Genomic DNA, 57671 nt, shown 5'->3' on the forward strand with positions numbered 1-57671 from the left:
CCGCAACCCCATCCCAGACCATGTCCGCGTCTACGACGCCATCGCCGCCAGCGACGGACAGGCCGCAGCCGACGCCATGTCCGCCCTCGTCGACCTCGCCCTCGAAGACACCGCAAGCGCCATGTAATATTCACCCTGTCGAGAGGGCGACACTCCTCCGTCACCGCCCCTCGTCCCACGCCGACACCAGCAGCATCAGCCCGACGATCCGCAGGACGACCTGCGCGCCCCTATGTTCATGCCACTCACTCATGACGACGCCTCACCGCAAGAGGCATATCGATATCGCGCCCGATCCTATGCAAATCCTATGCGCATGCCCAAAAGCGTCTATGGAAACAAAATGCGCCTCTGTGCGATAGGGGGCGTCCACCAGAACGGACAGGACCATCAATGAGCGATCAACCGGGCGCAGTGCCTGCCCATGGCGACGGCGCGCACGGCAAATTGCCCGTCCTGGCTCTGGGCGCGCTCGGCGTCGTCTTTGGCGACATCGGCACGTCGCCTCTCTATGCGCTCAAGGAAAGTTTCGTCGGCCACCATCCGCTGACCGTCGATGCCGATCATATTTTCGGGGTTCTCTCGCTCATATTCTGGACGATGACACTGCTGGTCACGTTCAAATATGTGTTCATCGTCATGCGCGCGGACAATAAGGGGGAGGGCGGCAGCATGGCTTTGCTCGCCCTGATCTCGCGCAAACTGGGCGACACGAAATGGACCCCGGCGATCGCGATGCTGGGCGTATTGGCGACCGCACTTTTCTATGGCGACGCCATCATCACCCCTGCCATGTCGGTGCTGTCGGCGGTTGAAGGGCTCACGGTGGTCGATAGCCGCTTTGCGTCCTACGTCCTGCCGATCGCGATCGTCATCCTGATCGGCCTGTTCGTCATCCAGAAACATGGCACGGCCAAAGTCGGCGCGCTGTTCGGCCCGATCATGATCGTCTATTTCCTTGTGCTGGCCCTGCTGGGCGTGTTGAACCTGATCCGGCACCCCGCAATCATGGGCATCGTCAATCCATGGTGGGCGATCCATTTCTTCCTGCTCGATCCCAAGCTCGCGTTTCTGGCGCTCGGTTCGGTGGTCCTCGCCGTGACGGGGGCAGAAGCGCTCTATGCCGATATGGGCCATTTCGGGCGCAAGGCGATCAGCCTCGCCTGGCTTTACGCCGCCTTCCCCTGCCTGCTGCTCAATTATATGGGCCAGGGCGCGTTGCTGCTCGACAATCCCGCCGCCGTCGCCAATCCCTTCTTCCTCCTCGCGCCGGAATGGGCGCGACTGCCGCTGGTGATCCTCGCCACCATGGCCACCGTCATCGCCAGTCAGGCAGTGATTTCCGGCGCTTTCTCCGTCACGCAGCAGGCGGTGCAGCTTGGCTTCCTGCCCCGCATCCGCATCGCGCATACCAGCGCGTCGGCGGCGGGCCAGATCTACGTGCCGCTGGTCAACTGGGCGCTGCTCATCTTCGTCCTGCTGCTGGTCGTCGGCTTCAGATCGTCCAGCAACCTCGCCGCCGCCTATGGCATCGCAGTGACTGGCACCATGGTCATCACGGCCTGCATGATGGGCGTGCTGACGTTCAGCGTATGGCGCTGGAACCCCTGGCTCGCTGGCGCGACGACGGGCCTGTTCCTCCTGATCGACGGCGCCTATTTCGCGTCGAACGCGACCAAGATCCCCGACGGCGGCTGGTTCCCGCTACTGGTGGCGGCCGTCACCTTCGTGGCATTGACGACCTGGGCGAAGGGGCGGGCGATCATGCGCCATTATCTCAACGAAGGTGCGATGGAGGTGCCGCTCTTCATCAGGTCGGTGTCCCAATCGCTCAAGCGTGTGCCCGGCACCGCGATCTTCCTGTCCTCCCGAGTCGAAGGCGTGCCCCCCGCGCTGCTCCACAACGTCAAGCATAACAAGGTGCTGCACGAACGGATCATCATCCTGACGGTCGAAACGCAAAGCGTGCCGCATCTCCCGCTTACTGGCCGGGCGGTGGTGACGAACTGGGGCGAGGGCTTCTATCGCGTGGTCTGGCGGCACGGCTTCATGGAAGAAGTCGATATTCCCGTCGCGATGAAATCCATCGACGGCTGCGGCGGGGCGATCAATATCAGCGACACCAGCTATTTCCTCAGCCGCCAGACGCTGATCGCGTCGGAAAAGCCGGGCATGGCGATCTGGCGCGAAAAACTCTTCGCCTGGATGATGCGCAACGCCGAAACGCCGATGGAATTTTTCAAGCTGCCCACCAACCGCGTGGTCGAACTGGGGTCGCAGGTCGAAATCTGACCCTCTGTCACGAAATCGGCGCCATTTTCTATTCTCTTCCGTCACCCTGAACTCGTTTAGCTGCGCTGGCCTTCGGCTCAGGGTCCATTTCGCCTCATGAACGGACATCGGTGGGGCGCAATGGATGCTGAAATAAATTCAGCATGACGCGGGATTTTGCCCAAGGGATAGCTCTCCTCACCCCCGCGCCAGCAACGGCACGACCGCCAGCCTGTCCGAAGACGTCAGAAACAGGCTGGTCCCATTCCGCCCAAAGCAGCAGTTGGCAACGGACTTGCCCGTCCCCACAATCCCCAGCAACGCCCCCTCCGGCGTCAATATATGCACCCCGCCCGGCCCCGTCGCAAAGACATGCCCGTCCGGAGCGACCTTGATCCCGTCGGGCAGGCCGGGCAGGCCTTCGCTGCGCTGCGGGCGCATGTCATGGAACAGGCGCTGCCCGGTCGGCATGCCCTTGGCGTCCAGCGTATAGGCGCGCACTTCGGGCTGCTTCTCATCCGACAGGGCCAGATACAGCGTGCGGCCATCGGGCGACAGCGCCACGCCATTGGGCCGACGATGGCTCCCGTCCAGCAACGTCACCGTGCCGTCCGGCGTCAGCGCATACAGCCCGTTCTGCGGCTGTTCGCGCAGCGACGACGCATCTCCATCGGCAAAGCCATAGGGCGGGTCGGTGAAGTAGATCATGCCTGATCTGGCGATGCACAGGTCGTTGGGGCTGCTGAACCGCTTCGATTGAAAGCGATCGGCCAGAATCGTGCGCGCTTTGGTCCGCAGGTCGATCCGCACGATCGCGCGCGTCCCGCTATCGGCGGCAACCAGATGGCCGTTCCTGTCGATGGCCAGACCATTGAGACCCGCTTCGCGCACCCTCGCTGGCATCGCGCCTTGCAGGCCGGACGGCGACAGAAAAGGCTGCGCGCCTTTTCCCTCCTGCCAGCGATAGACGATGTTGGCGGGCGGATCGCTGAACAACAGATAGTCGCCTCTGGCCACCCACACCGGTCCCTCGGCCCAGCGAAACCCCTCGGCCAGGAACTTCACCGACGCGTCCGGCGCGATGATGCGGTCCAGCGCCGGGGACAGGCGGCTGATGCTGCCCACCGGAACACTGCTCGCTGCCGTCGCGCGTGCAGCTACCGCCGCAACCGGCATCGCGGCCATCGACGCCAGCAACGTTCGGCGACCGATCATGCCTTGATCCTGACGCTCGTCCCCTGCGCGGCCGACTTATAGATCGCCTCGATCACGCGCATATCGGCCAGCCCTTCCTCGCCAGGCACGATCGGCGTGCCACCCTTCAATATACATTCGGCCAGATGATCGAGCTGCCCGGCAAACTGGTTCTTGGCAGGGGCAGGCAGGGTGCGCGGCGCCACGACGCCATCCTTGCGGATCGTCATCGTCTGCCCCTCATAGGGAGTCGCCGGGTCCATATCGATCCACCCCTGCGTGCCGGTGACGCGATAGCTGTTATGGCTCGAACTATAGCTGGATATGCAATTGGCGATGATGCCCGATGGAAAGCGCAGCAGAAAGCTGATCCGGTCCTCGACCGTCCTGAATCGCGGGTCGGATCGATCGGTGGACTCGACCGCGCTGACCTCCACCGGCTCCTCCCCGGTCAGGTAGCGGGCTGCGTTCAGGCTGTAGATGCCGATGTCCATCATCGATCCGCCGCCCGACAGCGGCCGGTCCAGCCGCCACTGGCCCGCCCTGATCGGAAAGCCATGCTCTGCGGTAATGAAACGCGTCGGGCCGACATGCCCGCTGCGCGCCAGGTCGATGGCCAGCCGGTTATACGGCTCGAACCGTGACCGATAGCCTATCATCAGTTTCTTGCCCGCCTTCTTGCACGCCGCGATCATCGCCTCGCAATCCGCGACAGACGTCGCCATCGGCTTTTCGCACATCACATGCTTGCCCGCCTGCGCGGCGCGAATGGCGTACTCGGCGTGCAGGCTGTTGGGCAGGATGATATAGACCGCATCGATGTCGGGGTTGTCGCGGATGCAGTCGAAATCCTTATAGCTGTAACGGTGCGTGGCCGGGACGCCATATTGCGCGCCATAAGTCTCCAGCTTGGCAGGCGTGCCGCTGACCAGCGCCACGATGCGGGCATGGTCGCATCCGGCAAAGTTGGGCATGATCTGGCGCGTGGCATAGGAACCCAGCCCGACGATTGCATAGCCGATCTTGCGCGACGGCGCGGCGCTCGCCCGCGTGGCCATGCCCGCCAGCATGATGCCGGCGCCCACGCCGCCCAATATGTCACGACGCGATCCGATCACCATGCCTAGTCTCCTGCGAATATATTGTTATGTGTTAGTCCGCGACACGCCCGATCGCGGGACGCAGCCAGCCCAGATTGCGGGCGGCAATGGCCGCCTGCGTCCGGTTGCGGACGTTCAGCTTGCGCATCAGGGCGGTCATGTGAACCTTGACCGTGGCTTCGGCTATGCCAAGTTCATAGGCGATCTGCTTGTTCAGCAACCCCGAATGAACGCAGCGCAGCACCTTCATCTGGGTGGGCGTCAGGACGGGCGTGTCGTTCGGCCTGGCTGATTGATAGCGAAAATCCAGCTGATCGAGACTGTCGTGCAGATCCAGCGCGATGTGCATCCTTCCTCTCCCTGTGCGATCCATATGGGGGCGCACCGGAACATCGGAACGCGCGATTGGATTCGTTAGCGCTAACGATAAGGCGATTAGTCAGACAGGTTCAAGCCAAAAATGCGATATACGACCCAATAAGTCTAGGAAGTCGTAAAAATTCGATATATCTGTCTAACAGATATGATGTCGTATCGGCCTGAACCGACCGACATCGCATGGTGAGGGAGGGGATAATGATGACGTTAACATCCATGCCGCTATGGCGCAGACCTGTGGTCCTCACTCTGGAAATTGCGCCGCCCTTCCATGGACCTGTGGCGCGATGACCCCGGCGGATTATCGGCTCGTCCTGGCGGCCGTCATCGGCATTGCCCTGTCCATCTTCCTCATCATCCGGGGGCGACTCCATCCCTTCGTCGGCCTGCTTTGCGGCGCCTTCACCGTCGGCCTGATCGCGGGCCTGCCGATGGAGGAAACGGCCAAGGCGGTAGAAAAGGGCGCAGGCGCGATTCTCGGCGGCACCGGTCTGGTCGTCGCGCTGGGGCTGGGCCTTGGCGCGATGCTGCAACTGTCCGATGGCGCTGGCGGCATGGCCCGCGCCGCGCTGCGCCTGTCGGGGGTGAAGGGCGCGCCCTGGGCCAGCCTGTTCACCGCGATCGTCATCGGCCTGCCGCTCTTCTTCGAAACCGGCCTTGTCCTTCTCCTGCCGATCGTCGCCTCCGCCGCCGCCGCGCTGCCTGCGGGGCAGAATGGCGACACCGCCAAGCTGCGCCTGATGCTGCCTGCACTGGCGGGTCTGTCGGTGGTCCATGCGCTCGTCCCGCCCCATCCCGGCCCGCTGCTGGCGGTCAACGCGCTGGGTGCCAATCTCGGCCTGACCCTCGTCTATGGCCTACTCATCGGCATCCCGACCGCGATCATCGCGGGGCCACTGCTCGCCCGCTTCACTGCGCCCGGCGTCAAGCTCAGCCCACCCTTGCTCGACCCGGTGAAGGTCGATGTCGCCACCCCCTCTGTCGCCCGCGCGCTAACCGCCGTGCTGCTGCCGGTGGTGTTGATCGCCGCCGGGCAGGCGGTCGCGCTGCTGCCCCCGGCCGTGGCCGTGCATTTCCATTGGCTCAGCTGGGTCAGCGATCCGGTGGTCGCCCTGTTGGTCGCCGTTCTCGCCGCCCTGCCGCTGCTGTTTGGCCGTCGCATCACCGACCGCACGATCCAGAACGCAATCTGGACCGAAGCGATGACGCCTGCAGGCGGCATCATCCTGGCGATCGGTGCTGGCGGCGCGCTTAAACAGGTGCTGGTGACGGCTGGCCTGTCGGACATGCTGGTGCGGATCGCCGATGGCGGCGCGGTGTCGCCGCTCATCCTTGCCTGGGGCGTGTCGGTCTGCATCCGTCTGGCGACAGGCTCGGCCACCGTGGCGACGATCACCACCGCTGGTGTGATGCAGGGGCTGGTCGCGGCGTCGGGGGTGGAACCGGAATGGATGGTGCTGGCCATCGGCGCGGGATCTTTGTTCTTCTCCCACGTCAACGATCCCGGTTTCTGGCTGGTCAAAAGCTATCTTGGCACCGATATGCCCGGCACGTTCAAGACATGGTCGATCATGGAAACCGTCGTCGCGATCGTTGGCTTGCTGTTCGTCCTGCTGGCAAGCAGCATCTTATAATCGGGGGAGTGATCATCATGCCATGCGACACTCGGCCATACCGATGAGCCAGACCCGGCTGTCCGACCATGCCTATGCGGCCATCGTAGACATCATCAAGTCCGAAGGACTGGAGGTCGGCGCGCGCCTGCCCTCGGAAGTACGGCTGGCCGAAATGTTCGGCGTATCGCGCGCCATCGTGCGCGAAGCCCTCATGCGGCTGGCGTCGGACGGCATCACGGCGGCGCGGCGCGGCGCGGGGTCTTTCGTCAAGAGTCGCCCGTCGGAACGGCTGGCCATATTCATGTCCTCCACCGAACTGCCCACGACCTTGGGCAGTTACGAGGTCCGTTTCGTGCTGGAAGCCGAAGCGGCCCGGCTCGCCGCCATCCGACGGACGCCGCAGGAAATGGCGCATGTCGAGGAAGGCATGGAGCTGCTGCGTGCGGCATTGCTGTCAAGCCAGCCGGCCCATGGCGAGGATATGGAACTGCATCGCCGCATTGCCGAATCGACGGGCAATCCCGCTTTCCTCATCGCCTTTGATGCACTGCACGCCGATGTCGACAAGATCATGCGCGCTGGTGTCGATATCAGCCGTTCACGCCCGCCAGAAGTGATCGCGACCATGCTGCGCGAACATGAACAGATCGTCGATGCCATACGTGCGCAGGATGGAGAGGGTGCGGCGCTCGCCATGCGCTGGCATTTGTGGGAAGGGCGGCGGCGGCTGATGCCGTAACGCTGTTCCTTCAGCGCAGCCAGTCCAGAACCCGACCACACAGGTCCGTGGGCGGAGCGTCGGCGGTCAGGATCAGCGCGCCCTCGTCCGCGCACGGGCGCTCCAGCGTCGCCAGCTGGCTGTCGAGCAGGCTGGCGGGCATATAATGACCCGGCCGGTTCTGCAGCCGCGCCAGCAACTCGTCCCGGCTATTGTCCAGCAGGACGAAACGCACCGGCGCACCGATCCGGTCGCGCAGCCGATCGCGATAGGCCCGGCGCAATGCCGAGCAGGCCGCCACTGCCACGCCATGCGTCTGGATCGCCGTCACGCTGGCCTGCGCCAGCCGGTCGAGCCATGGCCAGCGATCCTCGTCCGTCAACGGATGGCCGCCACGCATCTTGTCCACCGCCTCTGGCGCATGAAGACTGTCTCCTTCGAGGAAAGGGCAGCCAAACCCGTTCGCCAGCAATGCGCCCAGCGTGGATTTGCCGCAGCCGCTGACGCCCATGACGATGACAGCCAATGGTCGGGGCAAGGCAGGATCGATGGGCGGCAAAGCGGCGTCCCTTGGCAAGACAGGAGGGTACAGCTCGCTATACCGGCGCTGCCATGGCCATGAAAACTACGACCTTTGTCGCAAGTGCCAAAGCCTGTGCCGCCCTCTAGCCTTGCGACCGACGAATATCCTTACAAGGAAGGGCGACTATGATCGGACGCAATATGATGGCGGCTTTGTTGGCGGCGACCATTTTGGCAGCACCAGCCGCCCTCGCAGCGCCCTCGGTCTTTCCGGTCGCGCCCGACGAACCTACCGCGATCACCGTAAAGGCGACAGGCGATGGGCGCTCGGACGACAGCGCCGCGATCCAGCAGGCGCTCGATCAGGCGCGCGACAAGACTGGCCACGGCATCGTCTTCCTGCCGTCCGGCACCTATCGCATCAGCCAGACCCTGGTCGTGCCTGCTGGCGTGCGCGTCTATGGCGTCGGGCCGACCCGCCCGGTCATCCTGCTCGGCGCGCGTACGCCCGGCTTCCAGAAGGGCGTATCGACCATGATCGTCTTTGGCGGCGGCGATCAATATCGGGTCGGGAAAGTGCCGGTCCCGGTGCCCACGATAGTCCCCCGCGACAAAGTGGTGCGCGACGCCAATTCGGGCACTTTCTATTCGTCGATGAGCAATGTCGATATAGAGATCGGCGCGGGCAATCCGGCTGCGGCGGGCGTGCGCTTCCGCATGGCCCAGCATGCTTTCCTCAGCCATATGGAGTTTCGCCTGGGGACCGCCTTTGCCGGTGTCTATCAGGCGGGCAACGTCATGGAGAACGTTCATTTCCAGGGCGGCCGCTATGGCATCGTCACCGAAAAGACCTCGCCCGCCTGGCAGTTCACATTGATGGATTCCAGCTTCGATGGACAGAGCATGGCGGCCATCCGCGAACATGAAGTCGACCTGACCCTGGTCAATGTCGCGATCCGCAATACGCCGGTCGGAATAGAGATCGATCGCGGCTATAGCGACAGCCTGTGGGGCAAGGATGTCCGCTTCGAAAATGTGTCGAAGGCAGGCGTCGTCATCTCGAACGAAAAGAACGTCTTCACCCAGATCGGCTTCGACAATGCGCTGGCGGTCAACAGCCCGGTCTTCGCTCGCTTCCGCGACAGTGGCAGGACGATCGACGGCAAGGGCAAGGCCTATAAGGTCGCATCCTTCTCGCACGGACTGGCGATCCCCGATCTTGGCCATACCGGGGACTATAAAACGCAAGCGGATGTACAGTCGCTCCCCGCCATGCCCGCTCGCCGTGCGCCAGCTATCCGCGACCTGCCCGCCATGGCCGACTGGGTTAATGTCCGTTCGCTGGGCATCATGGGCGACGGGAAAGCGGACGATACCGCCGCCATCCAGAAAGCGATCGACAGTCACCGCATCCTCTATTTCCCGGTCGGCTTCTACAAGGTGACGAACCGTCTGACTCTGCGGCCCGACAGCATCCTGATCGGCCTGCACCCCGCCATTACCCAGCTTTACATTCCCGACGAGAACCCGGCCCATGCCGGTCTGGGACCAGTGCTGCCGATTCTGGAAAGCCCCAAGGGCGGCGATAATATCCTTTCGGGCCTTGGCCTCTTCACCGGTCGGGTCAATCCCCGCGCCTCCGCGCTGCTGTGGCGGTCGGGCGAAACGAGTCTGGTCGAGGACGTCAAGATCATGGGCGGCGGCGGCACGCCGACTGCGGATGGCAAGATGCTGGGCACCCTGCGCGTGCATGCTGGCGATCCCATCACGAACGGGCGGCTGGACGCTCAATATCCCAGCATCTGGGTCACCGACGGCGGCGGTGGCACTTTCGCCAATGTGTGGAGTCCCAACAGCTTCGCGCAATCGGGCCTGCACATCACCAACACCAGCACGCCCGGCCATGTCTATGAAATGTCGGTCGAACATCACGCCCGCAACGAAATCGTCCTCGACAATGTGCAGAATTGGGAATTCCTGGCGCCCCAGACCGAACAGGAAGTCGATGATGGTCCCGACGCCATCTCGCTCGACATCCGCAATTCCAAGAACCTGCTGTTCGCCAACTATCACGGCTATCGCGTGACCCGCACCTACGCGCCGGAAAAGAGCGCGGTCAAGCTGACCAACTCCAGCGACATCCGCTTCCGCAATGTCCACATCAACGCCGAAAGCGGCTTTGCCACCTGCGACGACGAAGGCTGCGGCACCTTCCTGCGCGCCAGCAAATATCCGTTCGACAATGCGATCGAGGATGTGACGGGCAAGCGCTTCGTGCGGGAACGCGAATTTGCCAGCCTCGACATCGGCGCGGCGGATCGCACCATCCCGTCCGTATCGCCCAGCAGCACGCCGGTGGAAAAGCTGGAGGACGGCTTCTGGTCGATTTCCGGCGCGGCAGTGGACGCGCAGGGCGCGCTCTACTTCATCGACCGCCGGTTCCAGCGCATCCATCGCTGGAGCGAGGGCAAGGGGCTGGAAATCGTGCGCGATCAGGCGCTCGATCCGGTCAATCTGGCCATCGACGGCTCGGGCCATCTGCTCGTGCTATCGTCGCTGGGACCAAAAGCGGGGGTTTATTCGATCGACCCGAACGGCCCGCCCGACCAGATGACACTGATCCAGCCGACGCCGGTGAGGGCGAAGCGCGCGGCAAAGACGCTGCTGCCGGTCAACTGGTGGAACAATGGCGAATTCAGGGACCAACTCGACCCCAAGACCTATGAGTTTACGACGCTGGCGCAAATGTTCGCCCGCGACGCTGGCACGCCCAAGGCCCGCGAATATGTCTCTCCCGATGGCAGCCTGTCGCTACCCGCTTTCCGCACATGGCAACAGGGACCGACCGACCATGTCGGCTGGCGCTGGTCGGACAGCCTGAACGCCAATGGGCTGATCGGCGGCAAGGCGGGCGAACGCCTGTTCGTCACCAACGGATCGGCGAATATTACCTACAGCGGCACGGTCGGCGCGGGCGGCACACTGACGAACCTCAAACCCTTCACCAATCGGGGCGGCGAAAGCGTCGCGGTGGACGGGCAGGGACGCGTTTATGTCGCGAATGGCCAGATCTTCGTCTACGACGCGGGCGGCAAAGAAACAGGCAGGATCGACGTGCCAGAACGCCCCTTGCAGATCCTGTTCGGCGGCGCGGACAAACGGACGCTGTTCATCCTGACACACCACGCGCTGTACGCCGCCAAACCCTGAAAAACCGCCTGCCTACCGCATCTACGACCTATGTCGTAAGTGCGGCGGGGGCAGGCACAGGCTAATGTAAAAACAATCGCCCATCATGCGGCGTGACGGCTCTGGGAGGGGCCGTCGACATAAGAGGGGAAGATCAATGAAAGCGACGATCGCAATCCATCGCCACTTGGCTGGCGTCAGCCTCGCTGCGATAGCTGCCTTTGGCCTCACCGGCCCGGCCCATGCGCAGGCTGCACCGCCGCAGGCCGTTACGCCACAAGCGCAGACCGATGAAGCGTCCACCCCGCGTAACGCCGACATTATCGTCACCGGATCGCGCATCACCACCAGCGGTTTCAACGCCCCCACGCCCACCACGGTGATCGGCGAAGAACAGATCGCCAACAATGCGCAGCCCAATATCTTCACCACAATCGCGCAGTTGCCCTCGCTTCAGGGATCGACCGGCGCGTCCACCGGCACGTTCAGCACGTCGAGCGGCCAGCAGGGTCTCAGCTCCTTCTCGCTCCGTGGCCTGGGCGCGATCCGCACCCTGACACTGCTCGACGGCCAGCGCGTCGTCGGCGCGAACGTGACGGGCGTGCCGGACATCAGCATGTTCCCGCAACTGCTGGTCAAGCGTGTGGATGTCGTGACTGGCGGCGCCTCGGCATCTTATGGCTCTGATGCGGTCGGTGGCGTCGTCAATTTCATCACCGACACGCATTTCGAAGGGTTCAAGGGCAACATCCTGGGCAGCATCACCAAATATGGCGATGACGAAACCGCGCTGGTGCAGGCGGCCTATGGCAAGGCGTTCATGGACGATCGCCTGCATGTCGTGCTGAGCGGCGAATATGATCATGAAGGTGGCGTAGGCGCGGGCGATTTCGGCACGGATCTGGCCGGTAGCCGCGACTGGTATCGTGCAACCACGCTGATGAATACGGGACAGACCAACAATGGCCTGCCGCAGTTCAACTATCGCGACTTTGCCCAGCCCTATCAATATGCGCGCTATGGCCTTATCAACAACGGCCCGCTTCAGGGAATTGCCTTCGACCAGAATGGCGCGCCCTATAATTTCAACTATGGGTCGGGCGGCCAGCCGACCGGGACGGGCGCTGTCACCAACTGCTATCGGGGCAACAGCTTCTGCGAAGGCGGCGATCTGTCCGGTGCGCCCGGTTCGGGCGCCTCGCTCAAATCGGCGCTGGAGCGCATCAACGGCTATGGCCGGATCGGCTATGACTTTGCCGAAAACAACGAAGCCTATGTCACGGTCAACATTGCGCAGGTCAAGACCAGCAACCAGCCCAGTCCGGGGTATAACCGCGCCAGCCTGACGGTGCAGTGCGCCAACCCCTACCTGCCGCAGCTGGTGCGCGACCGGTGCGCCACGGCGGGCATCACCCAGTTCGGCTTCGGGTCAAGCAACGGGTCTTTCCCCGATACAAAAGTTCATACCGACCGTCGTCAATATCGCTTCGTCGGTGGGTTGAAGGGCAAATTTGGTCTGGGCGGGACCGACTGGAACTATGACGCCTATTATGAACATGGCATAACCATTTCCGATATCCGGGTGCAGGACATCGTGCTCCAGAATCGCTATGTCGCGGCGACCAATGCGATCACGCTCAACGGGGCGATCGTCTGCGCTGATCCGGCTGCTCGCGCCGCCGGTTGCCAGCCGATCAACATTTTCGGTGGTGCTACGCCATCTTCTGCGGCGCTTGCCTATGTCGCGCCGCATGAAAATGGGCCGTTCCAGCATACCAAGCTGACTCAGGACGTCGCCAGCATCAACTTCTCGGGCAATCCGTTCGAACTGTGGGCCGGGCCGGTGTCGGTCGCCTTCGGTGGCGAATATCGCCGCGAATATTACCGGGTAAACGCCGATCCCTATGGCGCTGGCGTGTCCGCACTCAGCCCCAACAGCCCGCAATATCCGGCAGACCCTCTGCTCAATTCCACGCTGGGCAGCAATTGGGCGGCGGGCAATTACAAAAACGGCAACGGCAAATATGATTTGTACGAAGGGTATCTCGAAATCGATCTACCCCTGTTCAACAGCGATTCGATCGGTCGCGCTAACCTGAACGCGGCCGGGCGCGGCACACATTACAGCACGTCGGGAACGGTCTGGACGTGGAAGGTCGGCGGCACCTGGGACACACCACTCAGTGGTCTGCGCCTGCGTGCCGTCACATCGCGCGACGTGCGTGCGCCCAACCTGTCGGAACTGTTCGCCGCGCCGACGGTCACGACGCTGCCGAATTTCAACGATCCCTTCCGCAATCAGGCGGTGCAGGTGTTCCAGAACACGATCGGCAACACCAACCTGAAACCGGAAGTCGCGCGCAATACCGAACTGGGCGTCGTACTGGCACGCCCGGATTGGCTGCCGGGCCTTAGCCTCTCGTTCGATTATTATAACATCAAGCTCAGCGGCGTGGTTTCCAGCCTCTCTCCGGACCAGATCGTTCGCTTCTGCTTCGAAGGCAATCAGGCGTTCTGCGGCGGGTTCCAGCTGGATGGCGCACAGGGCACCAACTTCGTTAACGTCCAGCCCTTCAATCTTGCGTCATGGAAAACGAGCGGCTTCGACATCGAGGCCAGCTATCAGTGGCAACAGCCGCTGGGATTGCCGGGCAGCTTCACCGTCCGCGCGCTGGCAACGCATATCCAAAAGTTCATCGTTAGTGCAGGCATTGCCGGCGTCGATCCGGTCGATCAGGCGGGTGCCAACACTGGTGCTACGCCGGACTGGAAATGGCTGGCCGTGCAGACCTATGATAGTGGACGGTTCAGTCTGACGGTGCAGGAACGCTGGATCAGCGATGGCGTGTTCGGCAACCAATATGTGGTCTGCCAGTCGGCCTGCCCCGTATCGACCGGCAACCATCCCACGATCGACCAGAACAAGATGAAAGGCGCATTCTATGTCGATGTAGGCGCGTCGTTCAAGATCCGCGACAATATCTCTATCTATGGGAAAGTGGACAATCTGTTCGACAAGGACCCGGTCGCCGCGCCCCAGACCAATACCGGACTGGACGTCAATCCGGCTCTATATGACACATTGGGCCGCATTTATCGCGCAGGTGTCCGTTTCAACTTCTGATCTTTCTTTACCCCGACCTCCCCAACCTTGTCCCGGCCCTGCACGGCCGGGACATCTTCTTTTCTGGAGCCTGTCGCCATGTATCGCGGTTTGAGCGCAGCCTGTGTCCCTGTCCTGCTGTGCCTGACGGTGACGCAGCCCGCATTTGCTTCCCCATCCGTCTATACCAGCGCGCCGGACGAGCCGCGTGCCGTGACAGTCAGCGGCGTGGGCGACGGGCGGGCTGACGATAGCGGCGCAATCCAGCAGGCGATCGACAAGGCGGCAGAGAAGGGCGGCGGCGGCATCGTCTTCCTGCCGACCGGCACCTATCGCATCAGCCACACGCTCTTCCTGTGGCCCGGCGTCCGCATCTTCGGCATCGGCGAACAACGGCCCGTCATCCTGCTGGGCAGGAAGACACCCGGCTTTCAACGCGGTGTCGCGCATATGTTGATGTTCACCGGCACCAAGCGACAGACGGACAAGGAAAGTCCGCCCGCCGCCTTCCCGCCCGCTGGCAGCGTCCCGTTCAACAAGCAGATCGCCGACGCCAATCCCGGCACGTTCTATTCTGCGCTTGGCAATATCGATTTTCGCATCCTGGATGGCAATCCTGCCGCCACCGCGATCCGCTTTCATTCCGCCCAGCATAGTTTTGTCAGCCATGTCGATTTCGACATCGGATCGGGGCTGGCGGGCCTTTATCATGTCGCCAACGAAGCCGAAGACCTGCATTTCAAGGGCGGGCGATACGGCATATTGGCGGAAAAAACCTCCCCGGCCTGGCCCTTCGCTCTGGTCGATGCGACGTTCGAGGGGCAGCGCGACGCTGCCATTCGAGAGCATGAAGCCGGACTGACGCTGGTCAACGTCGCTTTCCGCAATGTGCCGGTCGGGATCGAAATTGATCGCGGCTATGGTGATTGGCTCTGGGGGCAGGACGTCCGTTTCGAAAATGTGTCGAAGGCGGGCGTCATCATCTCCAACGAGAGCAACGTCTACACGCAGATCGGCTTTCAGAATGTCGTAGCCGCCAATACGCCCGTCTTCGCGCGCTTTCGCGATAGCGGCAGGACGGTGGCGGGTAAGGGCGCAGCTTATAAGGTCGCGTCTTTCACCCACGGCCTGACACTACCGGGCGTTGGCCAGATCGGCGCATACAAGACCGATATGCAGGCCAACAGCATAGCCAGCCTGCCTGCTCTTTCCGCGCCTGCCATTCGCGCGCTGCCGCCCGTATCGCAATGGGTGAGCGTTCGCACGCTGGGCGCAAAGGGGGATGACAGTAACGATGATACCGCCGCGATCCAGAAGGCGATCGATACGCATAAGGTCGTCTATCTGCCCGCCGGTTTCTATCGCGTCAGCGACACGCTGCGCCTGCGTCCCGACACTGTGTTGTTGGGCCTGCACCCCAGCCTGACGCAGATCGTCCTGCCCGATGGCACCGCAGCATGGCAGGGCGTGGGCGCGCCCAAGGCGCTGGTTGAAAGCGCGCAGGGTGGTGACGCCATTGTGGCCGGGATTGGTCTCAACACCAATGGTGCCAATCCGCGCGCGACCGCCCTGCTCTGGAAGGCCGGGGCCAATTCCATGGTCAATGACGTGAAATTCCAGGGCGGCCATGGCACCAACGCCTTCGATGGCACGACGATCAGCCCCTATAACAACAACACCACCGCCGATCCCGACGCTGCGCGTCGCTGGGCCGGGCAATATGCCAGCCTTTGGGTGACGCAGGGCGGCGGCGGCACTTTCGCCAATATCTGGAGCCCCAGCACCTTCGGCCATCCTGGCATTCTGATTTCAGACACGCAAACGCCAGGTCGCCTGATCCAGGCATCGGTGGAACATCATGTTCGCAGCGAAATTACGCTCAATCGGGTCGCCAACTGGGAATTGCTTGCCCCGCAGACCGAGGGGGAGGCTGGAGAGAGCGGCGACGCCGTGGCGCTGGAAATCCGCAATTCGCACAACATATTGGTCGCCAATTTTCACGGCTATCGCGTCACCCGGACGCGCGAGCCCGCGCCTGCCGCCGTGACGCTCTATAATTCGCACGACATCCGGTTTCGCAATGTCCATGTGAACGGCGAGAGCGGCGTTGGCACCTGCGACGTTAATGGCTGCGCGACCTTCCTGCGCCTGACCAAATTCCCGTTCGAAAACGCGATCCGCGACGTCACCCATGGGCTGGACGTGCGGGAGCGGGAGTTTGCGGTGCTGGACGTGCCCGCCATGCCAGATCCGGTGCCTGTCTCCACCTTTCTGGGCGGAAAAGTCGAAAAGCTGGCCGATGGCTTTCATTCGGCGGGCGGCGGGGCGGTGGATGCGCAGGGGCGGCTCTACTTCATCGATCGTAAGTTTCAGCGCATCTGGCGCTGGTCTGATGCGGGCAAGCTGGAGATGATCCGCGATGCCACGCTCGATCCGGTCAACCTGACCGTCGATCGATCGGGCAAGCTGCTGGTCCTGTCCTCCTATGGCCGCAATGCCACGGTCTATAGCGTGGATCCGGACGCGCCGGACAGCCAGATCGAAGTCATTCCTCCGACCCCGATGGCGCGCCATAGCGGTGCCGCGACGGTGCTGCCGGTCAACTGGTGGAATAATGGCGAATTTAAGGACCAGATAGATCCCGCCACCTATCAGTTCACTACGTTGGCGCAAATGTTCGCCCGCGACATGGCGCTGGGCAAGGCGCAGGAATATGTCTCGCCCGATGGCAGCATTGTCCTGCCCGCATCGCGCGTCTTTGCGCAGGGGCCAGCCGATCATCGCGGCCTGCGTTTTTCGGATTCACTCGACAGCTATGGCTTTATTCAGGGTCAGCCCGGCAAGCGCGTCTATGTCACCAACGGATCGGAAAACCGCACTTATGACGGCCTGCTGGGCGCGGGCGGGGCGATTACCGATCTCAAACCCTTTGCGAACCGTGGCGGGGAAGGCGTGGCGGTCGATGCGCAGGGGCGCGTCTATGTCGCCAATGGTCAGGTCTTCGTCCATGCGCCCGACGGCAAGGAAATCGGCCGCATCGACGTGCCCGAACGCCCCTTGCAGATATTGTTCGGAGGAGAGGATCGGCAAACCCTCTTCATCCTCTCGCACCATGGTCTCTATGGAGTGAAGCCGGGGCAGGGCGAGTAAGGGCAGCGTCAGCCTTCGTCGCGCAACCGCTGGGCCAGCGCCTCGATTTCGACCGGCTCCAGCAACCATGTACGCGTGCGCCGTCCTTCGCGATGGACCGGCTTCGTCAGTAACACGCGTGCCTGCATTTTCGCCTCCGCCTTGAAGATCGCGAAATGCTGCGCGCATTGGCGGATGGTGCCGATGAGCGGCGCCTTGCCATCCAGATCGATCATGGTGGCGGGCTGCTCCCAGTCGATCGGAGCGTCGATAGGGGACATGCGGCTTCCTTTCGTCGTGATATGGGGCTGGCACAGCAGCCGGTCGGTGCGTGTCAATAAGCTTTGCCCTGACCGCCATGCAAGATGGGGCTACAGGGAACGGGTCGCCCACGGGCGAAAATCATTCCATAACTTTTGGGTGAATGGTGCGGCCAAGAAGACTCGAACTTCCACGGGCTTTCGCCCACAACGACCTCAACGTTGCGCGTCTACCAATTCCGCCATGGCCGCACATTCAATGGGAAACCGGCAGCGCCGGCATCTGGTAGGCGCTGGCCATTAGCAAAGGCTTTATGGCCATGCAACAACCGATGTGTATCCGCGTTATCTTTGATCTGGACAGGCAATGTGGCGCTATTGTGCTGATGCAGCCGGGCGTGAGAGGAAGGGACCATGGCGCAGCAATTCTGGATGACCACCGGGGCTACGATCGTCGTAGCTGCCGTTATGGGCTTGGGCCTGGGCAATTTTGCCACGACCACGCAGCGGGAGCCGATGCGGGATGAGGCAGCCGACCAGACGCCCTATGAGGAGAGCTATGCCCCCTCCACCACCGCGCTGGTGGCGCAGCAGACCGGTCCTGTCGTCGTCCGCTGCACCGGGTGCGGCCCGACACTGGCGGAACGGCAATGGCATGCCGACACAGCCGATCTATATCCGGACCAGCCCGACATGGACGCCATGATCGATCCACTCATCGCCGCCGACACGACCTATGACGCGCCAGACACCGGACCGGCGCACAGGGCACAGCATCAGTCAGAGCAACGGCCCATGCCCGTAACCGATCATGTACATCCAATAACATCACCGGTCATGGTGAACCGGACGATCGAAACCGACGCCGCGCTATCCCTTCCTGCCCCTGACAGCGTAAGGGGTAGCCACGGCACGCCCCTTTCCTGAGCGACCGATCTATTCAGCGGCGACCACTTGCTCTGGCGCATCGCTCAACGGATGCGACAGGCGGTTGATCATCTCTTTGGGACAGACCTGCCAGATATAGCGACGCCAGCGGTCCCAGTCGTCCAGGATGGTGTTCGACCATTTGCTGTCGGTCGCGAGCGCATGTTCGGCAATCAGCGCCTTGGCCTGCGCTTCCCAATGCACGCTTTCCAGCCGCTGCCAAATGATGCCCTCGGGATTGGCGCGCGAAGGGAAACTGCCATCCTCATCCAGAATGAACGCCATGCCGCCAGTCATGCCTGCGCCGAAATTGGCGCCAGTCTTGCCCAGAATGACCGCGATGCCGCCGGTCATATATTCGCAACCGTTCGCACCACATCCTTCGACCACGACCTGCGCGCCTGAATTGCGGACGGCGAAGCGTTCCCCTGCTTGGCCCGCCGCGAACAGCTTGCCGCTGGTCGCACCATAGAGGACCGTGTTGCCCAGGATCGTATTGTCCTTGCTCGACAGGGGGCTGGATACGGTCGTACGCACTTTGATGATGCCGCCCGACAATCCCTTGCCGACATAGTCGTTCGCGTCGCCGAAGACTTCCAGAGTGATCCCCTTGCATAGAAACGCACCGAGCGACTGGCCAGCGCTGCCACGCAGGCGGACGGTCAGGTGCCCGTCCGCCAATGTTGACATACCGAAACGATCGGTCACGGCAGACGAAAGCCGCGTGCCAACTGCGCGGTGCGTGTTCCGCACCGTGTAGGTCAGTTGCATCTTTTCGCCCCGTTCGAACACCGCCTTGGCATCGCGCATCATCTGCGCGTCCAGGCTGTCGGGCACTTCGTTGCGCCATTCCGTCAGGCTGAACCGACGTTGGTCGTCGGGTGCATCCACTTTGGCCAGGATCGGGTTGAGGTCGAGATCGTCAAGATGCTCGGCGCCGCGATTGACCTGCTTCAGCAGTTCGGTGCGACCGATCACTTCGTCCAGACTCCGGAAGCCAAGGCGCGCCAGCACTTCGCGCACTTCTTCGGCGATGAAGGTCATCAGATTGATGACCTTTTCCGGCGTGCCGGTGAACTTGGCGCGCAGTTTCTCATCCTGCACGCACACGCCGACAGGGCAGGTGTTGCTGTGGCACTGACGCACCATGATGCATCCCATGGCGACAAGGCTGAGCGTGCCGATGCCATATTCCTCCGCACCGAGGATCGCGGCGATCACGATATCGCGCCCGGTTTTCAGGCCGCCATCGGTGCGCAGCTTTACGCGATGGCGCAGGCCATTGAGAGTCAGGACCTGATTGGCTTCGGACAGGCCCATTTCCCATGGCGTTCCGGCATATTTGATCGACGTCTGCGGGCTGGCCCCGGTGCCGCCGACGTGGCCGGCGATCAGGATGACGTCGGCATGGGCCTTGGCCACGCCCGCCGCGACGGTGCCGATGCCCGCTTGGCTCACCAGCTTGACGCAGACGCGCGCGCGGGGGTTGATCATCTTGCAGTCGTAGATGAGCTGCGCCAGATCCTCGATCGAATAGATGTCGTGATGGGGCGGGGGCGAAATCAGCGTCACGCCAGGCGTCGAATGGCGCAGCTTGGCGATGAACTCCGTCACCTTGAAACCGGGCAACTGACCGCCTTCGCCGGGCTTTGCGCCCTGTGCGACCTTGATCTCGATTTCCTCGGCCGACGCGAGATATTCGGCATGCACGCCAAAGCGACCCGATGCGATCTGCTTGATCACCGAATTGGCGTTGTCGCCATTTTCATAGGGCTTGAAGCGGTTCGCATCCTCGCCGCCTTCGCCCGACACGGCCTTTGCGCCGATACGGTTCATCGCGATCGCCAGCGTTTCATGCGCTTCTGGCGACAGAGCGCCAAGGCTCATGCCGGGCGTCACGAAGCGCTTGCGGATCTCGGTGGTCGCCTCGACCTCATCGATCGGCACGGCTTCGCGGGCGAAATTAAACTCCATCAGGTCGCGCAGATAGACCGGCGGCAAATCGCGCACGCCGCGCGAAAATTGCAGATAGGTCGAATAGCTGTCGGTCGCGACCGCCGTCTGCAACAGGTGCATCAGTTGCGCGGAATAGGCATGGCTCTCGCCACCTTGCCGCTGACGATAGAAGCCGCCGATCGGCAGGCGCACCACGGCTGCATCGAACGCCTTTTCATGGCGCACCATCGCGCTGTAGTGGAGCGAGGCATAGCCTTCGCCCGAAATTTTCGCTGGCATGCCGGGGAACAGGTCGTTCACCAGCGCCCGCGAAAGCCCGACCGCTTCGAAATTATAGCCGCCGCGATAGCTGCTGATGACCGCAATGCCCATTTTGGACATGATCTTGAGCAGGCCTTCGTTGATCGCGACGCGATAGCGTTCGAAACAGGCGTCGATGTCGAGCGCGCCGAATAGGCCGCGCGCATGACGATCGGCGATGCTGGCTTCGGCCAGATAGGCGTTCACCGTGGTCGCGCCCACGCCGATCAGCACCGCGAAATAATGGGTGTCGAGCGCTTCGGCACTACGCACATTGATCGACGCGTAGGACCGCAGCCCCTTGCGCACCAGATGGGTATGCACCGCCGCCGCAGCCAGCACGCCCGCGATGGCGGCGCGTGTCGCATCAACGCCCTCGTCCGTCAGGAACAGTTCCGTCCGGCCTTCACGCACGGCCTGCTCGGCTTCCTGCCGGATGCGGGAAATGGCCGCACGCAACTGCTCCTGCCCGCCATTTGCCGGGAAGGTGCAGTCGATTTCCGCCACGGCGGGGCCGAAATGGGCCTTCAACCGTGCCCATTCCGCACTGGTCAGGACGGGCGATTCCAGCACCAGCACATGGCTGTTCTGCGCGTCCTGCTCCAATATGTTGTGCAGGTTGGAAAAGCGCGTCTTGAGGCTCATCACATGCCGTTCGCGCAAGGGGTCGATCGGCGGATTGGTGACCTGGCTGAAATTCTGGCGGAAGAAATGGCTGACGGTGCGCGGCTTGTCGGAGATGACCGCCAGTGGCGTGTCGTCGCCCATCGACCCGATCGCTTCCTTGGCATCCTCCACCATCGGCGACAGGATCAGCTCCAGATCCTCCAGCGTCAGGTTGGCGGCGACCTGACGACGGGTCAGTTCGGCCTTGTCCCAGGCAGGCAGGGCAGTGGGCGCATCGACCAGATCGCCGATCGCCATGAAATCCTTGATCAGGTCGCCATAGGGGCGTTCTGCGGCGATCCGGTCCTTGATGGCGGCATCGTCATAAAGTTCGCCTTCCTGTAGGTCGATCGCGATCATCTGCCCCGGACCCATCCGGCCCTTGCGCACGATGGTGGTTTCGGGAACCACGACCATGCCGGTTTCGGACCCGACGATCAGCAGATTGTCGCCGGTCAGCGTATAACGCAGCGGACGCAGCGCATTGCGATCGACGCCCGCCACGACCCAGCGGCCATCGGTCATGGCAAGGGCTGCGGGGCCGTCCCACGGTTCCATCACCGACGCCAGATAGTCGTACATGTCGGCATGCGCCTTGGGCAACTCGGCGCTTTCATGCTGCCATGCTTCGGGCACCAGCATCAGCTTGGCGGTCGGCGCATCGCGGCCCGACCGGCAGATTGCCTCGAACACGGCGTCGAGCGCGGCGGTGTCGGACGCGCCCGCGGGGATGACTGGCTTGATGTCTTCCGACTGCTCACCAAAGGCGAGGCTCGCCATCTTGATCTCGTGGCTTTTCATCCAGTTCTTGTTGCCGCGGATCGTGTTGATTTCGCCATTGTGGGCGAGCGTGCGGAACGGTTGTGCCAGCCACCATTGCGGGAAGGTGTTGGTCGAATAGCGTTGGTGGAAGATGGCGACGCGGCTTTCGAAACGCTCATCCTGCAAGTCGGGGTAGAAGACCGACAGCGATTCAGCGAGGAACAGCCCCTTGTAGATGATCGATCGGCAGGACAGCGAGCAGACGTAGAAATCCTGGATCTGCGCCGCGATCACCTTCTTTTCGATGCGGCGGCGGATCAGGTAGAGGTCTTTTTCGAACTCGGCCTGATCGCGTTCTTCGGGCATAGGCCCCGCGATCATGATCTGTTCGATCTCGGGCCGGGTGCGCTGCGCCTTTTCGCCGATGACGGACACGTCCACCGGCACCTGACGCCAGCCATAGATGGTGTAGCCCGCGTCGATGATTTCGCTTTCCACGATCGTGCGGCAGGTTTCCTGCGCGCTCAAATCCGTGCGCGGCAGAAAGATCATGCCGACGGCAAGGCGGTTGGGCAGGGGCTTGTGGCCCGAATCGGCGATCGCATCGTCAAAGAAACGCACTGGCAGGTCGACATGAATGCCCGCGCCATCGCCGGTCTTGCCATCGGCGTCCACCGCCCCGCGATGCCACACGGCTTTCAGTGCATCGATAGCACTGGCGACGACGCGGCGCGACGGGCGGCCATCGGTCGCGGCGACGAGGCCCACGCCACAGGCGTCGCCTTCCATGTCCGGGTGATACATGCCCTCGGCCGCGATCCGTGCGCGTTCTTCGGGGCTGGCCATATATTGGGTCTGATCGGTCATTGCTTGGTTCCTTCCCCGGCCGCGCTGCTGGGCAGCTCACTTGCCTTGATGCCCAAAAGCCGGGCCAGCTTGTCCTTTTCCGCGTTCGACAGGTCGGCGATCTTGCGCGGCGGCGGCAGGCCGTCGGTGGCTTTCTTCGCGCGCGCGACCATGTCGGGCATTTTCTTCATGAGTTGCGGCACCAGAGCCTGCATCTCACCCATGATTTCCGGGTCCATCATCATCGTCATATATTCGGTCGCGAACCGGTTGCCGGTCGGCGTGTCGAAAAAGGCGTTGATCTCACCCAGCTGCCTGACGTCGAACTTGCGCGCATAGGCGCGGGTCATCGCGTCGCGGACATTGGGTTCAAATTCCGACATCATATCGGCCATGGCACCCATCATCGCGTCCATGCCCAGCTTCGTTCGTTCACGAAAATGGGGATCGACGATGGCGCTGATTTCTTCCAGAGACGTCTGGTTCAGAGCGGTCAGCTTGTCGGCGGGCACGCCGCTCATGCCAGCGATCTGGGCAATGGGCATTTTCATCATGCCACCCATCATCCCGTCCATCATCTTGGACATGGTTTCGCCCATCATCCGCTTGTAAGTGCCGATGGGGAACAGCTTTTCGACCATCGGACGCGCTGCCGCGACACGGGCGGGGTCCGCCGCGACAGCGGCAGGCGTCGGCTTCGGCGTTTGGGCGGCGGCGGGCATGCTCACGGCCAGCGTCAGCGCGGTGAGGGCGTGCCGGATCAGGACGCTCACGCGGCGACCCTCTCGCCCACCTTGGCCTTCGCCTTCAAATAGCGGTGCATATGTTCGGTCACGTCGCGGCCGTCGCGGATGGCCCAGACCACCAAACTCGCGCCGCGCACGATGTCGCCCGCCGCGAATACGCCGTCCATGCTGGTCATCATCGTCTTGTGATCGACGCGCAGCGTGCCCCAGCGGGTGACGGACAGGTCGTCCGCGCCGAACAGCTTGGGCAATTCTTCGGGGTCGTAGCCCAGCGCCTTGATGACGAGGTCCGCTTCCAGCACATGCTCGCTGCCCGGATCGGGTTCGGGCGCGCGGCGCCCCGATGCGTCGGGCGCGCCCAGCCGCATCTTGGTGACTTTGACGCCAGTGACATGTTCCGTGCCTTCGAACGCGATGGGAGCGGTCAGCCAGACGAATTCGACGCCTTCCTCCTCGGCATTGGCGACTTCGCGCTGCGATCCGGGCATATTTTCCCGGTCGCGGCGGTAAAGGCATTTAACCGACCTGGCGCCCTGTCGGATGGCCGTGCGCACGCAGTCCATCGCGGTGTCGCCGCCGCCGATGACGACGACATTCTTGCCCGTGGCGAGCAGCGTGCCGTCGTCATGCGCAGGTACGACGTCGCCGAACCCTGCTTTGTTGGAAGCAGTCAGATAGTCGAGCGCCTTGACCACGCCCGGCGCGCCCACGCCGGGTGCGCGGATGTCGCGCGGCTTGTAAACGCCGGTCGCGATCAGGATGGCGTCGTGCTTCGTGCGCAATTCCTCCATCGTGGCATCACGGCCGACCTCGAAACTTTCGTGGAAGATGATGCCGCCATCCTTCAACCGCTGGACGCGGCGCATGACGATGTCCTTTTCCAGCTTGAAGCCGGGGATGCCGTAGGTCAGCAAGCCGCCGGCGCGGTCGTGCCGGTCATAGACATGCACTTCGTGACCCGCGACGCGCAGATATTCCGCCGTCGTCAGGCCCGCCGGGCCAGCGCCGATGACGCCGATCGACTGGCCCGTGGGCTTGCCGGGGACGAGTGCTTCGACCCAGCCTTCCTTCCACGCGGTGTCGGTGATGTATTTTTCCACGCTGCCGATCGTCACCGCGCCGTGGCCGGAAAATTCGATGACGCAATTGCCTTCGCACAGGCGATCTTGCGGGCAGATGCGACCGCAGATTTCGGGCATCGTGCTGGTCAGGTTGGACAGTTCATAGGCTTCGCGCAGGCGACCTTCCGCCGTCAGCCGCAGCCAGTCGGGGATGTGATTGTGCAGCGGGCAGTGGGTCGAGCAATAAGGCACGCCACATTGCGAGCAGCGCGATGCCTGTTCTTCAGCTTTGTCGAGGATGAAGCTGCGGCTGATTTCCAGAAAATCGTCGGCGCGGTCGTCAGCAGGGCGCTTGTCGGGATAATTCTGCCCCAAGCCCACGAATTTCAGCATCGGATTGTCTGCCATGGCACGTCCCTGAATCTGTTGCAGAGGCGCGCATAGCATAAAAACCCACGGAGTCACGCGGATTTTGCATTTTAGGACAGCAATGCTTACCAATTAAATATAGTTTTGGATGCTATTTAAGAATGAGTCGCAGATTTCGCCATGAATATTGAACCGATCCGGCCCTATCTGGCGGAAAGCCATATCAGCGCGGCGACGCCCGCCACGATTCGATACCAGGCGAAGGGCGCAAAGCCATGTTTGGAAACAAGGCCCACGAACCAGCGTATGACGAGCAGCGCGACGACGAACGATACGACGAAGCCTAACGCGATACTGCCCCAGCCTACGGCTCCGCCGGTGATCTGATCGCCCTTCTTGAGCAGTTCCAGCGCAGTCGCACCCAGCATCGTCGGGATGGCGAGGAAGAAGCTGAACTCCGCCGCCGTGCGCCGTTCCACGCCCAGCAACAGCGCACCCATGATCGTAGCGCCCGACCGGCTGACCCCTGGAACCATCGCCAAGCACTGGATAAAGCCCACGCCCAGCGCCCGGACGGTCGGGATGTCGGCGATGCCGTGGAAACGCTGTTCCTTGACTGCGCGCTCTACCACCAGAATCGCGACGCCGCCGACGATCAGCGCCCAGGCGACGACCTTGGGCGACCCCAGCAATATCTCGATATAGTCGTGCAGCGCCAGGCCGATGACGGCGGCGGGTACGAAGGCGAGCAGCAGGTTGCGCAGGAAGCGCCAGCTAACCGGCTCCCGCCGCAGCAGCCCCATGCCCACCGCCCAGAATGTGCGCCAATAGAGCACCACGACGGCCAGGATCGCGCCAAGCTGAATCACGACGTTGAACATCGCCCAGGTCGATGCATCATAGCCCAGCAATTCGCTGGCGAGGATCAGGTGCCCGGTCGAGGATACGGGCAAGAACTCCGTCAGCCCTTCGACAATGCCCAGCAGAATGACGGTCAGATAATGCAGGTCCATGTCCGGTCACACCCCAGTCTGTTCCGGCCCCGCATGGAGTGCCGAGCTTTATATGTCAGGCGCTTGCGCGACCGGCGAAACGGCCATGTTTGCGATAGCGGACCATCCATTTGTCCGCGACTGCGCCCATCGGCGTTGCCGCGACGCCGAGAGCGTCAAGGCCGTGCGCGCCGTCAGCCACGACATTGTCGCGGCCCAGCATCGCCAGTTGATCCTTGCTGATCGGCCCGCCCGGCAGCATCGCGATGATCGAAGCGATGCCATGTGGCACGTCGATCAACGGCTTGTCGCGGCCGATCGCCTTGGCAATCCAGCCGTTGATCTGCTTCATGGACAGGCGCTGCGGCCCGCCCAGTTCGAAGGTCTGGCCGCCATATTGGCCGGGATGCTCCGCTGCATTGGCGATCGCCTCCGCCACGTCGGCGACATAGACCGGCTGGAACAGGGTCGCGCCGCTGATGACCGGAATGACCGGGGCCATGCTGATGAGGTCGGCGAAGCGATTGAGGAACTGATCCTCCGGCCCGAAGATGATCGACGGGCGGATGATGGTGGCCGTGGGGAAGGCGGCCTTGACCGCCGCTTCGCCCGCCGCCTTCGACTGGCCATAGGCCGATGGGCTTTCCGCGTCCGCGCCGATCGCGGACATATGGACTAACGCCCGCGCGCCAGCATCCGCCGCAGCCTTGGCGACATTGGCCGCGCCGCGATGATGCACGGCATCGAAATCGCCGCTCAATATACCGACCAGATTGATGACGATGTCCGCGTCGGCCACCGCCCGCGCTACACTTTGCGGTTTGCCGATGTCGGCGGCGATGAACTGCACCTGCCCCAGGCCGCCGAGCGGCTTGACCCGTACCGCTGTCGATGGATCGCGCTGTGCGATGCGCACCCGCGCGCCGCGTTCGAGCAAAGCCTGCGCGACCTGACGGCCCACGAAGCCGCCGCCGCCGAACACCGTAACCAGACTGTCCTTCATCACATGTCCCATGTCTGTCAGAAAAGGGGAAGACTCTTGGCCTTCCCCTTGCCCCAGCCGCGCGGCGCTGACAACTGCTTAGCGGCAGGATCGCTTAGCCGACCCAGCCCTGCAGGCTTGCGATCATCCACAGGCCAAGGCCCAGGAACAGCAGCGCGGCGACGATCTGCAACGCGCGCATCGGCACCTTCCTGGACAGGGCTTCGCCAAACAGCACGGCTGGCACATTGGCGACCATCATGCCCAGCGTCGTGCCCGCCGTGACGGCCAGCAGATTGTCGAAGCGTGCGCCCAGCGCGATGGTCGCGACCTGAGTCTTGTCGCCCATTTCGACCAGGAAAAAGGCGACCAGCGTGGTGACGAACACGCCCGCACCCGATGGCGCCTTGAGCGGTTCATTCTCGTCAAACTTGTCGGGCACCAGCGTCCAGGCGGCCATGGCGATGAAGCCCAGCGCGACGGCATAGCGGAACCATGGTTGCGTCAGCACGCCCGCGATCGAATGGCCAAGCAGGGCGGCGAGGAAGTGATTGGCGAGCGTCGCGAACAGGATGCCGAAGATGATAGGCACGGGGCGGCGAAAGCGGGTGGCGAGCAGCATGGCCAGCAATTGCGTCTTGTCGCCCATTTCGGCGAGGGCGACGAGCGAGGCGGATGTAAGGAGAGCTTCCATGGATTTATCCGGGGCCGGGCGGAGTGAAATGACGCAATGCCACCGCCTCCTCCCGCCCGGCCGGGCATGAAGAGCCGATGCCATTGGTCTCGACCGACGCGGACATGTCCGCGCCCCATATGCCATGACCTCTCGGCCAAATATGTTGACATATGGTCCGCTCGCTGCACGCGAAACGGTGGGCTACTCCCCAGATGACGGGCGGATCATTACGGCAGTGATGCCGACAAAGCAAGCCTTAGAGCGGCAGCAGTGCGGCGACGATCCATCGTTCTTCGGCGCGCAATACGCCCCAGGCGCGGGCAGCGGCGCGGCTGTCCATCGCTTCGACGCCGATGCCGCGCTGTTCAAGCGCCCGGACGAAGGGCCGGGGCGGCTGGCGCAGACCCGCACCGGTGCCGAGCAGCAGAAATTCGGGCGTCGGGGTGGCGTCGAGCAGGTCGCCCAACGATTGCGGCGTCAGCGCGTCGATCGTCGGCGCGTCGGTCCATGCCAGCGCGCGGACGGGGCTGAGCAACAGGCCGTCGGGGAAAACGTCATCCCGCACCCGGAAGCCGCGCCCCTGAAAGCCCGTGACAATCGGTCCCTGACCGCTATCGTCACGGCGCAGTTCGATACCAGTGCGTTTGCCCTCGGTCAGGGTTTCGCCCCATTGTCGCGCGGTCCCACGCGCTCCGCCTGCGACGCGATGTTGGGTTTGGACGCCTTCTTTTCCGACGTCTGGGGGGTAAGGCCCAGCGAGATCAGTAGCGAGGACGACACATAGACCGACGAATAGGTGCCCACGATAATGCCCAGCATCATGGCGGCGGTGAAGCCGCGCAGCACATGGCCGCCCAGCAGCAGCAGCGCGCCCAGCGCCAGCAGGATCGTGACCGATGTCATGACCGTGCGGGGCAGGGTTTCGTTGACCGACAGGTCGATCAGCGACTTCATGTCCATCTTGCGATATTTGCGCATATTTTCGCGGATGCGGTCATCGATCACCATCTTGTCGTTGATCGAATAGCCCACGATGGTCAGCACGGCGGCAATGATGTTGAGGTCGAATTCCAGCTGGGTAATCGCGAAGAAGCCCAGCGTCATCAGCACGTCATGGACGATCGCGACGAAGGTCGATACGCCGAACTGCCATTCGTAACGGAACCAGCTGAACACCGCGATGCCCAGGATCGCCAGCACGACTGCCAGCACGCCGTTCTGGATCAGTTCGCCCGACACCTTGCCCGACACCGTGTCGTAGCGCGAAAAGGTGACGCCGGGGAATTGCGCGTTCATCGCCGCGCGTGTTTTTTCCACCACCGCATTGGCCGCGCCAGCGCCGCCCTGTTCGGGCAGGGGCAGGCGAATCTGCACCGTCCTGGGGTCGCCAAACTGTTGCAGCGAGCTTTCGCCCACGCCCAGCGTGCCGATGGTCGCGCGGACCTTGTCGGTTTCGACCGCCTGCGGGAATTTCGCCTCGATCATCAGGCCACCGACGAAATCGACGCCCAGATTGAGGCCCCTATGGGCGGTTGCGCCGATGGCCAGCACGGTCAACAGCGCAGTGAGCGCAAAGGCCCATTTACGCACCGCAACGAAGCCGATGTTGGTGTTGTCGGGGACGAGCTTCAAGAGTTTCATGGGTGTGTCCTCCCGCCCCTGTTAAATATGAATGTCGGTCGGACGGGTGCGGCGCACCCAGTTCGCGACGACCATGCGGGTGAAGGTGACGGCAGTGAACACGCTGGTCGCAATGCCGATCAGCAGCACGATGGCAAAGCCCTTGACCGGGCCGGAGCCGAGCGCGAGCATGATGCCGCCAGCGATGGCGTGGGTCACGTTCGCTTCGAAGATCGTCCGGCTGGCTTCCTTATAGCCATGTTCGATCGCCTGGACGACGTTGCGCCCGCGTCGCCGTTCCTCGCGGATGCGTTCGTAGATCAGCACGTTGGCGTCGACCGCCGTGCCGATGGTCAATACGAAACCGGCGATGCCCGGCAGCGTCAGCGTGGCGCCAAGGATGCCCATCACGCCCAGAATGACCGCCACGTTGATGGCGACGGCAAGGTTGGCGTACATGCCAAAGCGGCCATAGCTGACGAACATGAAGGCGGCGACCGCGACGACCGCGACGACCGACGCGATCAGGCCCGCACGGATCGAATCCGCGCCAAGGCCCGGCCCGACGGTACGTTCTTCCACCACAGTGAGCGCCACGGGTAATTTGCCCGAACGCAGGGCGATGGCCAGTTGGTTGGCGCTTTCGACGGTGAAGCTGCCGCTGACCTGCGCGCTGCCGCCCAGGATCGGTTCGTTGATGTTGGGCGCGGACAGCACCTTCCCGTCCAGGATGATGGCGAAGGGGCGGTTGACGTTCTGCGACGTCACCTGCCCGAACTTGCGGCCACCCGATCCGTTGAAGCGGATGTTGACGATCGCCTGATTGCTCTGGTCGTAACCCTGAGTCGCGTCGGTCAGATCTTCACCCGACACCATCACCTGACGCTTGACCGCGATCATCGGTACGCCCGACGGGTTGTTGGGGTAAGGCAGCACTTCGCTGCCCACCGGGGCGCGACCCTGCGCGACTTCGGACGGGTTGGCGCTGGTATCGACCAGCTTGAACTCCAGCTTGGCGGTCTGACCCAGTAAGTCCTTCAAAGCCTTAGGGTTTTGCAGGCCCGGCACCTGCACGACGATGCGGTTGTCGCCCTGCTGCTGAATGGTCGGTTCGCGCGTGCCCATTTCGTCGATCCGCTTGCGGATGACTTCGGTGGCGACTTCCATCGCGCTCTTGACCGCTGCGGCGATGCCCGCTTCGGTCGGCGTGATGACGATGGTGGAGCTGTTGACCACCTCCACATTGAAGTCGCGCTGGCCGGTCAGGCCCGCACCCTGCGTCAGCGGGCGGATGCGTTCGACGGCGGCGTCCACCTGCGCGGGGTTGCGGACCATGAAGCTCAATTTGCTGTCGCGGCTGGAAATGTCGCCGATCGCGATGCGCGGGTCGCCCCGGCGCAGTTCGGTGCGGATCTGGTCTTCCATATTGACCAGCCGCTGCCTGGCGACGTCCTGCGTCGATGCTTCGAGCAGCAGATGGCTGCCGCCCGACAGGTCGAGGCCAAGGTTGACGCGCGTCTGCATGAAGCTGGGCAGGCGCGCCACGGTCGCGTCGGGCAGGAAGCTGGGGATGGCGCACAATATGCCGATCGCCAGTGGCAGGATGATCGCAAAGACCGCCCAGCGCGAGAAGTTCAGCATGGCGGGACTCAGTCGTTCGCGGGCTTGGCGGTGGCGGGGTCGATGACGTCGGCCAGGGTCGATTTGACCGCCTTCACCTTCATGCCCGGCGCTAGTTCGATGTCGGCATAGATGTCGTCGACGCGCACGACCTTACCCACCAGACCGCCGCCGGTGACGACCTGATCCCCCTTTTTTACGGATTCGATCTTGGTCTTATGCTCTTTCATCTTCTTTTGCTGCGGACGGATGAGCAGGAAATAGAAGACGACGAAGATCAGGACCAGAGGTGCCATCTGCACCAATATTCCGGCGCCTGCGGCTTGCCCGCCCGCAGTCTGGGCTAGGGCTGGGGTAATGAACATGGTTGGACTTTCGCCTGAGATTGACCGGCCGCAGAGCGCCACAGGGCGTCCACGGATCAAGGGCGGGCGGCTAACACAGATAAGGGCGCGGAGGCAACATGATTAGGGATTGGGGCGGGCGGGGGAACTGGTGCGTGAAAAGAGGCGCATCGAATGTCTTGCAACTTAGGGAATGTGCCTCTATTGGCCGCCCCTCGGTCGGGACGTAGCGCAGCCTGGTAGCGCATCACACTGGGGGTGTGGGGGTCGGAGGTTCGAATCCTCTCGTCCCGACCAAGATTTTCGGAAAGACGGCCGTCCGGGGGACGGACGCCCGAAAATCTCCCAAGCGCAAGTGCGGGAGGCGATATTCAGCAGCGATGGTTTTAGCGGGCGGCGGAAGCTGCCTGTCTACTTTTGTGCTCCGATGTCTCAATTGTGGTCTGGAGGCTGACTAAAGCTGCCTTCAATGGCATTCTGTAGTGACTATTAGTTATAACGCTGACAGAATCCGAACATGAAGGTTCGCACCCGGTAGGAAATGCTAATGTCAGGTGATCACTTCCGCGTTGTATATGATGGGCCTGCTGTCGAAGATGGCGAGATGGACGTGTCCCAACTTGCGTCGTCGCTTCTCGCTCTTGGCAAATTGATCGAAAATGCTGACGCAATCAGGACTGGTGAGGCGGGGCGGGTCAAGGTTCGGGTCAAGTCGGACGTAAGGCGCGGTAGCTTTGACGTCGGCATTGCCGTCCATTGGATTGATGGCCTTAAAGACGCCGCACTTGCGTGGGCGTTGACGCCGGAAGGCGCTGGCACCTTAGCAATACTTGGTTTGCTCGGGTTCAATGTAAAAGATACCGCTATTATCGGCGGCAAGGGCGTCATCCAAGTTGTTCGATGGTTGCATGGTAGACGTGTGGCTCGCCAAATTATTTTGGAAAATGGAAATACGACCCTTATAGTCGAGGATGGTGAGCAACTGGACGTTAATACGACCGTTGCTCGGCTTGTTGACGATCCATCCATTCGCCAACCACTTGAGAAGTTCACTGAGCCGCTGCGTGACGATGGTCTCGAAGAAATTCGGTTTGAGAACCAACTTGGAGTTGCGGCTGAGCGTATCATATCCATTGAAGCACCGGCCTTTGTCGCGGCTTCTGGCGCAGAACCAAGCTCGTCATCTACCTTCCGTGCTACCTATCAAATTAAGCGGCTATTCTTCGATCGGGGCCGCAAATGGCGATTGTCAAATGGGGCGCAAACTATCCAAGCTGAGATTGAGGACGAAGATTTTTGGGCTAGGGTCGATGCGTCTGACGTCTCGTTCGCCAAGGAAGACTATTTGGTTTGCATGGTCCGAATGGATCAATGGCTAAGTCCTAGCGGTCTCCGAACCGAATATGTCATTGTGCGTGTAGAACAACACTTACCTGCGCCCAAGCAAGTCGCTCTGCCCGGCATGTAAGGGGATAGCGAAAAATGCTTATAAGAATATTGGCGAGATGTGTCCGTTCGACGGCTCGTAAACAGGGTAAGCCTTCGCGCAGACGCTATTTCCGTTAAAAAATCATGGAAAGTGAGCCTTCATATCCTCGGCAAATCGAGAAGGAAATTAATTTCCCCTGTCCTACAACGAACCATATGGGATAAATACCCTGCCTCTTGAGTGACGAGGAGGCGGGATATGGACATTACGACACTGATCGATGAGGTGATTGCGCGGGAGGGGGGCTATAGTCGTCATCCAGCGGATCGGGGTGGGCCGACCAACTGGGGCATTACCGAGGCGGTCGCGCGGGCCAATGGTTATGCGGGGGACATGGCGCGGTTGCCGCGGGCGCGGGCGGTGGCGATTTATCGGCGGCTCTATTGGGACCAGCCGGGCTATGCGCTGGTGGCCGAGATCAGCGGGGCGCTGGCGGCGGAAATGTTCGATACGGCGGTGAATATGGGGACGGGGGTGGCGACCGGCTTTCTCCAGCGGGCGCTCAACGCGCTCAATCGCAACCAGCAGGATTATCCCGATATCGTGGTCGACCGAGCGGTGGGTGCGCGGACGCTGGCAGCGTTGCGGGCCTATCGCGCGGTTCGGGGCAAGGGCGGTGATGCGGTGCTGCTCAAGGCGATCGAGGCGATGCAGGGGGAACGCTATGTCGCGCTGGCCGAAAGCCGACCGGCGAACGAAGCGTTTCTCTATGGCTGGCTGGCCAACCGGATCGGGCAGGATGCGCGATGAGGGACGAGGGGGCTGATGACGAAGTGCCGGATCGCTGGGCGATGCGGGCGCGGCCGACCTTTCTCTATGTGATGTATGCGCTGCTGCTTTGGTCGATCCCGATGGGGCTGGTCGCGGGCGTGCGGCCCGATGTCGCGGGGGCGATCATCGCTGGGATGCGGGCTTACCTCAATGCCTTGCCGGAGCCGCTCTATGCGCTCTTTGGCACGGGCTATCTGGGCTATACCGCCGCGCGGGCGTGGGGGAAGGCGAAGGGGGTGGAGCGTTAGGATGCGGTGTCGGAAGCGCAATCGCGGGGCGGTTGCGTGGTGTTGAAAGTGCGGGCGAGGGCGAGCGATGCTGCGGGGTGGCGTCGGCGCCGGATGACTTGCCCGATGAGGATGGCTTTGGACGCAGTGTGATGCCGGGGGTGTCGGGGGTGTCGGGCGCTGCGGTGGGCCGGATTGGATGCGGCGGAGGGCTGGCGGGGCTGGCTTTGCGTCGATGGGGCGCGGGCGGGGCCGGGGGCGCTGTGCCGTGGAGCGATTTGTGGCGGGTTTGGCGTGAGGCCGGTATGCGTTGGCCTCCCCTTGCCGTGCTCCCGCGTGGGCGGGAGCCTAGACGATGGCGTGGGACTGGGTTCCCGCCTTCGCGGGAACACGGGTTGCTTAACCTGGCCCGAACGACACAAGGTTGCCGACTGCGCGGATACAGGGGATGCTTAAACCCGCCCCAACGACAAAAGGCGGACCTGCGTTGAACAGGCCCGCCAATCTATACACACAAGCATGAGAGGGGCCGTCAGGCGACAAGCACCCGACGACCCATCATGTGCATGGTCAGCGGCCGGAAGTGCCGCCCAGAGGGAAACGATATGTCGCGCTATCCTGTGCCGGATCGGAACGGCCTGTATGTCGGCGCTCAATATGTTCCGAAGCGGTGAAGGATCGACGGCGAGGCGTCGCTCAGCGGCGCGTTTCCCGAGTGGACTTGACCGACCCCATTGCTGAACCATGAGACATCGGATCACCTCCTTTCGCTAAGTTGAAAAGCCGTATGACCGCTTTTTCGCTTTCGCTTCGTGCGGCCACGGGATGAATGTGAATCAGTCGGGCGATATGATCAAGACTTGTAAAAATCTTTTTTGGAATCATACTTGTCCGTCCGCGATTTTTCGGTCCGATGTGCCGCTATGTTCGCTGGACCTGCAGGGCAGGTTTTCAGGCGCGGCAATCCTCCACAACACGGGCGACTTCGGGCCAGGCCGGGACGATCAGCGCGTCGAGGCCGGGGGCTTCGACGGCAAATTTGCCCCGGCTGTAGGCGATCTGGTCCAGCACCGTATCGGATGCGGCGCGGATGGCCATGACGTGCGGCGTGGGGGTCGGTGACGATGTGGCGGGCCAACTGGTCGCGCCAAAGCTGGTGCGCAGGACGATTGGTCCCTGGCCAGACCCGGCGCGCGACAGGGTGACGCGGCGGGTCGCCCTGTCGCAGCGCAACGACAGGCGTGTGTCGGCGGCGGTCGGGCCGAACCGGGCGATCGTGGCAGTGTCGTCGGCGCGGTATGTCCAGATGCCGGGGGCGACCGGGCGATATTGCCATTCGGTCGCCGTCGGCGCGGGGGTGGCGGGCTGCACGGGGGCGGGTGCAGGCGCAGGCCTGTGGGTTGGGCGCGGCGCGTGGCTGGCGGCGGGCGGGCGCTGGGACGGTGCCACGCATGCGCCGGTCAGCAGCAGGATGGACAGGACGGAAAGGCGGGGATGGGAAAGGCGCATCTCACCTTCATGCCCAAGCGCGGGCCATGGCTCAACCGGAAAAGGTCAGGCGGAGCGGCGGCGGGGGCAGGGCGCTTGACCGGTCGGGGTGAGTACCGCATTGGAAACCCGGCATGGGCGGGGCGAGTGGTCGCGGGTTCGCGACGGGAGAGTTGGCGCGCGATGTTGACATTCCGCCCCCGAATCGGTAGGCGCGGACATCCCGACACGCTGGATCAGCGGCAGTGCTTCATGCACTGACCGTCTTTTTTGCGTCCGGGGGTGTAGATTCGGCCGCCGCCCCTTGCCAGGGGTTTCGGCCCTGACGCTTTGAGATGGGGTGACGCCAATCGCCCCGTGGAGCAGGAGATTTTAAGACCATGGCACGTATCGCGGGTGTAAATATCCCGACCAACAAGCGCGTTATCATTGCGCTCACCTACATTCACGGCATCGGTCGCAAGACGGCCGCCGACATCGCCACCAAGCTGGGTATCGACCACAGCCGTCGCGTGCAGGATCTTTCGGACGCCGAAGTGCTCCAGATCCGCGAAACGATCGACGCCGACCTGACGGTCGAAGGCGATCTGCGTCGCGACACCGCGATGAACATCAAGCGCCTGATGGATCTGGCCTGCTATCGCGGCCTGCGTCACCGTAAGGGTCTGCCGGTTCGTGGCCAGCGCACGCACACCAATGCGCGCACCCGCAAGGGCAAGGCCAAGGCGATTGCGGGCAAGAAGAAATAAGAGGCAGTCCTTAAGGGACCGTTTCGTCTTCTTCTCCGCAGGAGGCCGTTCTCCGCACGGAAGACGCCTTCAGCACAACAAAGTTTCAGTAGGATAGAGCAACATGGCACGCGAACCACAGCGTATCAAACGCCGCGAACGCAAGAACATCTCGGCCGGCGTCGCGCACGTCAATGCCAGCTTCAACAACACGATGGTGACCATAACCGACGCTCAGGGCAACGCGATTTCGTGGTCCTCGGCCGGCATGATGGGCTTCAAGGGCAGCCGCAAATCGACGCCATATGCCGCTCAGGTATGTGCCGAAGACGCTGGCCGCAAGGCCGCCGAACATGGCGTCCGCACGCTGGAAGTCGAAGTCAAGGGTCCGGGTTCGGGTCGTGAATCGGCTCTGCGCGCCTTGCAGTCGGTGGGTTTCCACATCACATCGATCCGTGACGTAACGCCTATTCCGCACAACGGCGTTCGTCCGTCCAAGCGTCGCCGCGTCTAAACCGGCGACACTGCGTTAGGCGGGTGGCGGACGCGCCGCCCGTTACCCATCTGCATCGGTCGCAACGTCCTGTCGGGTCCAGGATGATAAGCGTTTCGGCCACATCCCCAGGGGAAGTACATGACTGTCAACATGAAGAACTGGCAGGAATTGAAGAAGCCCAACACGCTTGAGATCAAGCCGACCAGCGATGGCAAGCGCAAGGCGACCTTCGTCGCCGAGCCGCTTGAGCGCGGTTTTGGCCTGACCTTGGGCAATGCGTTGCGTCGGGTTCTTCTTTCCTCGCTTCAGGGCGCGGCGGTCACCTCGATCAAGATCGAGAACGTCCTGCATGAATTTTCCTCGCTCGCGGGCGTCCGCGAAGATGTGACGGACATCGTCCTCAACATCAAGCAGGTCGCATTGCGGATGGAAGGCGATGGTCCCAAGCGGCTTCAGCTTTCCGCCACCGGCCCGGCCGTGGTCAAGGCAGGCGACATCAGCGTCGTTGGTGACATCGAGGTGATGAACCCCGAACTCATCATCTGCCATCTGGATCAGGGCGCGACGCTGAACATGGAACTGACGGCTGACATCGGCAAGGGCTATGTCCCCGCCGTTGCCAACCGTCCGGCGGATGCGCCGATCGGCCTGATCCCGGTCGATGCGCTCTATTCGCCGGTTCGTCAGGTCGCGTACAAGGTGGACAACACCCGCGTCGGCCAGGAACTGGACTATGACAAGCTGAGCCTGACGCTCGAAACCGACGGTACGGTGACGCCCGAAGATGCGATCGCCTATGCTGCGCGCATTTTGCAGGACCAGCTTCAGCTGTTCGTGCATTTCGAGGACGCGCTGCCCACCGCCGCACCGTCGCAGGGTGGCCATGCGGTCGCTTCCGCGTCGGAAGGCGAGAGCGACACCAACCAGATCAACCGCTATCTTCTCAAGAAGGTGGACGAACTGGAACTGTCGGTCCGGTCTGCCAACTGCCTCAAGAACGACAACATCATCTATATCGGCGATCTGGTCCAGAAGACCGAAGCCGAGATGCTGCGCACCCCCAATTTCGGCCGCAAGTCGCTGAACGAAATCAAGGAAGTGTTGTCGTCCATGGGTCTGCGTCTGGGCATGGACATCCCCGGATGGCCGCCTGAGAATATCGAAGAAATGGCCAAGAAGCTCGAACAGGAGCTGCTGGGTTAAGGACAATCCTCCCCATTTATGGGGAGGAATGGGGTTACATGGGCGGTCCCGTAAAAACCGCCTGGTCTGGGCTACCTGAAACGGGCCTTTAACGAACAAGGATGAGAACATGCGTCATAGAATGGGTCAACGTAAGCTGCAGCGCGCCACCGGTCACCGTACCGCGCTGCTTCGCAATCTGGCCGCTTCGCTCATCAAGCATGAGCAGATCCAGACGACCACGCCCAAGGCGAAGGAACTGCGTCCTTACGTCGAAAAGCTGATCACGCTGGCCAAGAAGGGCGGCCTGTCGAACCGTCGTCTGGCCGACGCGCGGCTCAAGGACGATGCGCAGCTGGTCAAGCTGTTCGAGACGCTGGCCGAACGCTACAAGGACCGCAACGGTGGTTACACCCGCGTGATCAAGGCCGGTATGCGTGCGTCGGACGCCGCGCCGATGGCGATCATCGAACTGGTCGATCGCGACGTCAGCGCCAAGGGTCAGGACAGCGGCCCGGTACAGAGTGCCGACGAATACGAAGACGAAGCGGCATAATCGCTTCGTCCGGTCCGCTCGCCCGAGCGGATGGAACGCTTTACCGACAGGCCGTGGTTCTTTAGGAACCACGGCCTGTTTGTTTGTCTGTCTGTCAAAAAAGAGAAGCCCAAGAGGATGCGCGCGCTGTTTCGCCCGGCCCGGATGACACGGGCATGGTCTGGGTCGGCCCGCCTCCTGGCGGCTGGGTTGCTGGTTCTGGGCTGGTCCGCATGGACCGGGGTGGCAGGCGCTGCGCCATTGAAAGCGCGGAACGACGTAGCGGTGGCCATTGCACATGCGCGCGATGCTGTTGCGCCCGGCGTGGCGATCCGTGCCGCTGCGACGACGGCTGCGCGCGAGGCGCCATCGGGCGGGCGCGGGGCCGATCTGCGCTATCCCGCCGCCCGGCGGCTCGACCTGATCGAGGATCATTTCGGGGTCAAGGTCGCCGATCCCTATCGCTGGCTGGAAAATGACGCAGGCACTGACCCTGCCGTGCGCGACTGGGTGGAGGCGGAGAACCGGCTGACGCGCGGCTATATCGACGCACTGCCGGGACTCGACATCCTCAAGGACCGGATGCGCGCATTGCTGTCGCATGGTCGCTTCACTGTGCCGCGCAAGGCGGGCGGCCGCTATTTCTACGGTTATAACAAGGGGCTGGAGAACCAGACGCCGCTTTATGTGCGCGAGGGGCTGCACGGGCCGCAGCGTCTGCTGCTCGACCCCAATGACTGGGCGAAGGACGGGGCGAGCGCACTGGCGGAATGGGCGCCGTCGCCCGATGGCCGATATCTGGCCTATGCCGTGCAGGAGGCCGGGAGCGACTGGCGCACCCTGCGCGTGCTGGAGGTCGAGAGCGGCAAGCGGCTGGAGGAGCGGGTCGAGTGGGTCAAATTCTCGCAGATCGCGTGGGACGGGCGGGGCGAGGGGTTTTTCTACTCCCGTTTCGCCGCGCCCGCACCGGGCGAGGCGTTTCGATCGTCCAGTGATGCGCAACAGCTTTTCTACCACCGCATCGGCACGGCTCAGGCGCAGGACGCGCTGATCTATGCCACGCCCGACAAGCCGGGGCTGAGCCATCAGGCGCAGGTGACGAGCGACGGCCAATGGCTGCTCATCAGTTCCTTTGCGGGGATAGACCCGCGCCGCGAACTGCATGTCGCCGCGCTGGACGGCAGGCCGCCGGTGCCGCGCCTGCTGGTCAAGGGACCATCGAAGGACTGGCGCATGATCGGCAGCCGGGGATCGACGCTCTATTTCATCACCGACGATCATGCCGCGCATCTGCGTGTCGTGACGCTCGACGCCGCGCAGCCCCGGCGTGGTCCGAAGGAGATCGTGGCCGAACGCGCCGACACGCTGGCGGGCGGGTCGCTGGTCGGCAACCGCATGATCCTGGCCTATATGGCGGAAGCGCAGACGGTCGCCGAACTCACTGAACTGGATGGGCGCAAAGTCGCCGACGTGCCGTTGCCGGGCATGGGCACGGCGGCGGGCTTTGGCGGGCGCGATGGCGACCCGGAAACATTTTTCAGCTTTTCCGGCTTCGTGACCCCGGCCAGCATCTACCGCTTCGACACGGCGACGTTGCAATATGCCCTGTTCGCGCAGCCCGACCTGCCCTTCGATCCGCAGGATTTCGGGGTGGAGCAGCGGCTCTATCCGTCGAAGGACGGGACGATGATCCCCATCACCATCATCCGAAAAAGGGTGCTTGCGGACAAAGCGCAGGCTGCGCCGACCATCCTCTATGGCTATGGCGGGTTCAACATCAGCCTGACGCCGGGCTATGCGGCGACGCGGATGGCGTGGCTGGAACAGGGGGGCGTCTATGCCATCGCCAATCTGCGCGGCGGCGGCGAGTTCGGCAAGGCGTGGCATGAGGCCGGGCGCGGCGCGAACAAGCAGAATGTGTTCGACGATTTCATCGCGGCGGGCGAGTTTCTCAAAGCCAATGGCTATACCACCGCCGACGGGCTGGCGATCGAGGGGCGGTCCAATGGCGGGCTGCTGGTCGGCGCGGTCGTGAACCAGCGGCCCGACCTGTTCGCCGCCGCGCTGCCCGCCGTGGGGGTGATGGACATGCTGCGCTTCGACCGCTTCACCGCCGGGCGATATTGGGTGGACGATTATGGATCGCCGGGAAAGCGGGAGGATTTTCCGCTGCTCTACGCCTATTCGCCCTATCATAATATATTGGGCGGGCGCGATTATCCCGCGATATTGGTGACGACAGCGGACACGGACGACCGGGTGGTCCCCGCGCACAGCTTCAAATATGCCGCCGCGTTGCAGGCCGCCGACCTGGGCGACAAGCCGCGATTATTGCGGGTCGACAGCCGCGCGGGCCATGGCGCGGGCAAGCCGGTGGACAAGATGATCGACGAATATGCCGACAGCTACGCCTTTCTGGCGCGCTTTACGGGATTGAAGCTGCGGAAGATGGGGGAGTAGGGGCACGCCCCCCTTAAATTACGGGGGTGGGCGGATAAAGCCCGCCCGACTGGAAAGCGCGTTCAGTTCGGCTGTGCGCTCGCGCTCGATGCAGTGGCGACCTGATACTGGCTCGACTGTTGGGCGACGTGATCCTGCGGGAACCAGCGGAATTTGAGATCGGCGTCGAGCTGGCCGTTCACGACCGTGCCAGCCGGGACCATGGCGCTGGTGCCGTGGATCAGGAAGCCGAGCGGTGAGACCAGCAGCATGGTGGCGACCGACGCGGCGGTGCCGCTGACGCCTTCGTCGCGGGTGGCGCCGGCCAGACGAACCGGGCCGTGGGGCGTCATGACTTCGATCAGGCGGATCTCGATCTTGCCCTTCTTGCCGAAATGGCCATTGCGCTGCGTCGCGGCGACCTGCGCGGTGACGGGCGATCCGACCGGGATGACGATCTGATCGCGGAACATGACGTTTTCGGCGACTTCCAGATAGATGCGGTCGCCCGGCTTGTTATCCTTGGTCGATACCTGCGTCAGGGTGCGCATGGACAGTGGCGTGCCAGCGGGAAAGACATATTTGACGCCCTGACCGCCGCTCTGTTCGGGCGCGCCGAAATGATAGATATTCTGCGCCTGCACGGGCGTCGTCGTCAGTGCCATCATGGCGATCAGAATCGCTGTCTTCATTGGAAACCCCCCTCTGGATATTGTCACTTCACTATGCCGGGGCGCGTTAAATTTTCATTCGTCAGGCTTGGTAAATTAAGGATGATGATGCCCATTGCGCCGGACAGGCGTTCAGCCGCCCGACAGCCGGATGGGGATAGGGTCGGAACATCGAACGAAGGATGACGAAGATGATCGGCTTGACGGGCAAAACACGCTGGATGACCGGGGCGCTGGTGGGCGCGGGCCTGATGCTGGGCAGCGTGAGCGCGGCAGAGGCGCGACCGCGTTATGACCGTGGCTATGATCGCGGCGGCTGGGGTCACCATCATCGCGGTCGCGGTGACGGGTTTGGCTTTGGCGATGCAGTGGGCGTTGCCGCTTTGGTCGGCGCGGTGGCGATCGTGGCGTCGTCTGTGGCGAAGGACAAACAGGCGCGCGCGGCCGATGTGCGCGACTATGACGGGCCGCCGCCGTCTGTCGGGACCGAATATGGCGCGGACGTGCGCAGTGATGTGCGCGATGAAGCGGATTTCTCCGACGTCGCCGCCACGGCTTCGCGGGACGACGCGATGACCGACGCCTGCGCCGTGGCAGCGCGGGACGAAGCGCAGGGCGAAGCGGGCGGCTATGCCGAAGTGCGCCATATGGACGCGCCGCGCGCGACGCCGGACGGCTATAATATCGACGGGCAGGTGGAAAGCCGCGCCGCCTATCGCGACACAGGCGGCGTGACCCGGCGCTTCACCTGCGCGATGCGGGACGGTCGGGTGGCGCAGGTGTACCTCAGCCGGGACGTGGCGGCACGCTGACGGTTGGGGCCGGGGAGAAGGGCCAGGGAACAGGATCAGGCATGGTCACATGCATGCTTGGCACGCGCAGGTGGGACAGGTAGGCGAAACGTGATGACCGCTTCTCCCCTGCTTTCCTCCCCGCGCCGGACCGCCGCGATCGTCTTCATATTGGTGACGGCGTGGCTGGACGTCATGTCCATGGGCATCATCATCCCGGTGCTGCCCAGATTGATCGAAACATTGTCGGGATCGACCAGCGCGGCGGGGCTGTGGAACGGACTGTTCGTTGCGCTGTGGGCCGGGATGCAGTTTCTCTGTTCGCCGGTTATCGGTTCGCTGTCCGACCGGTTCGGGCGGCGGCCAGTGATATTGGTGTCGGTCGCGGGGCTGGCGCTGGATTATGTGCTGATGGCGCTGGCCCCCAATCTGTGGTGGCTGGCGCTGGGGCGGATATTGGCGGGGGTGACATCGTCCAGCTTCACGTCGGTTTTTGCCTATATGGCCGACATCACCCCGCCAGAGGGACGGGCGCGCGGCTACGGCCTGATCGGCGCAGCGTTCAGTGGCGGGTTCGTCGCCGGGCCGCTGATCGGCGGAGTGCTGGGCGAAGTGTCGCTGCATGCGCCATTCTGGGCGGCGGCGGGATTGTCGGGGGTCGCGTTCGTCTATGGCCTGTTCGTGCTGCCCGAATCGCTGCCGGTGGAGCGGCGGATGGCGTTCAGCTGGCGGCGGGCCAATCCATTCGGGGCGCTGACGCTGCTGCGATCCCACCCGGAACTGTCGAGCTTGGCGGTCGTCAATTTCCTGCTCTATTTTGGCCATCACCTCTTTTCGGCCGTGTTCGTCCTCTATGCGGGGGAACGTTATGGCTGGGGCGCGTGGCAGGTCGGCACGCTGCTGGCGATGATCGGGCTGCTCGACATGGGGGTGCAGGGCCTGCTGGTGGGACCAGTGGTCAAGCGGCTGGGCGACGGGCGCACGATGGTGCTGGGCCTGACGTTCGGGGCGATCGGGGTCGCGTCGATGGGGCTGGCACCGACGGGGTGGCTGTTCGTCGCCGCGATGCTGCCCAATGCGCTGTGGGGGCTGGCGATGCCGACGATCCAGTCGCTGATGACGCGGCGCGTGTCGGAAAGCGAACAGGGCCAGTTGCAGGGCGCCAACAACAGCGTCGGCGCGATCGCCGGGATCATCTCGCCGCTGTTCTTCGGCGCGGTCTATTCCGCGTCGGTCGGGCCGCACCCCTTCTTCCCCATGACCGGCAGCGCGTTCCTGATCGCGGCGGGCGTGCTGGCGGTGGCGGCGTGGCTGGGATGGGTGGCGGCACGCGACGCACGCGGGGCTTTACTGGACCCCACGCTGGACCCCACGCTGGACAAGGGCGCGGCGGGACAGTAACCGGGCGCGAATCCCTGTCCTTCCTTCGTTAAAGGCGATTTCCATGACGCTGCCCATTCAGGATTCCATCCTCATCGTGGATTTCGGCAGTCAGGTGACGCAACTGATCGCGCGCCGGGTGCGCGAAGCGGGCGTCTATTCCGAAATCGCCCCCTTCAACAAGGCCGCCGAAGCCTTTGCGCGGATGCAGCCAAAGGGCATCATCCTGTCGGGCGGGCCGTCGTCGGTCATGTGGGACGACAGCCCGCGCGCGCCGCAGAATTTCTTTGACGCGGGCGTGCCGATCCTGGGCATCTGCTATGGTCAGCAGACGATGATGCAGCAGCTGGGCGGCACGGTCGAGGGTGGCGAGGGCGGCGAGTTCGGCCGCGCCTTTATCGAGGTGAAGCAAAGCTGCGCGCTGTTCGACGGTCTGTGGGAACCGGGCGAGCGGCATCAGGTGTGGATGAGCCATGGCGACAAGGTGACGCAGCTTGCCCCCGGTTTCGACGTGGTCGCGACCAGCGAGGGCGCACCCTACGCCGTGACCGCGAACGAGGCCAAGCGCTTCTATGCCACGCAATTCCATCCCGAAGTCGTGCATACGCCCGATGGCGCAAAACTGCTGTCCAACTTCGTGCGCCATGTCTGCGGCCTGACCGGCGACTGGACGATGGCGGAGTTTCGCGCGGCCAAGATCGCCGACATTCGTGCGCAGGTCGGCGTTGGTCCAAATGGGGGCCGCGTCATCTGCGGCCTGTCGGGCGGCGTGGACAGCGCGGTGGCAGCGGTCCTGATCCACGAAGCGATCGGCGATCAACTGACCTGTGTGTTCGTCGATCATGGCCTGATGCGGCTGGGTGAGGCGGAGCAGGTCGTCACCCTGTTCCGCGAACATTATGGCATCAAACTGGTCCATGTGAACGCCGAAGACCGCTTTCTTGGCGGTCTCGCGGGGCTGACCGACCCGGAAAAGAAGCGCAAGTTCATCGGCGGCGAATTCATCGCCGTGTTCGAGGAGGAAGCCGCGAAGATCGGCGGTGCGGACTATCTGGCGCAGGGGACGCTCTATCCCGACGTCATCGAAAGCGTGTCCTTCACCGGCGGGCCGAGCGTCACGATCAAGAGCCATCACAATGTCGGCGGCCTGCCCGAACGCATGAACATGCAACTGGTCGAGCCGTTGCGCGAACTGTTCAAGGATGAAGTGCGCGTGCTGGGCCGGGAACTGGGCCTGCCGGAAATCTTCGTGGGCCGTCATCCCTTCCCTGGCCCTGGCCTCGCCATCCGCATCCCCGGCGAAGTGACCAAGGAACGCTGCGACATATTGCGCAAGGCGGACGCGGTCTATCTGGAGGAAATCCGCAACGCCGGATTGTATGACGCCATCTGGCAGGCGTTCGCCGTGCTGCTGCCCGTCCGCACCGTCGGCGTGATGGGCGACCACCGCACCTATGACAGCGTATGCGCGGTGCGCGCGGTCACATCGACCGACGGCATGACGGCGGACATCTACCCCTTCGACGCCGCCTTCCTCAGCCGCGTGGCGACCCGCATCATCAACGAGGTCAAGGGCATCAACCGCGTGGTATACGACTATACGTCGAAACCGCCGGGGACGATCGAGTGGGAGTAAAGCCGGAGAGCGAATGTCCGGGGGACATTCGCCGGCTTTACTCGGCTGCGCAAGCAGCCGCACGAGTAGGAGGCATGCCTGACTCACCCTGATCTGGGCCACCCCGTCTACCGGACCATGCCAACCACCATATTCGAACATATGTCGGCCCGCGCGCGGGAGGCAGGTGCGATCAATCTGGGGCAGGGTTTTCCCGAAGGGCCGGGGCCGCGCGCAATGCTGGAGGTGGCGGCGGACGCGCTGCTCACCCGGTCGAGCCAGTATCCGCCGATGGCTGGCCTGCCCGAATTGCGCAGTGCGGTGGCGGATCATTATGCGCGGCATCAGGGGCTGAACCTGACGCCTGCCGAAGTGATCGTCACGTCCGGCGCGACCGAAGCGATCGCCGCCAGCCTGCTGGCGCTGGTCCAGCCGGGCGATGAAGTCATCTTGCTCGCCCCGCTCTACGACGCCTATCTGCCGCTGGTCGAGCGGGCGGGCGGCGTCGCTAAAATCGTGACGCTGACCCCGCCGGAATGGCGCATCGACCGGGCGGCGCTGGAGGCGGTCGTGTCACCGCGCACGCGCTTCGCGCTGATGAACAATCCGGTCAATCCGACTGGCGCAGTGATGCGCGGCGACGAACTGGCGACGATCGCGGCCTTTTGCGTCGCGCACGACCTGATCGCGATCTGTGATGAGGTGTGGGAGCATCTGACCTATGACGGCGGGACGCATCGCCCGCTGATGGCGATGCCCGGCATGCGCGATCGCACCGTCAAGATCGGGTCGGCGGGCAAGATTTTCGCCGTGACCGGGTGGAAGGTCGGCTGGATGTGCGCCGCCCCGCCCATCGCGACGATGCTGGCACGCGCGCATCAGTTCCTGACCTTCACCACGCCGCCCAACCTGCAATGGGCGGTGGCACAGGGGCTGGATTTCCCCGACACATGGTTCACCGACCAGCGCGCGGCGTGTCAGGCGTCGCGCGACCGGCTGGCGCGGGGATTGCGCGCGGCGGGCTATATTGTGCTGGACAGCGGGGCGACATGGTTCCTGTCGATCGACCTGACCGCATCGGGTTTCGCCATGGATGACGTCGCCTTTTGCGAACAGATTATCGAGGAAGCGGGCGTGGCGGCGATCCCCATTTCCGCCTTCTACCCCGTCCCGTCGATCAACCATCTGGTGCGCCTCTGTTTCTGCAAGAGCGACGCGACGCTGGACGAGGCCATCGCACGGCTGGCCGGTTTTCGCGCACGCATGGTTGCGGCAGACGACCAAGCACGCTAGGTTCCCCTTTCGTTCCATAAGGGGTATATATGGACTTCCTGCCGATCCTTTTCGTCCTCGTTGCGCTGCTTATCGGGCTGGCCGCTGGCTGGCTGTTGCGGGGCAAGGCGCTGGGACCGTTGATCGCGGAAAAGGCCGATCTTAGCACGCGGCTGGAGACGGCGAGCGTGCAGCGCAACAGCGCGATCGCCGAACTGGCGGTGGAGAAGGAGCGCGTCGCGCAGGCGGCGGCCCAGGTCGCGCGCATTGATGCAGAACGGCTCGCGGGTATCGCGCGGCTCGACGCTGTGCAGGCGGCTGCGGCGCAGCGGATGGAGGCGATGCAGGCCGAGCGCGAGGCGGCTCTGCGCGAACTAGCATCGCTCAAGTCCGATACGCAGGCGCGGGCCGAAGCGTTCGAGGCGCAGATCGCCGCGCTCAAGGATGCCAAGGCGCAATTGTCCGCGCAGTTCAGCGAAATTGGCGGCAAATTGCTGGGCGAGGCGCAGAAGACCTTCCTCGACCGCGCCGACCAGCGTTTTGCGCAGGCGAACGAAAAGAGCGAGGCGCAACTCAAGACGCTGCTGTCCCCGGTCGAAACCACCCTCAAACGCTATGAAGAAGGATTGCAGCGGGTCGAGAAGGATCGCGTGGGCAGCTATGCCGAACTGCGCGAAGCCGTGGCGCAGGTGCATCTGGGGCAGGGGCAGGTGCGCGACGAAACCGCCAAGCTGGTCAACGCCCTGCGCGCCGCGCCCAAGACGCGGGGGCGCTGGGGCGAACAGCAGTTCAAGAATCTGATCGAGGCAGCGGGCCTGTCGGCCCATGTCGATTTCAGCGAGGAAGTCTCGGTCGCGGTGGAAGCGAACGGGGTCGAGGGCCGCCTGCGCCCCGACTTCATCATCAACCTGCCCGGCGACCAGCAGATGGTGGTGGACGTCAAATGCTCGCTCGTCGCCTATCTCAATGCCGTGGATCAGGTCGATCCCGCGCTGCGCGACGCGCACATGGCCGACCATGCGCGATCCATGCGGACCCACGCCGACGCGCTGGGGCGCAAGGCCTATTGGGAGCAGTTCGAAAAAGCGCCAGATTTCGTCATCATGTATGTACCGGGCGACAATTTCGTCACGGCCGCGCTGGAAGCGGACATGGACCTGTGGGAACGGGCCGCCAGAAACCGGGTCATCATCTGCGGCCCCGCGACCTTCCTGCCGCTCGCCCGCACGCTGGCCAGCCAGTGGCGGCAGGCCAAGTTGCAGGATCAGTCGCGCGAAGTCGCGGAACTGGGCAAACAACTCTACGAACGGCTGGCCGCTGCGGCGGGATCGCTCAAGAAGCTGGGCAACCGGCTGCACGGCGCGGTGGGCGATTATAACAGTTTCGTGGGCAGTTTCGAAAGCCGCGTGCTGGTGACGGGCCGCAAGCTGCGCGACCTCAATATCGACACGGGCGGGAAGGAACTGGAGGAAGCGGCGCCAGTGGACGCGCTGGTCCGCGATCCGGCGTCGGCAGAGGCGCTGCGCGCCTTGCCGGATGCGGTGGAGTGAGGGTTTGGCAGGCTTTGTTACCCGGCGTGGGCCGGGATCTCGGTCCAACGTCTGAACTCGGCCCCGACCTATGCTGGGGAACTGAGACAATCAAACTAGGGCCAGCGAAATAGCAACCCGAACGGATGGAGGTTAGCGATCGCCGGATGGCATAAGCCTAACCAACCCATATTTTACGAAGTAGAAAACTGCGGAAATTCAACGCAGACCTGAAATAAAGTCATTATATCAATATGTTATTGGCACGGTCCAGGTCCAATATCGCAAAAGCTGTGGTGCTCACTCTGGAAATCACAACCGCTTCGCTCAATCCTTGACCGCGCCCGTCGCCGCCCTCACCCCAGCGCGACCCCGCCGAGCCAGTTCCCGCTTCAAATCTTCCGGGCGGGGGGCAACGAGAAAGCCGAAGCTGACCGTGCCTTCCTTCGTTTCGACGACATGGTGCAGCCGGTGGGCCTGAACGATGCGCTTCATATAGGGGGATCGGGCGACATAGCGGTTCTTGACCCGCTGATGCACGATGATGTCGTGGAAGCCCAGATAGATCGCGCCATAGGCAGCGATCCCCGCGCCCATCGCCGTCGCCCATCCGCCCCAGCCCCACTGCACGCCGCCCAGCAGCAGCAGGATGGACGGCAGGGCGAAGATCACGAAATACAGGTCGTTCGCTTCCCAGAAGCCCAGCCGCGCCCGGTGGTGACTGGCGTGCAGGAACCAGCCGGGACCATGCATGACCCAGCGGTGCATGACATAGGCAAACCCCTCCATCGCAGCGACGGTGGCAAGGAAGATCAGCAGGAGAAGTAACAGCGACATGATGGCGATATAGGCGCTCCCGCCGTCCGGCGCGACCCTGTAAACTTATGCCCCAAAGGGCGTGGTCGCCGCGTCCGGCGCGGGCGCCATGTGGACGACGCGCTGGGGGTAGGGAATGGCGATGCCATGGTCGCGGAACAACAGCCACAGGCGGCCCAGCACGTCGGACTTTACATTGCCCACCCCGCCTTCGGGATCGCTGATCCACACCAATATGTCATGATCGACGCGGCTCTCGCCAAATCCCGTCAGCCACACATTGGGCGCTGGCGTGCGCAACACGCGCGGGCTTTCCGTCGCGGCCTGCAACATCAGGCGTTGGGCCAGGTGCAGGTCCGCGTCGAACGATATGCCGATGGGTATGCGGATGCGGACGTTGCGGTCGGAATAGGACCAGTTCTCCACTTCCTGCGTCATCAGATTCTCGTTGGGAATCAGATGCTCCTTGCCATCGCGGGTAATGACGCTGACGGCGCGCACGCCGATCTTGTTCACCCAGCCGAAGCTGTCACCCACGACGATGACGTCGCCCGGCTTGATCGACCGGTCCATCAGCAGGATGATGCCCGCGATCAGATTGCCGAACGTCTTTTGCAGGCCGAAACCCACCGCCAGCCCCAGCGCCCCGGAAAAGACGGCAAAGGCGGTGAGGTCGATGCCGAGCAGATCGACGCCGATGAAGAAGGCCGCGACGATCACCGCGATGGCGGCGAGTTTCTGCGCCAGCAGCTTTTGCGTGGGGTCAAAGCCCTGCGTCTGGCCGATCGAGCGGCTGATGAGGCGATTGGCGAGGCGGACGAGCGCGAACAGCGCGACGCAGGTGGCGGCGATCGACAGCAGGCCGAGCAGGGTGATGCGCCGCTTGCCCAGCGAAATGCCGACCGTATCGAGCATCGCGCCGACGGGGGCCAGCCCGCCGCTGGTGCTCGATACGATGGACAGGAACAGCAGGAGGGTGAGAGGCAGCACCGCCCAGCGCGGAATGGCAAGCGTGCGCAGGGCATGGCTCGCCAGCAGCGCGACCGACAGGCCAAGGCCGATGCCCAGCACCAGATGACCGACCGAAACATAGGGCCAAAACGCAACGGCGATGCCGATCAGCAGGGCGGACAGGGCATAGCGCAGCATCGCGCGCAGGCGCACGCGAAAGGAATCGCCAAGGATAGTGCTATGGGCTTGAAGCCGGGGCGCAAGGACACGGGCGATGCCCGCCGCCGCCAGATGCAATAGCAGCGCGAGGGCGAAGGCCAGCAGCGGATGGACGATGCCACCCTGATCGGGGATGCGATCCAGCAGGGTGGCGATACCCGGCATGGGTCAGGCGCCATCCCGTGCGGCGCGGAATCGCGCAAGACCCGCGTCGAGATCGGCGATCAGGTCGGCGCTATCCTCCAGCCCTATATGCAGGCGGATGGCTGGTCCCGGCGCGTCCCATGTCGTGGCGGTGCGGTAGCGGGCAGGATCAATGGGCAGGGCAAGGCTTTCGAACCCGCCCCAGCTATAGCCGATGCCGAAATGGGCAAGCCCGTCGATCAATGCGGCCCGCGCCGCTTCGTCGCCGCCGTCGAGGATGAAGCTGAACAGGCCAGTCGAGCCGGTGAAATCGCGCCGCCACAGATCATGACCGGAGCAGGCGGGCAGGGCGGGGTGGAGCACGCGGGCGACGCCGGGTTGCGCCTCCAGCCAGCGGGCGATGGCCAATGCGCTGTCCTGATGCTGATGCAACCGCACCCCCAGCGTCCGCAACCCGCGCGAGGCGAGCCAGGCATCGTCCGGGCTGGTCATCTGGCCGAAGAGATAGGCGGTCTGGCGCACCTTGCCGAACCAGTCGGAAGTGGCGGTGACGGACCCCATCATCACGTCGCTATGGCCAACGATATATTTGGTGCAGGCGAGGATCGAGATTTCGACGCCATGGGTCAGCGCCGGGAAATAGAGCGGGGTAGCCCATGTATTGTCGATCAGCGTGACGATACCGCGCGCCCGCGCCATGGCGGCGATGGCGGGCACGTCCTGCACTTCGAACGTCAGGCTGCCGGGACTTTCCATGAATATGGCGCGGATATCGTCCTGCAACAGCCGGTCGATCGCCGACAGGTCGCACGGGTCGTAATAGACGGTATCGACCCCATAGGGGCGCAGCACATGCTCGCAGAAATTGCGCGTCGGATCATAGGCGCTGTCCACCATCGCCAGCCGATCGCCCGGTTTCAGCACCGCCATCAGCGCGCAGCCGATCGCCGCGACGCCGGACGGATAGAGCATCGTCCCCTCCGCCCCCGGCTCCATTTCAGTCAGTGCATCGGCCAGCGACCAGGCGGTCGGTGTGCCCTTGCGCCCGTAGAACAGCCGCTCGTGCGTGCTGCTGCCTGCCGCTGTGCGCAGATGGGCGACATCGTCATAGAGGATGGTGGATGCGCGCCACACTGGCGGGCTGACGATCGCGCCGGGTTGGCCGGGCATACCGGTCCATTCGCTCTTACGCCCAGCCTGCGCCAGCTTTGTCAGCGGCTTGCGATCATCGCCATCGTTCATGCCGGACCCGTCGCCTTGGGCGTGGCGGGATCAATGCCCCATTCCGACCAGCTGCCGTCATAGAGGGTGACGTCGGTCTTGCCGAGCGATTCCAGCCCCGACAGCAGGATGGCGGCAGTGACGCCGCTGCCGCAGGTGGTGATGACCGGACGGTCGAAATCCACGCCTGCATCGACGAACAGGGCGCGCAGTTCCTCCCCCGACTTCATGCTGTGGTCAGGCGCGAACATCGCGGAGGAGGGCAGGTTGAGCGAGCCGGGGATATGGCCCGATGCCATGCCGGGGCGCGGTTCGGCCTCTTCACCTGTGAAGCGTCCCGCGCCGCGCGCGTCCAGCACCTGTTCCGGCGCGGGGGCGTCGAGATTGGTGCGCAGGTCGGCCTTGTCGCGTACCTGACCCGGCGCGCGGCGAGCGATGGCATTGCCGGGGGCGGGCGTGGGCATGCCTGATTGCGTGGGGCGTCCTTCCGCCACCCACTTCGGCAGGCCGCCGTCGAGGATGGCGACCGATGCACCCACGCCATACAGGCGCATCATCCACCATCCGCGTGCGGCGCTGTGCGTGGGGCTGTTGTCATAGACGACGATCCGGCTGTCGGTGTTTAGGCCGAGCGCCTGACAGCGCTGCGTCATCAGTGCGTCGGGGGGCAGCATGCCGGGCGTCGGATCGTCGGGATCGTTGAGAGAGGGCAAGTCCAGATAGGCCGCGCCGGGGATATGGCCTGCCTGAAATTCACCAAGCGGATCGCGCGGGGTGCCGGGCAGGAACAGGCTGGCGTCGAGAATGCGCAGGTCGTGCTGACCCAGTTCGCCTGCGAGCCATTGCGTGGAAACGAATATGGTCATGCTAACCCCTGCCATCTGCGCCAAGCGTTCGTTTTGAAGGAAGGAAGAGGCTTCGACAAGCGCAGCGTCAGGTCGGCGGCAGTTCCGCCACGGCGCGAGCGGCAGCGCGGCGATATTGACGCGCGCCCTGATCGAGGCGGAACGGGGCAAGGCGATCGGCGGGCGGATCCTGCTCCTGCCCCGCGATGAAGGCGCGCCCGGTGCGGCCCTGACCCAGGGCTTGTTCGTCGTCGCCCCAGCGATAGGCGGCGTCGAACGCAGCGAGCGGGATCATCAGGCTACGCTGGCCCATCGCCACCGGCACGATCTGGTCGGGCGACAGGCGCAGTTCGCCGTTCAGGTGCCGGGTCTCGCCGGGTTCGATGGCGGCAGCGGAATGGAGTGGCAGGCCATCCTGCCCGGTGAAAAAGGCGTCCAGCACGGCCTGCTGCTGCGCGCCCGCATTGCCGATGACCCCGCGCACCAATACGTCGCGCGCAGGCTGGTCGCCGCGATTATGCAGGTGGAGCGTGTAGCCGATGGTCAGGCCCATCAACGAATAGCGCGCCTGCGTGACTTCGAGCGCCATGTCGAGCCATGGGCGGTCGGCGGCTGGCGCGGCTTCGGGCTGGGGCGCGATCGGTGGTGTGGCTTCGGGCGCGGGTGGCGGGGCGACGGGCGGCATGGCTGGCGGTGGAGGGGACGCAGCCGGTGCTTCGACAACGGGGGCTTCGTCAACGATGGTCTCGGCGCGACGGCGGCGGGTCAGGAAGAAGGCGGCCAGCGCGATGAGCGCCAATATGCCGCCAACGATCCAGAGCCAGGGCGTCTCGTCAGCTTGCGCCAGGGGTGTGGATTGGGCCGGAGCCGCATCGTCCGATGGGGCGAGGGTGTTGGTGGCCGGTTTGGCCTGCGGTTCGGTCTGCGGTTCTGGCGCAGGTGAAGCGACGGGCGGCGCGGCGGGGGCGCTGTTCGTCGGTTGTGCGGGCGCATCCTCACGCGGCGGTTCCGGCGTGGGCCTCGTCGCCGGGCGTGGGACCGGTCGGCGCGCGGGTGCGTCTGTGGACGTGGGCGGCGTGGTCCGCTGCGTCGGCGCAGGGACAGGCGTCGGCGCGACAGTGGGCGTAACGACCGGGGGCAGTGCGACGACGGGCGGCGTGACCGGCGTGGTTGCGGGCGCGCGGAACACATTCAGTTCCGGACCTTGCTGGCGGGGGTTGGCCGAAGGCGTGCTGGCCGCCGGCGGAGCGATACCGGGGATCGTCTGCTGTGCATCCTGCGCAAAGGCGGGCGAAGCCGCGCCGGACAGCAATGCCGACAGGACAGTGAATAGAGCGGACGAACGATGATACCCCATGCAAAGGGCAAAGGCACAAGCCGGGCTGAACTGCAAGTGAACAATCCGGGCCGATGGTTCAGGACGATGACATGGCCCGTGCAATCGCGTAGGGGATGCGTCATGACCGATACGCCCAATACCCCCCTCCATCTGGGCCAGACGAGCGCCCTGCCTGCCCGGCCCGAAGACGCCGTGCTGGATTATGTCCCCAATCCGCGCCCCGGTCGCCTGTATCTGGTGCGCTTCGCCGCGCCGGAATTTACATCGCTCTGCCCGGTCACGGGCCAGCCCGACTTCGCGCATCTGGTGATCGACTATGCGCCCGGCGACACGATCGTGGAATCCAAGTCGCTCAAGCTGTTCCTGGGGTCGTTCCGCAATCATGCGGGCTTTCATGAGGATTGCACCGTCGGCATCGGCGAACGCCTGTTCGACGAAATGAAGCCGGTGTGGCTGCGCATCGGCGGCTATTGGTATCCGCGTGGCGGCATACCCATCGACGTCTTCTGGCAATCGGGCGCCCCGCCCGCCGACCTGTGGCTACCCACGCAGGATGTGCCGGGTTATCGGGGCCGGGGCTGACAGCAGAATCCTGCCTGTTGCGCAGCGATGGGGAGGATGGTGAGGGGCCGCGGCCTTGGCTCTCCGTCTGGCCTGTGGCCAGCCATCTCCCCTTCCAAGGGAGAGTAATTCGCGACCCGTGATCGCCGTAGTCCGCCTTTATATTCAGTAACCCGCCTCGATCGCCAGCCTGATGCCCTCCGCCCCGCTGCGCGCATTCAGTGCCTTGAGCATCGCTGCGCGGTGCATTTTGACCGTGCGTTCGGTCAGGCCCAGATCCCAGGCGATCTGCTTGTTCAGCTTGCCCGATGCCATCGCGACCAGCACGGCGCGCTGCCGCGCAGTCAGCGCGCCGATGCGCGCCCGCGCATCCGCCGCCCGGCATTCGCGCTGCGTTTCCGGTCCCGCCACCGCCATCTGCGACCCTAAGAAATATTCCAGCGCCCCATCGTCTCCGAAAATCGGCGCGATCATCACCGCGTTGCGGAAAGGCGTGCCGTCCTTGCGATAGTTGAGCAGTTCGATCAACGCAGGTCGCCGTTCCCGCACGCTGGCGCGGATCGCGTCGGTCTGCGCATTGTCGGTATCCGGCCCGGCCAGGAAGCGGCAATTATGGCCGATAATCTCATCCCGGCTATAACCGGTCAGCGTCAGGAACGCGCTATTACATTCGACGATCGGATTGTCGGGCAGCCGCGGGTTGCTCAGGACGGCGGCGACATCACTGTCGGTGATCATGGTGGAAAGGGACATGACAACACTCTGCCTCAAATGCCCTGCCTGCCGCAAGCATCGCTTGATCGGGCCTTGACCGGGCGCGTCATGCGCGCCCGGTCAAAAAGGGTCAGTCAATGAAATTGCCCGCACGGGCGAAACTTTCCACCGGCTTGCGATCGCTGGGCGCTTCACGCGCCGCAAGGGTTTCGGGCAGGACCGACCTGTCGCCCTGACGCCCGATCGCAATCGCTGTCTCGATACGGAACCGCTCCGGCACGGCCAGTTCCGCGCGCGCCTTGTCGAAATCGACGCCCGTCATGGCGTGGCAATGATAGCCCATCCGCGTCGCCTGCAACGCCAGCGTCGCCCAGGCCGCGCCAGCGTCGAAGCTATGGCTGTGCGACGGTTTTAAGTCCTGCGATCCGGGGGCAGCCATAAGCGTGTCGGACAGGACGAAGGCGATCACCCCGGCATTGGCGACCCATGTCTGATTGAACGGCGCGAGCAGACCCAGAAAACGCGACCAGTCGGCATCGTCACGATGGGCGTAGAGAAACCGCCACGGCTGATAATTGAAGGCCGACGCCGCCCATCGCGCGGCGTCGAACATCGTGTCCAGATCCTCCTGCGCTACGGCCGTTCCGTCGAATGCGCGGGGCGACCAACGTTCCAGAAAGAGCGGATCGACCGGGCGGGTGACAGTACGGGCAGAAGCAGTCATGGAATATCCTTGCTGGTTTCAAAGGCGCATTATGACGGCGAGATAAGACCGACTGGTGCGCAGCGCAATATCAGGCGCCGGTCTGGATCACCCATCGCGCATCGCTTTCAAAGCCCATCGCGGTCAATCGTCCACTGGCATAGGCGCCGGTGTCCAGGCCGACGCGATGGATGGCCTGTTCCACATCTTCGCTGATCGTATGGCCATGCACGACGATCTTTTCCAGCGCCTTGCCATGGTTGAGAAATTCGTCGCGCACCCAGCGCAGCGCACTTGTCGATTGTCGCGCGAAGGGCACGCGCGGGCTGACGCCGGCATGGACGAACGCATAGTCGCCGATGACGATCATATCCTCGAACTTTTCGATAAAGGCGCCGTGGTCGGCCGGCACATGCGCCTGCATCAGCGCGTGCAGCGCGGCAGGATCGGCCCCGGCCAGTTGCGCTTCCTCCACGCCGTAACTCAGCATTGTCGCATCGCCACCGATCCGCAGGAAAAAGGACAATGCGCCCTGTTCCCCGGCTAAGGCCTTGAGGAACACTTCCTCATGATTGCCCATCAGGAACCGCACGCCTGCATGGTCGCGCGACAGGTCCAGCAGGCGCTGCACGACCTGTGCGGACTGCGGGCCACGATCGATCAGGTCGCCCAGAAAGATGAGGCTGACCGCGCTGACCGGGCGGGTGCGCTCATCCGCCGCGATCCGGTCGAGCAGATCGTCGAGCAGGTCGAGCCGCCCATGAATGTCCCCCACCGCATAAATACGCTGTCCATCCGGCACCAACCCGCGCGGCGCATCGATCGGCGCGGCGGCAAAAGCGGAAAACAGGCGACGGATCATGATAGGGACAGGATACTTTACGAAGGAATATATGTGCCGGTACAGTGCAAGAACCATCGGGCAGCGACATATATCCCGCTATACCCACGCCCGGCGTGGGCGTTGTCGTGAAACATTCCGCCGGTCAAGTGATGAAGAGGCTGGACCTGTGCAGTCTTGCGCTACTACCACGGTCCTTCGCCGCCAACGGAATCGCATCGTCACGGGGACGAGCGTGGGCATCGCGCTCGCGCCGCAGGATGGCCAGGATGCGACGTGGTTGCTGAAAAATGCCGACCTTGCGCTTAATCGCGCCAAGCATGACGCGCCCCGCAAAGGCAAGTTGGCGTTGCATTTTTTCAGCCTCTCGCAAAATCGCGTCACTGCGTTTCAGGCGCTCTTGCGCTGGAACCACCGAAGGATGTGGCCAGATTCAAGGCTATGTATTCAGCCGACCGATCCCGGCCTGCGAAGGCGAAGCCTTGCTCTACAAGCTGGACGAAAAACGCCACGCCGCCTGATACGAACGATAATGTTGGGAAGGGATTGGCGGAGAGGCAGTCCGTAGTCCGTAGAACCCAGCCGTTCTCATGTGTTCCTAAATCCTTTATATAATAATGGGTTATTTAAATTCGCTTCTTACGCCTTCCTTTCCGTTCTCACCTATTCCCCAAATTTATGATGGGCGATATGATGGGCGTAAAGCTATAGCATTATGTTGGGTAAAATGAGCGGATATAAACCTACCGGGCTGCACCGGGACAAGCGTCTCACGGCGGTTACGGTGCGGACAATCACTAGACCGGGCATGCATGCCGATGGCAACGGACTGTATCTTAAGGTGGATAAAAGCGGAGCTAAGCGCTGGATACAGCGTATCGTCATCAATGATAAGCGTCGAGATATCGGCTTGGGCGGCATTAAAGACGTTAACCTGATACAAGCCCGCGAACGCACCGTGGAGAACCGAAAGCTTGTGAAGGCAGGAACAGACCCCGTAGCAGCAAAAAGGCACTCACGGGCCATCCTTACGTTCAGAGAAGCCGCGCAAGAAGTTCATGACCTAAATAAGCCTACATGGCGCAATCAAAAGCATGGGCAACAATGGCTAAGCAGCCTTGATAAGTTCGCCTTTCCATTCTTCGGTGACAAAAGGGTCAGCGTTATTACCAGCGCCGATGTTCTTTCGGCATTATCGCCGGTATGGAGCAGCCACCCCGAAACAGCCCGGCGCGTAAAACAGCGTATTGGCACGGTCATGAATTGGACCATAGCTAAGGGCTGGCGCACGGATAACCCCGCTGATGCTGTTGCACAGGCCCTCCCAAGGCATGATCGATCAAAAGTCGAGCATCGT

48 protein-coding genes, 2 tRNA genes, 1 pseudogene and 1 riboswitch (1 of these 52 running past the window's edge) are annotated in these 57671 nt (G+C 63.3%); of the genes and pseudogenes, 24 read left to right on the plus strand and 27 right to left on the minus strand.

Features of this window, described 5'->3' with window-relative positions:
* Together WA070_RS08180 and WA070_RS08185 are read left to right on the plus strand one after the other, a co-directional pair.
* Positions 1-127, plus strand: a pseudogene (locus WA070_RS08180) (GntR family transcriptional regulator); the annotation flags it as partial.
* Between the two features lie 266 nt (positions 128-393).
* A complete protein-coding gene (locus WA070_RS08185) occupies positions 394-2292 on the plus strand; it encodes a potassium transporter Kup (protein ID WP_422633602.1) in 1899 nt (632 codons plus the stop codon).
* A gap of 177 nt (positions 2293-2469) precedes the next feature.
* Here the strand turns inward: WA070_RS08185 and WA070_RS08190 are convergent, their stop codons facing one another.
* Genes WA070_RS08190 through WA070_RS08200 form a run of 3 tightly spaced genes read right to left on the minus strand, consistent with a single transcriptional unit; the run spans position 2470 to position 4914 of the window.
* Entirely contained in the window at positions 2470-3486 is a 1017-nt protein-coding gene (locus tag WA070_RS08190; protein WP_422633603.1) for an SMP-30/gluconolactonase/LRE family protein, read from the minus strand.
* Complete coding sequence (locus WA070_RS08195) at positions 3483-4586, minus strand: Gfo/Idh/MocA family protein (protein ID WP_422633604.1); 1104 nt, start codon at positions 4584-4586, stop codon at positions 3483-3485. Before WA070_RS08195 ends, WA070_RS08190 begins: the two co-directional genes overlap by 4 nt.
* Positions 4587-4617: 31 nt before the next feature.
* A complete protein-coding gene (locus WA070_RS08200) occupies positions 4618-4914 on the minus strand; it encodes a response regulator transcription factor (protein ID WP_422633605.1) in 297 nt (98 codons plus the stop codon).
* Between the two features lie 316 nt (positions 4915-5230).
* Between WA070_RS08200 and WA070_RS08205 the strand changes: the two genes are divergently transcribed.
* Both WA070_RS08205 and WA070_RS08210 read left to right on the plus strand, forming a co-directional pair.
* Positions 5231-6577: a GntP family permease gene (locus tag WA070_RS08205; RefSeq protein WP_422633606.1), complete on the plus strand. Its 1347-nt coding sequence runs from the start codon at positions 5231-5233 to the stop codon at positions 6575-6577.
* Positions 6578-6620: 43 nt separating this feature from the next.
* Complete coding sequence (locus WA070_RS08210; protein WP_422633607.1) at positions 6621-7298, plus strand: FadR/GntR family transcriptional regulator; 678 nt, start codon at positions 6621-6623, stop codon at positions 7296-7298.
* A 10-nt stretch (positions 7299-7308) separates the two neighbouring features.
* On the opposite strand, the gene WA070_RS08215 is transcribed toward WA070_RS08210, so the two are convergent.
* Positions 7309-7854 carry a gluconokinase gene (locus WA070_RS08215; protein WP_422633608.1) on the minus strand — a complete coding sequence of 182 codons (546 nt, stop codon included), beginning with the start codon at positions 7852-7854 and terminating at the stop codon, positions 7309-7311.
* A gap of 131 nt (positions 7855-7985) precedes the next feature.
* Here WA070_RS08215 and WA070_RS08220 point away from each other — a divergent pair, with 131 nt between their 5' ends.
* The 3 genes from WA070_RS08220 (at position 7986) to WA070_RS08230 (ending at position 17241) form a co-directional block, all read left to right on the plus strand.
* Entirely contained in the window at positions 7986-11009 is a 3024-nt protein-coding gene (locus WA070_RS08220) for a glycosyl hydrolase family 28-related protein (protein ID WP_422633609.1), read from the plus strand.
* Between the two features lie 136 nt (positions 11010-11145).
* Complete coding sequence (locus WA070_RS08225) at positions 11146-14112, plus strand: TonB-dependent receptor domain-containing protein (protein ID WP_422633610.1); 2967 nt, start codon at positions 11146-11148, stop codon at positions 14110-14112.
* A 78-nt stretch (positions 14113-14190) separates the two neighbouring features.
* On the plus strand, positions 14191-17241 hold the full coding sequence (locus WA070_RS08230; RefSeq protein ID WP_422633611.1) for a glycosyl hydrolase family 28-related protein: 3051 nt from the start codon (positions 14191-14193) through the stop codon (positions 17239-17241).
* Between the two features lie 8 nt (positions 17242-17249).
* Here WA070_RS08230 and WA070_RS08235 read toward each other — a convergent pair whose 3' ends face one another.
* Both WA070_RS08235 and WA070_RS08240 read right to left on the minus strand, forming a co-directional pair.
* Positions 17250-17501, minus strand: a complete 252-nt coding sequence (locus tag WA070_RS08235) for a hypothetical protein (protein WP_422633612.1) — start codon at positions 17499-17501, stop codon at positions 17250-17252.
* Positions 17502-17645: 144 nt separating this feature from the next.
* Positions 17646-17732 (minus strand) — tRNA-Leu (locus WA070_RS08240).
* Positions 17733-17894: 162 nt separating this feature from the next.
* Between WA070_RS08240 and WA070_RS08245 the strand changes: the two genes are divergently transcribed.
* Positions 17895-18407, plus strand: coding sequence for a hypothetical protein (locus WA070_RS08245; protein WP_422633613.1), 513 nt, complete (start codon positions 17895-17897; stop codon positions 18405-18407).
* A 9-nt stretch (positions 18408-18416) separates the two neighbouring features.
* Here the strand turns inward: WA070_RS08245 and gltB are convergent, their stop codons facing one another.
* The 10 genes from gltB to yajC form a co-directional block, all read right to left on the minus strand.
* Entirely contained in the window at positions 18417-22958 is a 4542-nt protein-coding gene (gltB, locus tag WA070_RS08250) for a glutamate synthase large subunit (protein WP_422633614.1), read from the minus strand.
* Positions 22955-23710, minus strand: a complete 756-nt coding sequence (locus WA070_RS08255) for a DUF2059 domain-containing protein (protein WP_422633615.1) — start codon at positions 23708-23710, stop codon at positions 22955-22957. Before WA070_RS08255 ends, gltB begins: the two co-directional genes overlap by 4 nt.
* Positions 23707-25152, minus strand: coding sequence for an NAD(P)-dependent oxidoreductase (locus WA070_RS08260; protein ID WP_422633616.1), 1446 nt, complete (start codon positions 25150-25152; stop codon positions 23707-23709). The genes WA070_RS08255 and WA070_RS08260 overlap by 4 nt, the downstream gene beginning before the upstream one ends.
* A gap of 164 nt (positions 25153-25316) precedes the next feature.
* On the minus strand, positions 25317-26126 hold the full coding sequence (locus tag WA070_RS08265) for an undecaprenyl-diphosphate phosphatase (RefSeq protein ID WP_422633617.1): 810 nt from the start codon (positions 26124-26126) through the stop codon (positions 25317-25319).
* A 55-nt stretch (positions 26127-26181) separates the two neighbouring features.
* Positions 26182-27108 carry a complex I NDUFA9 subunit family protein gene (locus WA070_RS08270; protein WP_422633618.1) on the minus strand — a complete coding sequence of 309 codons (927 nt, stop codon included), beginning with the start codon at positions 27106-27108 and terminating at the stop codon, positions 26182-26184.
* Between the two features lie 94 nt (positions 27109-27202).
* A complete protein-coding gene (locus tag WA070_RS08275; RefSeq protein ID WP_422633619.1) occupies positions 27203-27781 on the minus strand; it encodes a TMEM165/GDT1 family protein in 579 nt (192 codons plus the stop codon).
* 95 nt (positions 27782-27876) lie between these two features.
* Positions 27877-27986: riboswitch (yybP-ykoY riboswitch) on the minus strand.
* Between the two features lie 33 nt (positions 27987-28019).
* Positions 28020-28361, minus strand: coding sequence for an Mth938-like domain-containing protein (locus WA070_RS08280; RefSeq protein ID WP_422633656.1), 342 nt, complete (start codon positions 28359-28361; stop codon positions 28020-28022).
* Between the two features lie 56 nt (positions 28362-28417).
* Positions 28418-29404: a protein translocase subunit SecF gene (gene secF / locus WA070_RS08285; protein ID WP_422633620.1), complete on the minus strand. Its 987-nt coding sequence runs from the start codon at positions 29402-29404 to the stop codon at positions 28418-28420.
* 21 nt (positions 29405-29425) lie between these two features.
* The gene (secD, locus tag WA070_RS08290) at positions 29426-31024 is read right to left on the minus strand and encodes a protein translocase subunit SecD (protein WP_422633621.1); all 1599 of its coding nucleotides are present in this window, start codon (positions 31022-31024) and stop codon (positions 29426-29428) included.
* Positions 31025-31032: 8 nt separating this feature from the next.
* Complete coding sequence (gene yajC, locus WA070_RS08295) at positions 31033-31368, minus strand: preprotein translocase subunit YajC (protein ID WP_422633622.1); 336 nt, start codon at positions 31366-31368, stop codon at positions 31033-31035.
* 199 nt (positions 31369-31567) lie between these two features.
* Between yajC and WA070_RS08300 the strand changes: the two genes are divergently transcribed.
* From WA070_RS08300 to WA070_RS08315, 4 genes are all read left to right on the plus strand, one after another.
* Positions 31568-31644: transfer RNA gene (locus WA070_RS08300), tRNA-Pro, on the plus strand.
* Between the two features lie 250 nt (positions 31645-31894).
* A complete protein-coding gene (locus WA070_RS08305; protein WP_422633623.1) occupies positions 31895-32815 on the plus strand; it encodes a hypothetical protein in 921 nt (306 codons plus the stop codon).
* Between the two features lie 219 nt (positions 32816-33034).
* Positions 33035-33586 (plus strand): glycoside hydrolase family 108 protein, encoded by a 552-nt coding sequence (locus WA070_RS08310; RefSeq protein ID WP_422633624.1) that lies wholly within the window; start codon positions 33035-33037, stop codon positions 33584-33586.
* Positions 33583-33855: a 3TM-type holin gene (locus tag WA070_RS08315; protein WP_422633625.1), complete on the plus strand. Its 273-nt coding sequence runs from the start codon at positions 33583-33585 to the stop codon at positions 33853-33855. Before WA070_RS08310 ends, WA070_RS08315 begins: the two co-directional genes overlap by 4 nt.
* A gap of 930 nt (positions 33856-34785) precedes the next feature.
* Here the strand turns inward: WA070_RS08315 and WA070_RS08320 are convergent.
* Positions 34786-35343 carry a hypothetical protein gene (locus WA070_RS08320; protein ID WP_422633626.1) on the minus strand — a complete coding sequence of 186 codons (558 nt, stop codon included), beginning with the start codon at positions 35341-35343 and terminating at the stop codon, positions 34786-34788.
* Positions 35344-35702: 359 nt separating this feature from the next.
* Here WA070_RS08320 and rpsM point away from each other — a divergent pair, with 359 nt between their 5' ends.
* The 5 genes from rpsM to WA070_RS08345 all read left to right on the plus strand — a co-directional run bounded on the left by rpsM (position 35703) and on the right by WA070_RS08345 (position 40723).
* Entirely contained in the window at positions 35703-36071 is a 369-nt protein-coding gene (gene rpsM, locus WA070_RS08325) for a 30S ribosomal protein S13 (RefSeq protein WP_422633627.1), read from the plus strand.
* Between the two features lie 103 nt (positions 36072-36174).
* Complete coding sequence (rpsK, locus tag WA070_RS08330; protein ID WP_422633628.1) at positions 36175-36564, plus strand: 30S ribosomal protein S11; 390 nt, start codon at positions 36175-36177, stop codon at positions 36562-36564.
* A gap of 120 nt (positions 36565-36684) precedes the next feature.
* A complete protein-coding gene (locus tag WA070_RS08335) occupies positions 36685-37749 on the plus strand; it encodes a DNA-directed RNA polymerase subunit alpha (protein WP_422633629.1) in 1065 nt (354 codons plus the stop codon).
* Between the two features lie 109 nt (positions 37750-37858).
* Positions 37859-38284 carry a 50S ribosomal protein L17 gene (gene rplQ, locus WA070_RS08340; protein WP_422633630.1) on the plus strand — a complete coding sequence of 142 codons (426 nt, stop codon included), beginning with the start codon at positions 37859-37861 and terminating at the stop codon, positions 38282-38284.
* Positions 38285-38401: 117 nt separating this feature from the next.
* Positions 38402-40723: a prolyl oligopeptidase family serine peptidase gene (locus tag WA070_RS08345; RefSeq protein WP_422633631.1), complete on the plus strand. Its 2322-nt coding sequence runs from the start codon at positions 38402-38404 to the stop codon at positions 40721-40723.
* Positions 40724-40785: 62 nt separating this feature from the next.
* Here the strand turns inward: WA070_RS08345 and WA070_RS08350 are convergent, their stop codons facing one another.
* The gene (locus WA070_RS08350) at positions 40786-41394 is read right to left on the minus strand and encodes a hypothetical protein (protein WP_422633632.1); all 609 of its coding nucleotides are present in this window, start codon (positions 41392-41394) and stop codon (positions 40786-40788) included.
* Positions 41395-41564: 170 nt separating this feature from the next.
* Between WA070_RS08350 and WA070_RS08355 the strand changes: the two genes are divergently transcribed.
* The 5 genes from WA070_RS08355 to rmuC all read left to right on the plus strand — a co-directional run bounded on the left by WA070_RS08355 (position 41565) and on the right by rmuC (position 47981).
* A complete protein-coding gene (locus WA070_RS08355; protein WP_422633633.1) occupies positions 41565-42185 on the plus strand; it encodes a hypothetical protein in 621 nt (206 codons plus the stop codon).
* A gap of 93 nt (positions 42186-42278) precedes the next feature.
* Positions 42279-43565 (plus strand): TCR/Tet family MFS transporter, encoded by a 1287-nt coding sequence (locus tag WA070_RS08360; RefSeq protein ID WP_422633634.1) that lies wholly within the window; start codon positions 42279-42281, stop codon positions 43563-43565.
* Positions 43566-43608: 43 nt separating this feature from the next.
* On the plus strand, positions 43609-45180 hold the full coding sequence (gene guaA, locus WA070_RS08365; RefSeq protein WP_422633635.1) for a glutamine-hydrolyzing GMP synthase: 1572 nt from the start codon (positions 43609-43611) through the stop codon (positions 45178-45180).
* Between the two features lie 117 nt (positions 45181-45297).
* Positions 45298-46452 (plus strand): aminotransferase, encoded by a 1155-nt coding sequence (locus WA070_RS08370; protein ID WP_422633636.1) that lies wholly within the window; start codon positions 45298-45300, stop codon positions 46450-46452.
* 29 nt (positions 46453-46481) lie between these two features.
* On the plus strand, positions 46482-47981 hold the full coding sequence (gene rmuC, locus WA070_RS08375) for a DNA recombination protein RmuC (RefSeq protein WP_422633637.1): 1500 nt from the start codon (positions 46482-46484) through the stop codon (positions 47979-47981).
* A gap of 306 nt (positions 47982-48287) precedes the next feature.
* Here the strand turns inward: rmuC and WA070_RS08380 are convergent, their stop codons facing one another.
* The 5 genes from WA070_RS08380 to WA070_RS08400 all read right to left on the minus strand — a co-directional run bounded on the left by WA070_RS08380 (position 48288) and on the right by WA070_RS08400 (position 53513).
* Positions 48288-48797: a beta-carotene hydroxylase gene (locus WA070_RS08380; RefSeq protein ID WP_422633638.1), complete on the minus strand. Its 510-nt coding sequence runs from the start codon at positions 48795-48797 to the stop codon at positions 48288-48290.
* 45 nt (positions 48798-48842) lie between these two features.
* Positions 48843-50111, minus strand: a complete 1269-nt coding sequence (locus WA070_RS08385) for a mechanosensitive ion channel family protein (protein ID WP_422633639.1) — start codon at positions 50109-50111, stop codon at positions 48843-48845.
* 3 nt (positions 50112-50114) lie between these two features.
* Positions 50115-51332 carry a cystathionine beta-lyase gene (gene metC / locus WA070_RS08390; RefSeq protein ID WP_422633640.1) on the minus strand — a complete coding sequence of 406 codons (1218 nt, stop codon included), beginning with the start codon at positions 51330-51332 and terminating at the stop codon, positions 50115-50117.
* Positions 51329-52177: a sulfurtransferase gene (locus WA070_RS08395; RefSeq protein ID WP_422633641.1), complete on the minus strand. Its 849-nt coding sequence runs from the start codon at positions 52175-52177 to the stop codon at positions 51329-51331. Before WA070_RS08395 ends, metC begins: the two co-directional genes overlap by 4 nt.
* A 67-nt stretch (positions 52178-52244) precedes the next feature.
* Positions 52245-53513: a hypothetical protein gene (locus tag WA070_RS08400; RefSeq protein WP_422633642.1), complete on the minus strand. Its 1269-nt coding sequence runs from the start codon at positions 53511-53513 to the stop codon at positions 52245-52247.
* A gap of 102 nt (positions 53514-53615) precedes the next feature.
* On the opposite strand from WA070_RS08400, the gene queF reads away from it, so the two are divergent.
* A complete protein-coding gene (gene queF, locus WA070_RS08405) occupies positions 53616-54077 on the plus strand; it encodes a preQ(1) synthase (protein ID WP_422633643.1) in 462 nt (153 codons plus the stop codon).
* A 144-nt stretch (positions 54078-54221) separates the two neighbouring features.
* Here queF and WA070_RS08410 read toward each other — a convergent pair whose 3' ends face one another.
* The 4 genes from WA070_RS08410 to WA070_RS08425 all read right to left on the minus strand — a co-directional run bounded on the left by WA070_RS08410 (position 54222) and on the right by WA070_RS08425 (position 56729).
* Entirely contained in the window at positions 54222-54809 is a 588-nt protein-coding gene (locus tag WA070_RS08410; RefSeq protein ID WP_422633644.1) for a PAS domain-containing protein, read from the minus strand.
* A gap of 91 nt (positions 54810-54900) precedes the next feature.
* Positions 54901-55494 carry a nitroreductase family protein gene (locus tag WA070_RS08415; RefSeq protein WP_422633645.1) on the minus strand — a complete coding sequence of 198 codons (594 nt, stop codon included), beginning with the start codon at positions 55492-55494 and terminating at the stop codon, positions 54901-54903.
* Positions 55495-55564: 70 nt separating this feature from the next.
* Positions 55565-56335, minus strand: a complete 771-nt coding sequence (locus WA070_RS08420) for a metallophosphoesterase (protein WP_422633646.1) — start codon at positions 56333-56335, stop codon at positions 55565-55567.
* Between the two features lie 124 nt (positions 56336-56459).
* Complete coding sequence (locus WA070_RS08425) at positions 56460-56729, minus strand: hypothetical protein (protein WP_422633647.1); 270 nt, start codon at positions 56727-56729, stop codon at positions 56460-56462.
* A 312-nt stretch (positions 56730-57041) separates the two neighbouring features.
* Here WA070_RS08425 and WA070_RS08430 point away from each other — a divergent pair, with 312 nt between their 5' ends.
* On the plus strand, positions 57042-57671 hold the 5' portion of the coding sequence (locus WA070_RS08430) for a tyrosine-type recombinase/integrase (RefSeq protein ID WP_422633648.1). The gene runs 555 nt beyond the window's last position; the window shows 630 of its 1185 coding nt (coding positions 1-630); the start codon lies at positions 57042-57044; the stop codon falls past the right edge of the window.

The sequence above is a fragment of the Sphingobium sp. genome, from assembly GCF_049304695.1.
GTDB lineage: Bacteria > Pseudomonadota > Alphaproteobacteria > Sphingomonadales > Sphingomonadaceae > Sphingobium.

What these genes read in the sequence shown, in the direction of transcription:
- WA070_RS08185 (WP_422633602.1), top strand. Translation starts at nt 394, where the DNA reads ATGAGCGATCAACCGGGCGCAGTGCCTGCCCATGGCGACGGCGCGCAC.
- WA070_RS08190 (WP_422633603.1), bottom strand. Translation starts at nt 3,486, where the DNA reads ATGATCGGTCGCCGAACGTTGCTGGCGTCGATGGCCGCGATGCCGGTT.
- WA070_RS08195 (WP_422633604.1), bottom strand. Translation starts at nt 4,586, where the DNA reads ATGGTGATCGGATCGCGTCGTGACATATTGGGCGGCGTGGGCGCCGGC.
- WA070_RS08200 (WP_422633605.1), bottom strand. Translation starts at nt 4,914, where the DNA reads ATGCACATCGCGCTGGATCTGCACGACAGTCTCGATCAGCTGGATTTT.
- WA070_RS08205 (WP_422633606.1), top strand. Translation starts at nt 5,231, where the DNA reads ATGACCCCGGCGGATTATCGGCTCGTCCTGGCGGCCGTCATCGGCATT.
- WA070_RS08210 (WP_422633607.1), top strand. Translation starts at nt 6,621, where the DNA reads ATGAGCCAGACCCGGCTGTCCGACCATGCCTATGCGGCCATCGTAGAC.
- WA070_RS08220 (WP_422633609.1), top strand. Translation starts at nt 7,986, where the DNA reads ATGATCGGACGCAATATGATGGCGGCTTTGTTGGCGGCGACCATTTTG.
- WA070_RS08225 (WP_422633610.1), top strand. Translation starts at nt 11,146, where the DNA reads ATGAAAGCGACGATCGCAATCCATCGCCACTTGGCTGGCGTCAGCCTC.
- WA070_RS08230 (WP_422633611.1), top strand. Translation starts at nt 14,191, where the DNA reads ATGTATCGCGGTTTGAGCGCAGCCTGTGTCCCTGTCCTGCTGTGCCTG.
- WA070_RS08235 (WP_422633612.1), bottom strand. Translation starts at nt 17,501, where the DNA reads ATGTCCCCTATCGACGCTCCGATCGACTGGGAGCAGCCCGCCACCATG.
- WA070_RS08245 (WP_422633613.1), top strand. Translation starts at nt 17,895, where the DNA reads ATGGCGCAGCAATTCTGGATGACCACCGGGGCTACGATCGTCGTAGCT.
- gltB (WP_422633614.1), bottom strand. Translation starts at nt 22,958, where the DNA reads ATGACCGATCAGACCCAATATATGGCCAGCCCCGAAGAACGCGCACGG.
- WA070_RS08260 (WP_422633616.1), bottom strand. Translation starts at nt 25,152, where the DNA reads ATGGCAGACAATCCGATGCTGAAATTCGTGGGCTTGGGGCAGAATTAT.
- WA070_RS08265 (WP_422633617.1), bottom strand. Translation starts at nt 26,126, where the DNA reads ATGGACCTGCATTATCTGACCGTCATTCTGCTGGGCATTGTCGAAGGG.
- WA070_RS08270 (WP_422633618.1), bottom strand. Translation starts at nt 27,108, where the DNA reads ATGAAGGACAGTCTGGTTACGGTGTTCGGCGGCGGCGGCTTCGTGGGC.
- WA070_RS08275 (WP_422633619.1), bottom strand. Translation starts at nt 27,781, where the DNA reads ATGGAAGCTCTCCTTACATCCGCCTCGCTCGTCGCCCTCGCCGAAATG.
- secF (WP_422633620.1), bottom strand. Translation starts at nt 29,404, where the DNA reads ATGAAACTCTTGAAGCTCGTCCCCGACAACACCAACATCGGCTTCGTT.
- secD (WP_422633621.1), bottom strand. Translation starts at nt 31,024, where the DNA reads ATGCTGAACTTCTCGCGCTGGGCGGTCTTTGCGATCATCCTGCCACTG.
- yajC (WP_422633622.1), bottom strand. Translation starts at nt 31,368, where the DNA reads ATGTTCATTACCCCAGCCCTAGCCCAGACTGCGGGCGGGCAAGCCGCA.
- WA070_RS08305 (WP_422633623.1), top strand. Translation starts at nt 31,895, where the DNA reads ATGTCAGGTGATCACTTCCGCGTTGTATATGATGGGCCTGCTGTCGAA.
- WA070_RS08310 (WP_422633624.1), top strand. Translation starts at nt 33,035, where the DNA reads ATGGACATTACGACACTGATCGATGAGGTGATTGCGCGGGAGGGGGGC.
- WA070_RS08315 (WP_422633625.1), top strand. Translation starts at nt 33,583, where the DNA reads ATGAGGGACGAGGGGGCTGATGACGAAGTGCCGGATCGCTGGGCGATG.
- WA070_RS08320 (WP_422633626.1), bottom strand. Translation starts at nt 35,343, where the DNA reads ATGCGCCTTTCCCATCCCCGCCTTTCCGTCCTGTCCATCCTGCTGCTG.
- rpsM (WP_422633627.1), top strand. Translation starts at nt 35,703, where the DNA reads ATGGCACGTATCGCGGGTGTAAATATCCCGACCAACAAGCGCGTTATC.
- rpsK (WP_422633628.1), top strand. Translation starts at nt 36,175, where the DNA reads ATGGCACGCGAACCACAGCGTATCAAACGCCGCGAACGCAAGAACATC.
- WA070_RS08335 (WP_422633629.1), top strand. Translation starts at nt 36,685, where the DNA reads ATGACTGTCAACATGAAGAACTGGCAGGAATTGAAGAAGCCCAACACG.
- rplQ (WP_422633630.1), top strand. Translation starts at nt 37,859, where the DNA reads ATGCGTCATAGAATGGGTCAACGTAAGCTGCAGCGCGCCACCGGTCAC.
- WA070_RS08345 (WP_422633631.1), top strand. Translation starts at nt 38,402, where the DNA reads ATGCGCGCGCTGTTTCGCCCGGCCCGGATGACACGGGCATGGTCTGGG.
- WA070_RS08350 (WP_422633632.1), bottom strand. Translation starts at nt 41,394, where the DNA reads ATGAAGACAGCGATTCTGATCGCCATGATGGCACTGACGACGACGCCC.
- WA070_RS08355 (WP_422633633.1), top strand. Translation starts at nt 41,565, where the DNA reads ATGATCGGCTTGACGGGCAAAACACGCTGGATGACCGGGGCGCTGGTG.
- WA070_RS08360 (WP_422633634.1), top strand. Translation starts at nt 42,279, where the DNA reads ATGACCGCTTCTCCCCTGCTTTCCTCCCCGCGCCGGACCGCCGCGATC.
- guaA (WP_422633635.1), top strand. Translation starts at nt 43,609, where the DNA reads ATGACGCTGCCCATTCAGGATTCCATCCTCATCGTGGATTTCGGCAGT.
- WA070_RS08370 (WP_422633636.1), top strand. Translation starts at nt 45,298, where the DNA reads ATGCCAACCACCATATTCGAACATATGTCGGCCCGCGCGCGGGAGGCA.
- rmuC (WP_422633637.1), top strand. Translation starts at nt 46,482, where the DNA reads ATGGACTTCCTGCCGATCCTTTTCGTCCTCGTTGCGCTGCTTATCGGG.
- WA070_RS08380 (WP_422633638.1), bottom strand. Translation starts at nt 48,797, where the DNA reads ATGTCGCTGTTACTTCTCCTGCTGATCTTCCTTGCCACCGTCGCTGCG.
- WA070_RS08385 (WP_422633639.1), bottom strand. Translation starts at nt 50,111, where the DNA reads ATGCCGGGTATCGCCACCCTGCTGGATCGCATCCCCGATCAGGGTGGC.
- metC (WP_422633640.1), bottom strand. Translation starts at nt 51,332, where the DNA reads ATGAACGATGGCGATGATCGCAAGCCGCTGACAAAGCTGGCGCAGGCT.
- WA070_RS08395 (WP_422633641.1), bottom strand. Translation starts at nt 52,177, where the DNA reads ATGACCATATTCGTTTCCACGCAATGGCTCGCAGGCGAACTGGGTCAG.
- WA070_RS08400 (WP_422633642.1), bottom strand. Translation starts at nt 53,513, where the DNA reads ATGGGGTATCATCGTTCGTCCGCTCTATTCACTGTCCTGTCGGCATTG.
- queF (WP_422633643.1), top strand. Translation starts at nt 53,616, where the DNA reads ATGACCGATACGCCCAATACCCCCCTCCATCTGGGCCAGACGAGCGCC.
- WA070_RS08410 (WP_422633644.1), bottom strand. Translation starts at nt 54,809, where the DNA reads ATGTCCCTTTCCACCATGATCACCGACAGTGATGTCGCCGCCGTCCTG.
- WA070_RS08415 (WP_422633645.1), bottom strand. Translation starts at nt 55,494, where the DNA reads ATGACTGCTTCTGCCCGTACTGTCACCCGCCCGGTCGATCCGCTCTTT.
- WA070_RS08420 (WP_422633646.1), bottom strand. Translation starts at nt 56,335, where the DNA reads ATGATCCGTCGCCTGTTTTCCGCTTTTGCCGCCGCGCCGATCGATGCG.